Consider the following 57,671-nt stretch of genomic DNA (forward strand, 5'->3'; position numbering starts at 1 on the left):
TTACTACCTTCATACTGTGGCAGTAGGGGCAATTTACCTGGATAGTTATCTCGCACATAACTTCCTGTAAACACCCTTGCTGCCATACTTATTCCCGCATCATACATTGTAGACCACAACCGAAAAAAATAGCCGCCCTAATGAAAGCCAGGGCACAGTACCAGCCCTTGCCTTTCACCGAAATAACTATTCACTTCCTGAAAGATTATGAGAAATGGATGCGCAAGGGAGGCCGCTCCATCACCACGGTCGGCATGTACCTTCGGACGCTTCGGACGCTTTTCAATGACGCTATTGCTGCCGGTGACGTCAGTGCGGAGCTGTATCCGTTTGGAAAGCGAAAATATCAGATACCATCCGGCGTGAACGTGAAAAAAGCCCTCTCCATGGCAGATATAGCAAAGATATTCTCTTATACCCCTTCCAGTGAGAGCGAAGCCCGCTGCCAGGACCTTTGGATCTTTTCCTATCTCTGCAATGGGATCAACATCAAGGATGTTGCCAGGCTACAGTACCGGCAAATAGACAAGGACACCGTTACCTTCACCAGAGCCAAGACCGAACACGCGAACCGCCACCAGTCCAGAGCGATTGTAGCCATTCTATCTCCACAAGCCCAGGAGATTATCAAGAAGTGGGGCAATAGACCCAGGAAATCGGACAGCTATGTCTTCCCTATCCTCAGGCCAGGCCTAACAGCCGAACAGGAGCAGGCTAATATCAAGCAGGCCATCAAAAATATCAACACCTACATGGCCCGAATTGCGGAGGCTGTCGGCATCGAAAAGAAAGTAACAACCTACACGGCCAGGCATTCTTTCTCCACCGTTTTGAAACGAGCTGGGGTTTCCACCTCCTTTATTTCAGAATCTCTGGGGCATGCCAACGAGAAGACCACTCAGAACTATCTGGACAGCTTCGAGACGGATGCCAAACGTCAGGTAATCTCAAAATTGACAGCCTTTGAAGAGCTTACTTTGAAAACCTGAGCTATTGAACCCTCTATCATTCAAATAGCTCATTCCTTGTTTTTCTAAAAGATGTTCACTATTTTTAAATGTTCACACATAATGAACAATAAAAATAAGTGAACATGAACACAGACAAAATCATAGGCTTGGCACTGGAGAATTTAGGAAAGCTGGATCTCTTTAAAGTAGAATGGCAACATCATAGGGAACCTGGTGCCCTGGACGGAACAATCCATTTCCATTATAATGGACAAAAAATCGAGCTACCCGCGGATGTCAGAAAGGAATTGCGCGCCAGCCAGCTCCTGCAGCTAGAGAAAATAGCCAAAGAGCATAAAAACGGTTTTATGATGGTTGCCTACCGGATTGAGCCCAAGGTAAAGGAGGAATTGCGGAGACTGGATATTCCCTATCTGGAGAGCAACGGCAACCTCTTCTTGCACAAAGGAAAGCTCTTCCTGTGGCTGGATCATAGCAAGCCTTTAAAATTGGATAAAGAGAGCGGCAACAGAGCTTTCACCAAAACAGGTCTGCGGGCAGTTTTTCATTTCCTACGTTATGAGGACGATATCAACCTGCCTTACCGTACCGTTGGCGAGAAAACCGGCACCGCACTGGGCAATGTCCCCAATATCCTGAAGGGGCTGAAAGCAGAAGGCTTCTTACTCCAGCTTAGCCAAAAAGAGTACCGGCTGCAGCACAAAAAAGAATTATTAGATAAATGGGCAGCCGCTTACAAGCAGGACCTGAAACCCAGCCTGCATATAGGCACATTCCGGTTCCTTAAACCGGAGGACTTTCATGCCTGGAAACAACTGCCTTTGGAAAGCGGTCGGTCATGGTGGGGAGGTGAGCCTGCAGCTGACCTTTACACCAATTATCTCAAGCCAGAGAAACTAAGCATCTATACGCTGGAGAGCAGAAGTGAACTCATGAAGAACTATCGCCTCGTACCGGACCCGAAGGGCAACGTTCTGATATATGAGAAGTTTTGGAACGAGGATGAAGGAATCACTAAACTGGCGCCCCCTCTTCTGGTCTACGCCGATCTAATGAGCACAGGTGACAGAAGGTGCCTTGAAACAGCAGAGAAGATATACCATGAGCTCCTACAAGACAAGTTATAGCCAGCTTCGACAAAGCCCGGAGACCGCGCAGATGCTGGAAGCATTGGAGCGGGGGCTCCACCGCTTTAACGTGGACTTTTATTTGGTCGGTGCGGTCGCAAGGGATGTGTGGATGAGGGCTATCCACGATATTACCCCCAGACGAACCACTGGTGACATCGATTTCGCTGTACTGATCAACAGGGCAGGCGTGTATGAGGACCTAAAAGATTACCTAGTAGAAAAAGAGGGCTTTCGCCCCTATCATGCCAACTCTTTCGTACTCCTTTGGCATAATGGCCAAGAAGTTGACCTGCTGCCCTTCGGCAGTATAGAACAGGACGGCAAGGTACGAGTGGAGGGCACCGGGCTGACCACCCTGCATGTGACTGGTTTCAAGGAAGTCTATGAGGCAGGCCTACCTGAGCTTGAGCTGGAAGACAACCAAAGGTTCAAGTTCTGCACCATACCGGGTATTGTGCTGCTGAAGCTGATCGCTTGGGACGATCGCCCGGAAGTAAGGTCAAGTGACATCCAAGATCTAACAGATATCCTGCTCAACTACTTTGATATGTTCAGCGAGCATATCTTTGAGTCTCACAACGATTTGTTTGAAGAGCGGGAGGAGGAGAATTTCCTGCTAAAGGTAGCTTCACAGGCGCTGGGGCGTGAAGTTGGCAGGATAGCCGGCAGAAGTGAAACCCTCATGGAAAGAATAAAACGAATCATGCTGGATAATACAAAAAGTGCTGCCACAAGCCGTATTGCGGCCATCATGGCAAGAACGCTCGACTGTACCGTTGAGGAGAGCGTAGATTTGCTACGCCGGATACAACGGGGAATAGAAAATCCTATATCCTATTAACTCCCTCAGAGAGATGACGTCCATTTCTCTCCCAAGTTCAAGAAGTAAAAAGGCTCCTGTATAGCAGGAGCCTTTTTATTACAGAAGATTTTACTTATTGATTTGAACAAACTAAAAAGTTAAGAGCAATAACATCATTTTTTTCTTTCAGATCATTTGAAAAGAACAACTGCCATTTCTAGTTTTTCATAAACTTATAAGATACGTACGTGCCGTTTTCTAATTCAATTTGCATGATGTACAAACCTGGTAGTAATTTTCTGACGTCAATGATTTGTGTTAACACAGCGGGAAGTTTTTGCTGCGTCATGAAGTGGCCTTTGGTATTGTAGATAGTATATCCTAACATCTTGTGCTCTTTTGACTCCAGGTTAAAGGTAGTAGCGGCAGGATTTGGAAAAGCGGTTACTTTGCCTTCAGAAGCAGCTACAGTGATCTGAACTTCTTCTGACATGATTTCACATCCTGCTACACTGATGCTAACTCTATATTTTCCACTCTCTGTAACTACTAATGTGTTAGAAGATTCCAGCATCAACGAATCGTTTCTGAACCAGCGGTAGGATTCGCCTTCAGACGCGGTTAATTGCAAGCCATTTACGAAGATGGTGGCAAGTGGTGCTGCTTTTACCGTAATGGACTGTTGGATAGAGCTGGTATTCCCTTTGCTACCCTGTATAGTGAGTGTAATTAGATATTGCCCAGGTTTATTATAAGCATGGCTGATCTGTGCTGCCGTTGAAGTTGCCCCATCCCCAAAATTCCATTCCCTGCTTATAACTTCCTCTGTAGGTGTATGTTGGCTCACATCCTGAAAAGAAACCGGTTGTCCAGGGCAAGTTTGATCCACTTGCATGGCAGCAGCCAGTTTGTACCCTATTTTAGCTGTAAATATGGTGGAATACAGCGTCGTAGCGTTGCTCTGCGGAAGCACCAAATCATCCAGCGTCATTGTTTTGTGATAGCCGCTGTGGAGCACCAATTGGTTTTCACTGTCAAATGCCCCATTCAAGCGATACAACTGCTTTGTGGAGTAAGAGGTCACATTGTTAAGACCCTTGGCCCAGCTAAAATCTCCTTGGGCTGTGTATTTTACGACATAGGAATAGGGGCTACCGGATGTTGTATGGGGCTGCAGCACAAAGCCGTCAAAGGAAGTAGGACCTGTAGCGGTACCTATTACATAGGGATCACCAAGCTTATCAAGTAATAAGTCATAGGCATCCACAGCTGCTGATTGTTTTCCTTCAATTGCTTTGACCCAGATCAAGTTGCCATCCGTATCAAACTTGGCAAGAAATACTTGAGCATTATCGACAAAAGTAGTAAAAGTGCTTCCAATTCTGGTAGTTGCATTATTTTTTACAGTAGTTGTTCCAAGCACATATAGGGCGTTATTATGGTAAAGCACTTTCTTGGGCGTAGCCCCAAAGGAACTGGACGCAATCGTTTTATCCCAGATCTTTTTCCCATCAGCCCCATACTTAATCAAGACAGTGGTAAAAAAGGTATCTGCGTAAGACCCAAGCAAGGTTTCCGTCTCGACCCATGTTCGGGATTTGAAGGCCCCGGTTTGATAGAGTGCATTTGCTTCATCAGATGCTGTAAAGGAAGGACCTACAAAATAATCATTGTAGGAATAGGTAGTATTCTTGACAAAGTAGTCCATAGAACCGACTTTACGGATGGAGGCAAGTGTCCCGTCCGAACTATACTGCAACACATAACGAGTCCAGTATGTCTCCGAAGGGTAATAATGGTAGGTTGAACTGCCTAATCGTTGCCCTTCAAAAGTAGCAGCGCCTTTCAGCAGGAGATCACATGTAATGGTTCCATCCCTGGCTACCTGTATCCCTACCTGGTAAGAGGACCAACCATATGAATTGCCGTCTTCACTGGAAACCCTTCTATGCCATATTACCTCTCCGGCAGGGTTCAGTTTGATAACAAAATAGCCGGTAGCTGACCAGGTGCTTTTTTCGGCAATTTCAACTGTTCCGTCCAGTTTTCCTGTTAAATAAATGTTGTTGTCTGCATCCGAGTAGACACCTTCAAGAGAAAGCGAACCACTATCGTTTACCAGGCTTAAGATCCGGCTGCTGCCAATCACTTGGCCGGTTGCATCATGTTTAAATAAATAAAAATTTCTTCTTTGTCTGTTGACAGGGGCCACGTCAATTGTTGTTTGATCCATGGACACGGTGGCAGAACCCTCATAATCTCCTACAGTCCATAAGGTGCCGGTCGTGCTGCCGGCAATACCTACCGTGTTAGACCAGCCGGTCGATCCTCCTGCTTTCACCCATGCAAAATGAGGGATTACAGGTGCCTTTTCATGCACATAAGCCGTTACTCTTGTCATGGAGAGCGACTGACATCCTGAATTGCTCACAGCTTGCACATACAGCGGCTGTGTTTTACTGAAGTGACGTTCATATACCGGTCCCACATACACCGGTTTTGCACCAATATGCATGGTTGGATTCGCTTCATACCATGAGAAAGTTATATCCTTTCTCCCGTCAGGATCTCTGGCCTCCAAACGCAGGGTAGCTGGACCTTTGTAGCTGCTAACATCTTCTACTAGCGGAGGTCTCGGGGTAAGGTATTGACGGATATAAACTGGTACCCGTTTACTGGCACAGCCGGCTTGATTTATCTTCTCGACATACATCGTCATCTCATAGCGAGCTAGTGGGAAGGAGTTGCCAGTATAAATTAATGGCATTGCGCCTCCCATGTCCCCATACCATTTATAAGACATGCCCTGTTCTGCAGGAGGAATCGTCAGAGTAAAAGGCATGCTGCCTTCACAGTACCAGATCTCAAACTTATCTTCAATTGGAGGAGGAGACGTAATAGTTATGGTTTTGCTGAATGAACTGCTGGTGCCATCATTTTTACGAACCAGCAAGTTAACATCATAATGACCTGGTGTAGCATACGCATGAGTGGCATTTTTCGAAGTCGCCGTAGCCCCGTCACCAAACGACCAGCTCCATGCAACAATGTTTTGCCCTAAACTCATGTCTGTGAATTTAACTTCTGATAGGGTGCAGGGTGTAACCTCAGCTCGAAAGTCTGCTCGAATGCCTTCGAAAGCCGGCATATTATTTTTATAAAAACCCACAATACGCCAGGCATAATCCGTAGTTACCAAATCTATCTTCCCATCAAAGTCCATATCCGCTGCACGCATAGCACCTTGGTTGTCGATGCCTGGTGTGGAGGTTGTAATGGAAGAAACAGTGAATACACCCTTCCCATCATTTCGAAGAAAGCGCATACTGCAGCTGGTAGGGCATCCTACGACAATATCAGGCAATCCATCGTTGTTAAAATCCTGCACTAAAACGGATTTGAAGTATCCCGATATACCTGTGATTTCATGTTTTTGAAATTCCAGATTGCCTTTGTTTTCATACCAAGCAAGTGTGTTAGTAATATCATATGGGCCCGCAACAATATCTAGATCTCCGTCGCGATCCATGTCAACTGCCGTCATTGGCATATCATCTCGTTCGAAGCTCTTTTTTGTTGAAAAGTTCGGACCCGAATATATATCCCAACCATCGACAATTTCAGGAGAACCATCAGCATCTAGATCAGCCACCAATATGTGCTGTTTAGAATCGATTTGCTCCACTAGATTGACTGGCCAGGAGGTATAGCGTCCTCTGTTTTGCAGCCAAACTACTTTATTAGATTGATGTAAACCAGACAAGACAATATCTGTTTTACCATCTTTGTTCATGTCGTAAAAATGAAGGTTATAGGTGTAGCCGCTTTCAGCTAGGTTATCAATCAGGATTTGTGGTGATCCAGCCAGGCTGCCATTGTCATTGTACCATACTAACACCCTGTTGTTACCATAAGTGTAGCTGTTCTCTGTCAAGGCCACAATGTCTTTATAGCCATTACCATCCAAGTCAATAACCTCAATAACACTGATGCTGCCTTGTTTAGCGGAGCCGGCCAGTGGCGTTTCAGTAAATGTACCATTCGCGTTATAAATAAAATAAGAGGCGGATGCGCTATAGTGATCACTGGCAACAACTAAGTCTGGCCGATTATCATTATTCAGATCCCCAACCGCCATGGTGCTGGGAATACTTTTAAATGAGTAATCAATTAGTACTTTACGGGCATCAAATTGCCCCAACGCTACAGCATGAAAAAGAAACAAGAATACAATAATAGTAAAGGTTGTTTTCATATAAATTGTAAAGGGTGAATTTCATTAAAATCAGAACTATAATTAATTCTGTACAACACAAATCAGTTTAGTTTTTACCTAAGAATTTGCCTGGGTTAGCTGGTCAAAATTACACATAATTTAGGTTTTAGAAATCTATCCCGTTCTAAAATAGGTTGACGGTAAAATCACCCCTCTATGGAAAAAGCAGCAGAGAAAAAAAGCAAGCGCAGCCAGAGCGACTACGCTTATGCAAAGTATCGCCACCTCCATCATTCTGGATACCCGGCGTGCACTAAAAGATGGCACTACAACGTGTTGAAGGAAAGCTGGGATACCGGCAGAATAGAATTTGTAGAGCAGTTCAAGGTACTCCTTTTCAACCGCCCCAACCGGGTGCTGGGCATATACGAAGTCTCCACTGGGGGCGTGGCCGGAACGGTAGCCGATCCCAAGCTTATCTTTGCAGCTGCTCTCAAAGCCTGCGCCTCCGGCATCATCCTCACACACAACCACCCCTCAGGTAACCTTAAGCCTAGTTCAGCGGACCTGTAGCTGACAAAAAAAATGAAACGAGGCGGGGAACTTCTGGACATCGCCTTTTTAGATCATATCATCCTGACCAGTGAAAGTTACTACTTGTTGGGAGCCGAGGGGCTCCTGTAGCCCCTTTTATGGTCATCTTATCTAAGTCGACCCAACTATCAACAAAGTAAATTTTCGTGCAATTCGAATCCCCCAACGGCTACGAGAAAGCCTCTCAGTTATTTTTAAAAGGTTTTCCCATACACTTTGGACACTATTCGGACACCAAAGCTACCTCTCACCTACTGCTACTGAGGGGCAGGAACCCCCTGCTGGTAGTGACGCTTAGGAACAGGCCGCACAGGCAGGTTCACTACCCCAACTATTTTCACTGACTTGCCAATCATAAAATTTAGCGACACGCCTCGTAGTCTTAATCATCATATTTCCGAATTTGAAAGGCGTCTCGGCCTATTGCAATGCCATGGGCAGCCATAAAAGGTGACATCATCACCAGCAGTTTGCGCGCCCCCAGCCGCTTCTGAGAGCGACGGATTCGCAGTGCCTCCTGCACCAGCAAGTCCTCTTGCAGCGCTTGCTGCTGCCTTGTTTTGATATGTTGGTAATACGCCTGTACTGTAACCAAACAAGCGGCAAAGCACTCCAACTACTTGGAAGGGCGTTCTTTGCTCCACTCTCAGGATTGATTGGTACCAGACTTTTTTAAGATGGGAGTGCCGAGCTCCTCCACGGCTATCTTGATCACTTCCAAAAGCACCTCCTTTTCAAGCCTTACCTTACGCAGCTCGGCCTAGAGTTCCTTCACGTCAGTGGGAAGGGGGGGCATCTCTTTGCAAATCCGCAGAGAGCTTGACGCTCTTGAATTTTGGTGGACTCTTCATCTGGCCTTGGTGTTTGAGAACCCAACGGCGGATCTGGTAAAAGTTGATGCCGTGTTTCTCCCTAAGTCTACTGTAACTCAGCCCGCCCAGGAGGTACTCGGCTACAATACGTTCTCTTAATTTTCTTTCCTGCATTTTTGTCGACTTTGTGTCAACCTATTCAGGACAAGACAAATATCGGATTCCTTGATCTGGTAGACAATACCACTGAATTCCCATGGAATATCCTTTCCTGCCTTAGCATGTAGAGGCGCGTGAGGATTATTAAATTATTATTAAATAAAGAACATAGTGAAGTATAATAAGTAATTAATATATTTAATGGTTAGTCTTCCCCAGTTATAATCCTTTCACTAATATGAGAAAACAAGCAAAAAACTTTCTGCTGCTGCTCCTGATGCCGTTGCTCTGTTCCTGCCCGGGCAGCGTAGATCCTATGCCGGAATCAGCTTACGCTCCCATTCTGATGAGCCGGCAGCAGCTCGAGTCCTCCATTCTAAAGAAGGAGCCACGGACGATCTCGAACCCTGGTAAAATTTACCGCTACGGCAGCTATATACTTATAAACGAGCAGTACAAAGGCGTGCACATCATCAACAACCAAAATCCGAAGATGCCTGTGAATATGGCCTTTATTCAGGTGCCGGGCTGCGTGGATATGGCCGTGAAAGATGACGTGTTGTACGTGGATAATGCCGTAGACCTTGTTGCCATAAAATTAAGCGGGATGGAGGATATTCAGGTTGCCAAGCGTGTGCGCGATGCGCTGCCAAGCCTGTTGCCACCAGATAACCTGGAAGTATACTATAACAGGGCAGGCGCTCCGGAAGATGCCATTGTTGTAGGTTGGGAACTTAAAAAGCCGGAATAACATGAAAAGACTTCTACATATCGCTTCTTCCGTTCTGGTTTGCATGGCAGCCATTTCCTGCACCAGCGATAACGCTGCCTCGCCCTCGGCGGATGGCGCACAGGGCCAGGGTGGTTCTATGGCCAGGTTTGCCATCAGCGGAAATCATTTGTATACGGTAGATCACTCAAGCCTGAACATTTTCGATATTAGCACACCCGAAGACCCACAGCAGGGGCAGTCGCTCCCGATAGGGTTTGGCATCGAAACGATCTTTCCTTTTGAGGATATGCTTTTCATTGGCACCCAAACAGGCATGCACATTTTTAGCGTCAAAAACCCGGCGTTTCCCCAGCATATCTCGCAGTATCAGCACGTGGTGAGCTGCGACCCCGTGGTGACAGACGGGCGCTACGCCTACGTTACCCTTAGCACCGGCACTGCCTGCAGGTTGGCCATAAATGAGCTGCAGGTGATTGATCTGCAAAACATAAACGATCCGACACTCCTGAAGCAGTACAGCATGACGAACCCGAAAGGTTTAGGTTTAGCCAACACCAGGCTATTTGTATGCGACGAAGGGCTGAAAGTATACAATGCTACCGATGTAATGAACCTGGAGCTGGAGCAACACTTCCGGATAAACGCTTTTGATGTGATACCGGATAACGGCAGACTGCTGGTTATAGGCAGTGATGGCCTTTACCAGTACCAGTATGAGGATGAGAAAATGGTTTTGCTGAGCACTATTTCAATCAAGCCGGCTATCTAGCCCAAAACAATCTCTTGTGATGCTAAAAAGGATTGCTGTCGTCGTTATACTTCTTTTTTTCTCTTCTCTGCTACAGGGCAACGCACAGGCTTTAGAGGCTGCTTCTGATAAAACCATAAGTATAAAATTCAGTCCGCAGCATTTGCTCATAAACGGCTTGCACCTGTACCTGGAGCGCATTCCGGAGCAAGGGAGCAGGCATGGCTTTGTTTTCTCACCACGGGCTTATAAGGGTAACTCGAAAACCGTGGATCTTTTTGCGGGGCGTAATTGGGAAGACAGCGAGGATGACCGTGTGTTAGGTTATGGTGCAGAGGTGCAGCACAAAATCTACATAAACAACTACACCAGCCCAGATAAAAGCAGGGTGTACTTGGCCTATGGCGTTAATTACCACCATTTTAATTTAGAGTTCAAAAGAGAGGGCTGGGTTAAAGAAATGGACCCGGAGGGTTTGGAGGTATACAAATACCGCCTCCGGCCTTTTAACGAGAAGATCAACCGCATAGGAGGGGTGGCTTTGTTTGGCCTGCAGGTTCCTGCATTGGATGGCCACCTCCTGTTTGATTTTTACTCCGGCGCGGGCATCAAAAACAGCTCTATCCAAACTGATTATTCCCATGAGCGCTACAACAGAAATGCCATGGACTATGGCTATTCCGGCTTGCATTTGCTGCTCGGGATAATGATCGGGGCGGCTTTCTAAACTTTTTAGCGAAACATGATTTCCTAAGAAGCTGTTTTAAATTGGATGTAGGGGAATAAAAGTAGTGCCCACTTTGGTTAAGAAAGCATACAGAGAATCTGCTATATTGAGGCATGGCTGAGAAAAATGACATTGGCTTAATCCACAATCCTCACTTTCAATTAAAAGGCTAAAGATGGCTTCCGACCAAAATTTTGTGGACTTTGTTTTAGAGCAAATCAAAAATGCAGGGGAAATAACACCTAGAAAAATGTTTGGTGAATACGGTACTTATTCTGATGAAAAACTATTCGGACTAATATGCGACAATAAACTATTCCTAAAACCGACCAGCTATGAAACACCTCAAGAAGTTCCTGACTCGACTGCAGACCCTCGAGCTTTGTGTGATACAGAGGAATGTTTATGGGCAATCCCTCGGACCTGCAAAGGATGTACCTATCTACGACATCAGTCATGAAACAAAATATTACGATGCCTTCACTTTCGAAAGCGAGCTTCGACTGCTCTCTGAAATGGCCTGTCTGGACCTGATCCCCCTCCAAAGTGGCCGACTTCGCATCTTAGTAGATCAGATTCAGGGGGTCGAGCAGCGCTTTAAGCAGTTCTGGATCAACTACCATCGCCATTATGATGGCTATGGGGCATCTTATTCTAATCACTACATATTGCAGATCGGACTAGACAAGCTCTTCTTGGTCAGGCAACTGATGCCCGATAACTCGTCTATTTTAGTGGAGGAGAAGTTCGTAGAGGATCTGGGAGAGTCGGTGAAGCTGCGGGAATCTTTTCTACAAAAACTGACAAAGTGCATCCAAGACCTACTTCGTGATGAAGGTAAACTACCTTCGGTTGCTCCAGCATCTTCATATCCCCAGCCTGAGCCATCACCGGTGAAGAGCTATCCGCAGTTTGTGGAGGGAATGGCCGAGGATTTCGCTCAAATACTCAAAGGGTACTTCGACAAAAGCGACCGTGAGCAGCTTCTACCCCTTCTGAGTGAAAATCAGTCCCCTGCCGCTCTCCTCGTTTTCCACGGCAATGGCAACCAGCTGGCGGACGCCTTCAAACAGCTCTACGAGGCTAACCTGATCGTCGGCTGCCTCAAATCAGACCTAGAGGAGTGGATCTCCAGCCACTTCGCTTACGTGCTGCGCAAACAGCAAAGAATGCTGCCCCCAAACTACCTGGCCGCCATCATCTCCTCCAATGCCAAACCCTGCCAGTCCCCCATTCTTGACGTGCGGAAGCAACCAGACGGCACCTATTCCATTGTCCCGGTGCTCCGCACGCAAAAAAACTATAACTACCAGTAGGCAACAAGAAGGATACCGGACTACCTACTTGTAACCTGATAAACATAGCCATTACCATTGCAGTGTAAATCAAACTAAACGCTGTTATGGAAACTTTTACCTTCGACCAACTGCCTCAGGCCATGCGCCTGCTGCACGAGAAAATGGACCGTCTCGAACTGCTGCTGGCCCGGCAACATTCCCCACAAGATGCTGAGACGATCTTCAATGTCACGCAAGCCGCCGCCTTCCTTCACCTTTCTGTCTCCACCCTCTACGTGAAGGTCTGCCGCCGGGAAGTCCCTTATAACAAACAGGGCAAACGGCTTTATTTTTACAAAAGCGAACTGGATGAATGGGTACGCAAGGGGCGCAAAAAGACTGTCTCGGAAATACAGGAGGAAGCAGGACAATAGCTGTTACAGGCAAAAAGAAAGTCCTAATGATGTCTCTACCTTTAAGGGTAAACAGGCAAACCCTGGAACCTTCTTGAGAGATAAGCGAGATGACTTGAAGGTGGGTAGCAAGTTTGTGTTTTTGTCATACAAAAACTCTTCTTCTGCCCCTCTGCTCCCGGTGGTCGCAGCAGGCAATTTATCCCCCAACCTAAAACAAAACCGACATGGATACAGCGGTAGCGCAGGGGCGGCAAAACCCCGACAGAAAGAAGGGCGCCCGTCCCGCCAAGCGGGTGAGGCGGAGCCATACCCTCTCGGTGCGGGTGACCGACACGGAGCGGCTGCTCATCGAAGGCAAGGCGCGGGAGGCGGGTATGCCCCTTTGGACTTAGTTCCGGGCGGCGGCTAAGAAGGTGGTGGTCGTGGCACGGCTGCGCCCGGGGGATGCGGCCACGCTGCGCATGCTCGCGGGACTGGCCAACAACCTCAACCAGCTGGTGCGGCTGGCCCACCGCGAGGGGCTGCTCTCGGTGCAGGGTAAGTGTCGCCAGGCGCTCGACCAGATCAACCACACCCTTCAGCAACTAGGCAACGATGATCGGAAAGGTGACGGCAGGTAAGAGCTTTGCGGGCTGCGTGCGCTACGTTGTGCAGAAACTAGGGGCGGTGGTGCTGGATTCGGACGGCATCCGTACGGACGCTGTCGCCTCGATGGTGGCCGACTTCAACCTGCAGCGCAAGCTCAACCCTGAGTTGGAGAAGGCCGTGGGCCACATCTCCCTGAGCTGGAGCGTGCACGATAAGGCCAAGCTCAGTGATAAGGTGATGGTTGAGCGGGCAAGGGAGTACATGGAGAGGATGCAGATCACCAGCACGCAATACCTGATCGTCCAACATAAAGACAGAGAGCACCTGCACATCGTCTACAAATACAGGCGGGGATCGGAACAGCTGCAGTGCGTGAGCTTTCGCATGGGCGAGCTCAGTTTCAAGGGTTCGGGCATTGACAGGAGCCTGAGTTACGTGGCCATCAGCAAACAGGTGAATGCAGTAGCGGCAACAGCTGCTGCATTCACCTGGCCCCAAGCTGCAAAAGAGCGTGCCCGGTGCTAGCAAAACTTCACCTGACCTTTCGACAGGCGGGGACCCTGTGTACTACCCCGCTCTTAACCTGCTTGACAGCCTACTCACCCCGTGCGCGGCGCAGGCAGCGGACGCAAATGACTACCATTACAGGAAAAAGAAACGCAAAAAGAAAAAGAGGATTCGCCTATGAAAACAGAGGAACTGGAGGAGCACCTCCTGGACGTGGAGCGCGTGCTGGTCCTGCAAGGCAGGCGGTTGGAAAAGCTCGAAGAAGGGACTGAACCGACTCCGCCACAGGTGGTAAAAGCACCTGACTATGGTAGCCAGTTTGAGGAGCTAAAGGCGCTCCTCAAGCGGCAGGATCTAAGCGCGCAGGCCCTGCAAATTTACGCCCAGATCGCCTCCTTCCGCGAGTCGATCACCAGGCTGCCCAAGGTGCTGCCCGTTCGGCACTATCACCATTTCGAGTACAGGTCCAGGGGCTTTGTGATCGGGGGGGGCGTGTGTTTGCTGATGACTGCCATTTCAGCAGGACTGTGCTTTAGTCTTTACCGGGAGAACAGCAGATTGCAAGAAAGTAACATGAAGTAAAGGATGATCCGGCAGGCTTACCCGGAGGTAGTTCATCGGGCTGACTCAGCTTACATTCATGTACCTGAGGAGGTCAAACAGTTAGAGACAGAGGTCGTGCCAAAACGGTAAGTCCTGATAATGGCCCAAAAAGATGGCTTAATATAATAACCCTGGCAGCCGTTTTAGCGGGCTAGTTATAAGATTTGAATAAAGCACAAGAAGAGTTATTTACTTTGGCCAAAAGCTAAAGAAGCTTTTACTACAGGTCTATTCTTAACTTTAATCTATTCGGAATGCTTTCTCTTTTAGAGCAATTTAGCCTTCTATATAGTAAATGACTATTAGAGTTATCACATAACCATCACATAAGATTTTGCTAAAAAAAGTCCTCCAATCTACATCCAAAGGCATTTTTAAAAAATAAAATGTGGATAACTTGTGGACTAATCACATAACCGTCACATAAGATTATGACAAAGGCTCAAGCCCAGATAGGAATATACTTAGCATGCTTCTTTGATTTATTTTCAGGATCAAAGTCTTTAATAAGGCTAGCCTGTTTTGTGTCATCAATAATTCTTGAAACGATAGAGTAGTTATGAGCTTCAATGTTGAACCTCTCCCGTAGACTCTGGTTCGTCATTTTTTCATTTGACACATATTTCAAGCAGCAATGCTGATAACAGGCTCTTATCTTGTCTGCTTTATCCATTTGGTTAAGCTCCTGAAAAGCATACACCGTAACCTTTGTGTGCGTTTCCTGCTCCTGAAAGTTTGGAGCAGGTAACTGAGCCATTTCTACTTCTGAAATGACTTTATCAATACCGCTGCCTTTTTCCTCACAGATGCCTACTTTCCGCATAAAGGCAGCCAACGTTTCATTTCGTGATTGGTATTCGTCGATGAACCTCAGCGTTGTTATGATAGGCTTTCCCGGGTTTGTGATCTCTATTCTATCAGAGTAGATTTCAACCATGGGCCCTGTACCCGTTTCATGGAAGTCCTGATGAATCAAGGCATTTGCAACAAGCTCGCGTATAGCTAATTCAGGATACATCGACACCTTTTCTCTGAAGGCTCTTCCAATCGCTTCGTTAGATGGAAGTTTATCATTTATATAATCAATCAACCCAGCGAAGCCAGAGGCATACCCCTTTACTCCCGTAATATCTTTTACAGTCTTCAGCTTATTCTTTCCTTCATATATGATAACCCTCACAGCCTTTCTGGATAGTCTGTCGAACTCACTTAAGTTCTTTGCAAACAGAATGCCTCCAAGATTGGTGATATTAAAGTAGCTATGCGAGCGCACAATAAATTTTTCCCTAACAAAGCGATCCAGCACAGCTTCCCTAGTAGATGGGTAGGGCAGCTTCATTAGATCAAAGTAGCTTTGGGTATCAAGCAGGTTTACGACAGTTTCTCCTGTGATATGCTTCATAGCGATACCTTGCTCAAACTGACTTCTTGTCTCCTTTTGCCATATCTTCTTTTCCTTTTCCGGATACTCACCCAAGTTTTTTGTTAAGCTTCCTATCCTGATATAGGCAATGTTGGTGAATTTTACAGGCCTGTTTGCAGCTGCAGGTATCTCAAATATCACAACGTTTTTATCCTCAAAGGAGAACTCATGAATCCTGAAGTCAATCTTCGGATCCAGCATGCGCGAAAGCCAGGCTTCCAGCTCCTCATTCCCTTTCTTTGCACGCTTAGGGCTAAATGAAGTACCTACAATAGCATGTGAATCGTCTTCCACCCCAAAAACGAGGTATCCAAAAGGGTGATGGTGCAGACAGGCGCTGTTGGCAAGGGCAGATATTCTCTTTCCTACCTCTTCAGGGTTGGCGTTATTCACTTTAAACTCCAGCCATTCACTTTCTTTTGGCTGCTCTACCAGCTGAACAAGTAATCTGTAGAGGTCATCTGTATTCATCTCAAAAAAGTAAGGCTACTACTGGTAATTATAGATGGTATTTACCCGATAATTGAACGATTGGTAAAATTAAGAAAATATCAAAACCCAGACCATTACTATACTAAAAGCCCTACGGTACGCCCAGCCACTTCTATTGACGCAAAATTTCTACCATTATACATTCCGGAAATAGAGACAAAGGCTGCAGGCCCGGGTCAGCGGAAGCGATAAAATCGGACCTAATGTAAGCTTGATTTTTCTAAATGAATCTTTTGAAACCAGCCAACAAGTTGTTCATCCGTTAATTCTTCTCTGCCTGATTTGGGTTCAAAAGAAGACTGATCCCCATAAAGCTGAAGGGATTTCTTGTAAAAAGAATCGATGTCAACAATGTCCTGCAGTTCTTCATAATAAGACTCATTGAATGCGCTTTTAAATTCCTTTGATTTACTGTTTTTCGCACCTAAAGACTTGGAGATAGTAGTCTGACTATACGCATGCAAAATCTTAATAAAATTTTGGTTGTCACCATCAATAAGCCCTTTTACTTCGCCTTTTGTTTGAGTACTATCCAAACCGGCTCCTATATTCAGGATAAACCTTAAATCCGAATCTTCTAAATCTGTAAGAAGTTCCTCCAGATTTTTCCCTAACCTGCAACGCTTATACAATTCAGTGGAGAGTAATTGGTACTCCGTATCAGAAAATTGTGACTCTTTTTCTCTCGGATCCAATTTGTACCATAAAGCAATAGCAAAGTTTAAAGGCTCGGCACGGAGGATAAGTGAAGAGGCAGCCGCAAGCCTTTTGGGTGCACTTAGTCCAGTGACTGCTTTTTTCATAAAACCAACCATTTGATTAAACGGCCCTGTGAAGCTGAAGACGTCTTTTACATCGGGGAAGTATTCTCCTAATAAAGCGATGTTTTTGGCGAGGTTGTACCTGTAATTATTATCAAATGTATCCTCCAAAAACAGTAACCTGATAGCAACTTCGTCGGCTTCCAAGTCCTGCAGTAGCTGATATAATTCTTCTTCTTTTCCTATATAATCCTCCTTTGCTAATTTCTCCAGCAGTTCGTCGAAATAAACATCAGATATCTCACCTTCGATAACTGTATAAGTAAAGTATCTGTTGATGTACCGCCCTGAGCAAAGTCGCTTATTTTTATACCAGTCCTGCCACTTTCTCTCCGGATAAGAGATATTCCCGAATACACTTTTTAACTGTGGAAAAAGCTTTTGCAGCATAGGCAGAGTTTCTTCCACACTATAATTCATGGCTTTTAAGTGTGCAGTTATTTTACCTTTGGCGGCTTCTTTCTTACTTTGACTCTCACGGTAGTCTCCAAACCCAGATTCATAGCTCTGGGTAAGCAAACTGTGGTTACTCCTGATAAAGTCATACAAGCTAGGATGTATAACTTTAATCCCTTCCAGAATAAGAAGGTCAACCATGTTTACCTCTCCTTTCAGAAGCGGTACGGCAAAGTAAATCGAATTGGCGAACCTAGTGGCTACCCGTGGGTTTTGAATACTCGGGAGCAGCATTTTGTCCAAGAACTCAACAAACCGATGAACTTCATCCTCTTCTAACTTTACATCATAAGCTGACACAACATCATTCAAGACTTTTAGCGTGTAGCGCTTTATGGCGAATTGCTGAGCTTTAGGCAATTTCAAAGGTAGTTGCACTATCTTTTCCAAGTAGTCCCTTCCTCCCATAGCGTATTTGGGATCCAGCGAGGAGGCTACCAACTCATCGTCAAATGATAACAGGTAAATGGTGTTTTTAAAGTCTGCGGCAATTTTAATAAGCTTGAATATTGTCTGTACTTCGTCGATGCTCAAGCGGTCAATATCATCGATAACCACAAGCACCTTTTTGCCTGAATCTGCGAGCGCTTTACTGATGGTAGATTTATAGTCATCTACAGACTTTCCTGTTAGTTTTTTACCTACAGCTTCAAAAATATCTTTCCCATTAGGTAAGCCTACAAATGTTCCTACTACCCCTAAAGCACCAGCATAGTCTCTAAGCATTTCTCCTAGTTGCTCTTTTTTACTTTTCAGTTTTTTATCCAGGCTTGCCGCTAGAACCTGGAAGAAAGAAAGTAACAGTTGTGCTTCGCCAGAGAACAACCACGGGTTAAAATTAACCACGATGATATCATCCTTATCTGCTAATTCAATTTGTATGAAGTTGAGAACAGAAGACTTACCTTCTCCCCATTTACCATACATTCCAATTACAAAGGAGTCTTCTTTCTGGTAAGAGGAAATTAGGTTTGAGATTCTCTCGGCAAAGGAATAGCGTTGAAAAGCGTCCTCTGTCTTTTGACTAACTGATTTATCACTATGAATATGATTGTTGTTTCTCATATGTCTGAAGGTACTATAACCTTTGCCAAGATTATAGTAATAAGCTTAGCCTTATTGATGAAGTAAGAGAAAGATAATTAAGATTGGTACTTTACCCTAAGTTTTAATCCATAGAAACTGAATCAATGCAGAAGGTACAGTTCGGATTGTTCTTAAACATCAACAAGGGCTAATGTAAGAGACAACTCAGTACATCTCGTTGGAGATAAGCTTAATAATTAACTACTCATATATTTAATATTCCTAATATTAAAGCTTAATTTGTATATAATACTATACTGTAAAGCTATGGCAGACAAACCCCAGATCTTACTTCACCGCATCTCTAAAGTAGAAGAGGAAATATTTACGGCCTACAGAAAGTTTAAATCTCTGATCTACAATGAGAACTACTCATTACCTATTCGTCTGCAATTAGCTGGATACGAATCTGCAGATATCGATAATAAGCTGAACGCTCTTGCTAAGCAAATATTATTACGGGACGACAAATACTTTGAGCAGTTAATTGGGGAGATTAAGTTCATAGCATACCCTAAACAACTCCAGGGTGAGACACCGGCCAACTTCAAGGGCGTATTCTTTACAAACCAAAGGAGTAGTGGTAGCTATGAGTGCTCCCGCCTGACATGCTTCATCGACTGCCCTATCGAGATTCATCTACTCTCTGTTCTGTGGGTAATGCGCATAGGACACGTACTGGATGGTGAGCTGTCAGATGCATGTTATGCAAACAGACTGCATCGTAACATGGACAATGATATTTATAATAAGGGCATTAAGCTGTTCAAAAAATACCATGAGAGATACACCGATTGGAGGAACAACACGATCCAGAAAGCTAAGCGTATGCACACAGAGGGGATGGATACCGCGATTCTGAACCTCGATATAAAGGACTTTTATCATTCTGTTGACTTTGACCTAAATGAGGAGATTCAGGTAAAGAAGCGATCGGATAAATGGCTGAACCATCAATTGTCAAAAATACATGCTGCCTATCTGAAAGTCTTGATAGATGCTAATGTTTTGGGAAATGATAGAAAAATATTGCCGATAGGCTTAGTTTCCTCTAGTATTCTTGCAAATTACTACTTCAAAGATTTTGATACACAGGTAGAAGAACTTGTAAATCCACTATTCTATGGGCGTTACGTGGATGATATTATGCTTGTGTTTAAGTCTCCGGCTAATATCACAAAAGAGGCTGATCCTGTTGCATCATTCATTGACAGGTGTATTGCCAAGCCTTTAGAAAGAAGTGATGTATTGCAGCTAAGAAGAGAGGAAAAAACAGCTAATGAAGGGGAACAAAACACATCAATTGATTATGATTTCAAGATAGATTATAAGGGTAATACACTTATCTTCCAGCAATCGAAGGTAAAACTGTTTAATTTCCTGAAAGATGAACCTATAAGCCTTCTAGAGGAATTTGAGGAAAACATCAGGAAGAACAGCAGTGAGTTTAGATTGTTGCCAGAGGAAGACAGCTTGATAGATTCTTTTGATAAGGCATCATCACACATAAGTTACTCTGATTCCATAAATAAGGTGCGTTCGATCGAAGGCTTCAGGTATGATAAGCTTCAGGCATCCAGGCACCTCTCTTTGCTCATAAGTGCCTCTAAAAACACGCAAGCCCTTGAAGGCGGAAAGATTGAGCAGGTTTGTAAGAACCTTGAGGATTTCTTTAAAGGGTTGAATAGTATCGAACTTAACGGTATGTGGGAGAAGATCTTTGCTTTCTACATAATCAACAAGAGGTATGATAAGGTAATTGCTTTTACAAAATATTTGCTGGATGAAATTGTAAAGGTTAAGTATTCCACTTCAAGACTAAACTATGCTAATAATGATGACGATATAACAGAGTGGTTAAGGGTTGATTTGATCCAGCAACTGTTCAACAGCCTGTCAATGGCTGCCACGCTGAATCTTTCTGCTTTTGAAAGTAAAGTTATAGAGCATTTGCACAAGGATTTCAAGGAGCATACAGGCTTTGCTGCTGGCACTCTTAAAGATCATCTGGAGGCAATTAAACAGAACGCTGAGCAGCTAATCCATTCCAATTTGCTTAGGCATAATTATATATCATTTCCTCTACTTAACTATTGTGTTTTTAATAGGCCTAAAGTTGATAAGGTTGATCGGCTAAACTATATTGACAACAATAGTATTAAGGGTAAGACACTAAAGCTTGCTACAGAGGATAATTTGAAAATCAGGTATTCACCCCGATTTATTCATTTTCATGAAGTATGCTTGTTCTATGCACTCGCCAAACACTATGGCACAGCAGAGGATAAAAGCGGAGCAGCATTAAATGTAGAATACCTCCTGCTAAATCATACTACTCAGGATGAACTTGAAGGCTTTCCTGACTCCCCTGCTAATGCTCCAGAACTGCCAGCTGACCCGGACGTTATACAGAACGAATTCAACGAAGACCATTATAGCCTAATTATAGACAAGTTTTTAGCGGAATATCCTACCTACTTCTCAAATGACCCTAAGCACAGTAAGGATGATAACAAGCTGAATAATGCCGACTTTAAACTTATAAAACTTGGGAACAGACCAGGTAAGAAGAAAGTAAAGGTTGCAATGGCGAACATGAAAGTTGATGCCAAGAACTCAATACGCTCCTTCCTTGGCACCCCTAACTTAAGCTTCGACAGGTATTTAGATCTTTGTCACATGCTTAACGAAGCTGCTCGAACAAAGTGTGACATTGTGGTCTTTCCTGAGATATCGATTCCTTTCGCATGGCTTGGAAACATAACGGACTATGTAAGGCGGAACAATATCGCCCTTATCTGTGGTGTGGAGCATGTAGCAGATCTTGATGGGGTTGTGTACAACTATGTGGTAACAATACTTCCGTTTAAGCATAAAGTATACAGGAATGCATTCGTTGACTTACGCCTGAAGCGGGACTATTCTCATTCTGAAGAAAAGCTAATCAATGGGCACGTTGGATTTTCAGTTCCCCCGAGTATAGATAGAAATAAGCACAAACTTAGAGTTTATGACTGGAACGGGCTTATGTTTAGTGTCTTCAATTGTTTTGAGTTTGCAGATATCACGAAGAGAGCTACCCTCAAAGGAAACGTGGACTTTGTAATTGCGGTTGAACACAACAGGGACACGAACTACTTCTCCAACATTTTAGAGTCCTCCTCCAGGGATATTCACGCTTATGTTATCCAAGTAAACGACTCATCCTGGGGAGACAGCAGAATCTCACAGCCCTCTGCTACTGCCACAAAGGATCTTGTAAGAATTAAGGGAGGTGAGCACGTTCAAATCGTTACCGGAGAAATTGATATTGAAGGACTGCGTGAGTTTCAAATGAAGAACTTTTCGCTTCAGGAAGACTCTAAAACCTTTAAATCAACTCCTCCAGGGTTCAAAGTTCACGATAATAGAAAGCTTTGGTAAAAGGCTCTTTGCGAAGAAGTAAATGAATTAAAGGCACAGTCGATATGTTTAAACAGCTAGCCGTTGTAAATGGGGATAATGTAAACCGGTATGGCTACCGGTTTACTATTGGAGCATTAGAAGATAGTATGTTCCAAAAATCTTTAACAGGGGTTCCCTCTCTATTAGGTCATGATAGCCACAAACCAATTGGCTGGAATTTTCCTCTAGGATTATACTTTGAGCCCCATTCGACAAGACTGGTTGCATTATATTTGCTTACTGATACTGATGAAGATCAAGAATATATTAATAGAGTCTATCAAAATGAATTGATTAGAAGAAACCAGGAGCTTTGTAAACCATTTTTAGATGAGTTCTCGAAGCTGTTGTCCCCTTATACTAACGATACTGGTCATTACATTTATTGCGGTTGTGTTTCCTATCATGAAAAAGGAATACTTTACAGGCTTTATCCTGAACTACATACCCTCAAGGACAAAGACGGCCTAGTATACTTAGATCAGCTCCTTGAGAGCTTTGAATATTTAGGTCAGGGTATTTTCAAGTGTAAGAAGAGTGAGATTGCAATCTTTTGTCATTCTTTTTTCCGAAGAAACCTCTCTCGTCACAACAACTTCCATTACCATTTTTTGGACCAGTTTATCCGGCTCAATGATACCCCAGATATAACTTTAAGAGTAGCCCTGGATGATGACCTAATAGGTTATTCCAGTACCTTTAATGAGCAAATTGAACTTGAATATTGGTGGGGTCCCAAATACAATGACAATATTGACGAAATTCCTTTAGGTGTGACTCATTACGAATGCGATAAAGGTCAACGGACTTTTTCCGGTGTTTCCGGAACACAATTCTGGTGGAAGGGTGATGAGGAAAGTATGATTCTTGAGCTTGAAGAGCTTAAAGATAACCCTACCCTAGGAGTAAGCGCGGAGATGTATGGATGTAGATACATTCACTCGATATATCTAAAAGATACATTTTACTTTGATCATTTTGATGGAGCAGTTAGAATGTATGAGGAAGACCAAATGCTTCAACGTCTTGAACAGCCAATCAACAAGGCGGGTAAAAATACGGATTACACCAAGCTGTTCAGAATAGATGGTAAACTAAGTATATCAACCTGGAAATCTTTAACTACTCATTATTTCCAAGATAATCCATTGCTATATGAGTATTTTGGTCATAAGGAGGAATATCGAAAATTGAGAGAAAATTTTGATATTCCTCTTCAAACAAAGGGTGTAGTAGAATCTTTAGTCCCTTATAAACTTAAGCGAGAAGAAGGCATAAGGTTGTTTGTTTCATATCATAAACCCTCCCCTGTAACTTTAGATTTTGAAAGGACAATAATTAACCCTGATACTATCACCAGCAAAAACGGTAAGATAGATATTATTGAGTTTGATGCACTAGAAGTGAAAAAGGCGTTGAATAGATTAGGAGAAGATCTGACAATTCCAGATGGGTTGGCATTGATCAAATGCCATGACGCTTACATTAATTATCCCACAATTTTACACTCTCCAAATAACGTAGAAGAGAACTTGGGATTAACCCTTCAGGCATACTACTTACTATTAAAATCTATTTGTAAAAGGGCTGATAAGTATGTTTCTTTCACGCTTGCATGGCCATTCGAAGACAAGGAAGCAAAGCTATCAATATACGGTCATGTAGCAGAGATCGTGGAATGGTTAAAAGTAAATCAGCATATACCCTTAAAGCATAGCGATTTCCGAGTATGGCTTGAGAATCAGAACAAATGGCTCTCAGGTAGATACTCCTGTCAGTCAAACAAGCCGGATCTTTTCGAATTAGTAAATGGCGATGGGGTTATTTATGTTAAGAGAAGAAGCATCAATCCTGACTGGGTCCAAGACATTACAAATGATGAAAATGGATTAAAATACAAACTTGAAATACCGGAAGATAATAGAGACCTACTTGAGGCAATACAGAAAAATGATATTCACCTTGCCTTTTCTACTATAGTTTCGAAAGCGCGATGCGGTAAAACTAGTGGGGATTATTTTACCAGCACCACATCAAAATACCTTGATAATGATGTCTACGTAGTGCTTGAAGAATGTTCCTTAGCTGGAGCGTTTTGGACAGACAAACCTTAAATTGCTAAAATAGGGTGCTAGCCTTACAGCTTGAGGATATAAGCTTCTCCTACAACGCCGTCAAAACTTCACTTTATAACAAAACAAGATAATTACATTTTTGAAATCATTGGGGAAGTTATCTACCGCTAACGTGTCTCATAAGGAAATAGCCTTAACGAGCAAAACAAGGTAATCAAAGTGCAAGTATATGTATAAAATGATGTACTTTTATTTCAAAAAGTTTGTAAAAACAAATCTTACTGCTTTTTATTCAATCTAAACTTTTCTACTAAAGAAAGCCCCTTTTCATTCTCCCATGAGGTTGGCTCAATTAACCTTCTAATATCAATTCGTAAAGCTTTAGCTATATGGTATAAATCCTGAAGTTTTGGCTGATGCACATTCCTACACCACCTGGATACAGTATCTTTTGATACACCGATCAACTCAGCAAGATCCTTTTGATCCAAATCAAATTCATCTAAAACGATACTGATTCTATTAAATCTTATTTTTTTCATGCTTCTGTATACCTAGAAGCAAATATAATTATCTATAACAATTTGAAAATCAATACTATATAGACATTGAATGTATATAAATAGACACTTAATGTATATTAATATTGTTTGTTTGTCTATTATTTATTACATTTGAGTAAGTATTAAATATTTACGTTTAGTTAGCTATTACAAGACGACTATTGTATAAATAAAGATTGTAACTGCATTACATATCTAATAAGGTGTGCATTGCTTACGAAGCCTCGCCGCGAAATCTGGTAAATTTCAACTCCGCGAGTGTAAGTGAAGCGCCTAAACTCTATATTTGTGATATAGGGCTGGCGCTCGCTTATGTTTTTGTGGAGAACTATTCAATAGAATAGTGGGCTTTACCAGAGCCTCGCGACAAAGACAGGCGGGTGTCCAGCCTTTTATATTTCTGGTACTTTCCCTAATGGCTTCGGTTGATAAACTAATTATAGATTTCAACGATGGAAGCGAACCTATTCTTAATTTCCTGCCGCACTAATCAAACACTACTAATAGTGAAATGGTACTACTTTGGTTCATGCTTTCTATTTCAAGTGCTGTCATTACTTTTCAACCTAGACTGGATCCTCCTCATCTCACCCCCTGAGTGAGTTGCCTCTTCCCCTACCGCTCCATTTAACACAGACTGTAGCTACTAGTCAGGAGCGGTCGTCCCATTTTACACTATACCTTCAGCAGCTCTTTTCCGGAAGCAGCAAGGGAAACTTTTGTCCATTAACCAAGCTAAACCCATGGAAACAACAAAGGCAAAAACGATTACTTGCACCACCCCGCAATGTATCATTCAGCACTTCTGCCAGTCCTATACCTTCGAGGAGGTGCAGGAAGCACTGTGGCACAGCCAGCACCCCCATCTTTTGGCTACATTTAACGAACTCGACCCGCTGCATACAGACAAACTCACGGTCTTCTATGAAAACATTGAAATTCTTCTTTCGGCTGTATACCAGCTACCTGACCTGCCGCCCCCACGGCAGGAAGAGGAAGCTACCATGACCCTTTACTTTGCAAGAGACCAGCGCCATGTGTAAACACGCCACCTACAGCTGGGCGCTACTGATCTGCCCACCCGAGTGAGTGGAAGCTAACACCCCACCGCCGATAGGGCTGCATTGCAAAGTTTTTTGCAAGCGGCCATTCCTTTGTTTTATCTAAATTTTCACCTGTATGAAACCATCTAAATGGCTTCCCGGGCTCCTCATGCCCATTTTGTTCTTACTATTTATCCTGCTGTTGCAGTTATTACCAGGCTTCCTTATTCAGATGGCGCGCGCCCAGTCCGTCCCTGCTACGGGCCAAAGCCTGGCTGTCGGGCAGCCCGTGCCAGACGTGCACCTGGAAGAGCTCATAAACTACTCGGCACCAACAGCCAGGCTCTCAGACTTCAAAGGCAAATTGCTCATCCTGGACTTCTGGGCCACCTGGTGCGGAACCTGCAAGGCCGCCATGCCCAAGCTCGATGCCATCCAGCGTGAGTTCGAAGGCCAGGTGCAGGTGCTGCTGGTTAACTCAGGTTCCAACAAGGACACCGAAGAAAAGGTAAAGGCATACTTCGAGCGCTGGCGCCACCCTGACGGAAGATGCTACGCCCTGCCCTCCGTAGTGAACGACACTATACTGGGCAACCTCTTCCCGCACCGCCTCATCCCGCACGTGGCCTGGATTGGCCCCGACGGCACGCTGCTGGCTACTACCGGCACCGACCAGGTAACCCCGGAGAACGTGCGCCAGATGCTGGCTAGGGAGCGGCCGGCGCTGCCCCAGAAAAAAGATATCGACGTTTCGCGCCCCCTCTTCACGATGGAGGAGCTACCCGCCGGGAACATGCTTCGTTACAGCATTCTGCTGAAAGGGAAAGTAAGCGGCCTGCCCAGTGGCAACCGCATCCGCCAGCAGGGGGATACTGTGAACGGTGCCGCACTAACCAACACGCCCCTGCTCACGATGTACCGTATCGTGCAGCGGGCACTGTACCCGGAGCTTGGGGCGAAAGGCCTGCGCGTGGAAGTAAGTGACAGCGCGGCCCTTTATCCTGAGCTATCTCCCCTCTCCGATACAGACTGGAAGGCAAGACACTTTTACTCTTATGACCTGGTCGTGCCTTCGCACCAGGCTGACAGCCTGTTCCACTACATGCTGGGCGACCTGAACACCTTCTCCGGTTACTACGCTACGCTGGAGCAGCGGCGCATGGATTGCCTGGTGCTCGTGCGAAAAGGCAAAGCGCTGCCTGCCTCACAGGGCGGTGCTCCTACTAACCAGCTTTTCCGGGAGAAGCAGCCCTTCCTGCGCAATATGCCCCTCTCGGCGCTGGTCAGCCGCCTCAACAATCATAGCGGTATCACATTGCAAGTTGTAGACGGTACCGGTTACAACGGACTGGTGGACATCGAATTATCAGAGGGCGTTGGAGACTTGCCTGCCCTCAGGCGAGAGCTGCAGCGACAGGGACTGGACCTGCGGCAGGCACGACGCAGAGTGCCCGTGTTTGTGATCCGAGAGAAGCCTGGCGTACCACAGCAAGCTAAAAGATAAGCCTGGGAAACCAGGGGCGGCCGGGTTCGCTATAGCTGGGCGGAACGGCGGCGCCAGGGGTTAGTTTTGTTTAGTTTAAGGTTAGAGAATAGTTACCCTGTGCGCTACCTGGGAACCTACTGATCTGTGGTTCCTGCCGGTCGCCCCAATCTCCCTAAACAACCTGAATCAATCCATCACTTAAAAAATAAACTACATGAAAAGTACCTTACTCTTTCTTTCCCTGCTGCTCCTACCCCTCTGGGGGCTGGCCCAGCAGGCTGTGCGGGGCAGGATTCTCTCCGCTGCCGACCAGTCGCCCCTGCCTGGGGCCACCGTGCTGGTGAAAGGCACCGAACAGGGCACCACGGCCGATGCAGACGGCTACTTTACCCTGCAGGCGGTACCGGCCGGAGCTACACTGCAGGCGCACTTCCTGGGCTATACGCCTCGTGAAGAAGCACTGCCTGCTCCCCTGCCGCAATTGCTGGTTATTTCCCTTACCGAGCAGACGAGCCAGTTAGGAGAAGTAGTGGTATCCACCGGGTACCAGGACCTGCCGCAGGAACGCGCCACCGGCTCCTTTGCCCATGTTAGTAGCGAACAGCTCCAGCAGCAGGTAGGCACCGACGTTCTCAGCCGTCTGGAGGCAGTTGCCAGCGGTCTTACGGTGGACCGGGGCACGAGTTCCCAAGGCCAGTTCCTGGTGCGTGGCCTGAGTACTATCCAGGGGCCACGCGAGCCGCTCATCGTGGTGGACAATTTCCCCTACGAGGGAGACCTGCGCAATATCAACCCGAATGACGTGGAAAGCGTCACCATCCTCAAGGATGCGGCAGCGGCCTCCATCTGGGGTGCCCGCGCTGGCAACGGCGTTATTGTGATTACCACCCGAAAAGGTCGCTTCAATCAGCCTCTGCGCGCCGAGTTTAACACCAACGTCACGTTCACTGGAAAACCGAATCTATTCTCACTCCCGCAACTCTCTAGCTCCGACTATATCGACTTGGAGCGGTCTCTCTTTGAGAAGGGGCACTACAACAGCCAGATCAACTCCGCGAGCCGGCCGGCACTTACGCCCGCCGTGGAGATCCTGTTGGCCCAACGCAACGGCACCCTCACTGAAGAGGAGGCACAAACCCAGCTCAATGCCCTGCGTTCCCGTGACGTACGCAAGGATTACCTGCAACACATGTATCGCACCTCTGTGAATCAGCAATACAGCTTGGGCCTGCAGGGCGGCACAGACGCACATGCCTGGCGCCTGTCAGGCGGCTATGATCGCAACCTGAGCGTACTGGACGCAGGCTACAAGCGCCTGAACCTGGCCATGCAGCACACGCTACGCCCCCTCAAGAACCTGGAACTGACCAGTGGGCTGCGCTACACCCAGAGCCAGAGTACCAGCGGGCGCCCCGCCTACGGAGACATCACCTCCCAGTCAGGCAACCTCTACCCTTATGCCCGTTTTGCTGATGACAACGGCAATCCGCTGCCGCTGCCCCGGGACTACCGCCAATCATGGAAGGAGACGGCCGGTGATGGCAGGCTGTTGGACTGGAACTATTACCCACTCACAGAGCACCTGCACAACCGCAGCGTGGACTACCTGCATGACCTGGTCGGCCACGGTAGCCTGCGTTATACCTTACCTTTCGGTCTGGAAGCCAGCCTACGCTACCAGTACCAGCGCCAGCAGGCCCGGGGTGAGCGCCTGCAGGACCCGGAAAGCTATGGCGCCCGCAGCATCGTGAACCGCTATACCCAAATTAACCCCACCACCGGCGCTTTGACTTTCATTGTACCCCGGGGCGGCATCCTGGACCTGTCTGATGACCTGGTGGAAGCGCATAACGCACGTGGCCAGTTTAACTTCGATAAAACCATTGGGGAGCACACCATTGTGGCCCTGGCCGGCGGGGAGGTACGTGACACCCGCGCCACAGGCAATAGCAACCGTCGCTACGGCTACAACCCGGACCTGCTCACCTTTGGGCAGGTGGACTATGTGAACCTTTACCCCTCCATCGTCAACGGCTCGCTCTCAAATATCCCCGACAACAGCGGCCAGTACGCAAGACTTACGCGATTCGTGTCGATGTTCGGGAATGCAGCCTATACCTACAAACAACGCTATACACTTACAGGCAGCGCCCGCCAGGATGCCTCCAACCTGTTTGGCGTAAAAGCTAACGACCGCTGGAAACCGCTTTGGTCCGCTGGCATGGGTTGGGAGCTGTCACGGGAGCCATTCTTCCAGTTGGAACAGATGCCCTACCTCAAGCTGCGTGCTACCTATGGCTACAGCGGCAACGTGGACCAGCGCCTGGCCGCCGTTACAACCATTGCCTATCGCTTGGCCCTCTCGGCACAGACGCAGGCCCCCTGGGCCACTTTTGATAACTTTGCCAACCCCGAACTGCGATGGGAAACGGCTCGCATGCTTAACCTGGGCTTGGACTTCCGGCTCCTCCGTGACGCGCTTTCCGGCAGCGTGGAGTACTACCGCAAAAAAGGCACTGACCTGTTCGGACGGGAATCGATCGACTACACCAGCGGCATCGGCTGGGAAACCGTGAAGAACGTGGCCAGCATGGAAGGCAGCGGGGTGGATGTGCGCCTGCAGGGCGTGCACTTGCGCCGGGGCGGCTTCCACTGGGAAAGCGACCTGAATTTTAACTACTATGCAGACAAGGTTACCGCCTACCACCTTTCAGAGCTGCGGGGAAGCCGCTTCATTAGCGGCGGCACCACCATATCAGGCGTTGAAGGTCGGCCGGTCTATGCCATTTTCTCCTATCCCTGGGCTGGCCTGAGCCCGCAGACAGGCGACCCGCAGGGCTATCTGGAGGGGCAGGTGAGCACAGACTACACCGCCCTGCTCGGGCCGGACGTGCTTGTTTCAGATTTAGTTTATCACGGCTCTGCCCTACCGACTTATTTCGGTTCGCTGGGCAGCACACTGACTTACAAACGCTTTTCCCTCACGGCCCGCCTGAGTTATAAATTAGGTTATTTCTTCCGCCGGGAGTCAGTCAATTACGGCAACCTTTATAGCACTGGGTTGGCCCATGCCGACTATGCGGCCCGCTGGCAGCAACCGGGGGACGAAGCAAGCACCTACGTACCCTCCCAGATTTACCCAGCCATCGGCAACCGCGACACGTTTTATGCCGGTTCAGGGGTACTCGTGGAGAGCGGAGACCATGTGCGGCTACAGTACCTGACGGCCAGCTACGAACTTTCTGCCACCGAAGGAAGCAAACTACCCTTTAGGCGGCTTCAGGTCTATGCCAACGCCCAGAACCTGGGCCTGTTATGGACAGCGAATAAACTGGGCATTGACCCGGACTACAACCTGAGCCGTTATACCATTCCTCCTGCCCGCAGCTATGCCTTAGGCCTGAAGGCTTTCTTTTAACCAAACGCTAATTTAAAATGAGTCAAAACATGAAACGCCAACTCAAACATATGCTGTGCTTGCTACTGCTGTTTGCCGCCACGGGCTGTGAGAGCTTTTTGGACGAGAAGCCGGATAATGCCCTGGTCGTGCCCGCCACGCTACAGGACCTGGAGGCCCTGCTCGATGACCACAGCGTGATAGCCAACAATTACCCCAGTATGGCAGAAATAAGCGCCGATAATTATTACCTGACCGATGTCGATTGGGCCGGTCTGCCAGAGGAAGAGTACCGACGCGCCTACATCTGGGAGAAGGACCGTGTGTTCCTTCCGCGCCGCAACGACTGGTACTATGCGTATCGGTCTGTGTACTCGGCCAATACCGTACTGGAAACAGTTGAAAAGATTCATCGGACTCCGGCAGAGGCCGCACGATGGGACAATGTGAAAGGACAGGCGCTGTTTGTCAGGGGCTCGTCTTTCCTGCAGGCGGCCCTGCTCTGGGCACCGGTGTACCGGGAAGGCACTGCTGCAACAGATATGGGTATTCCGCTGCGCTTGGGTACTGACTTTAACGAACCCTCTGTGAGGGCAAGTGTCGAACAGTCTTTTCAGCGCATCATCCTAGACCTGAAAGCGGCAGTACCGCTGCTGCCGGTCACCCCGGTGCACGTGATTCGCCCTTCCCGTTCCGCGGCTTACGGCCTGCTGGCACGCACTTACCTGTACATGGGCAACTACCCCCTGGCCGAGGTTTACGCTGACTCTGCCCTGCAACTAAACGCCACATTGATGAACTACAGCAGCCTAAACGCAGCGGCGTCTTTTCCCATTGCACGCTTCAACCCAGAGGTTGTTCAGCACAGCCTGCTCATGTCTCTGAACCCGAGCCTGGCCGTCAGCCGCGCCCGTATCGTACCAGAGCTTTATGACAGCTATGCCGACGACGACCTGCGCAAAACAGTTTTCTTTCGCAACAACGGTGACGGCTCTTTTGCCTTCAAGGGAAGCTACAGCAACTCGGGTCTCTTCGGGGGTATCGCCACTGACGAGCTATACCTGACCCGGGCAGAGGCCAGGGCCCGGCAGGGAAAAGTCCCGGAGGCTCTTGACGATTTAAACGCGCTGCTGATCACCCGCTGGAAGGATGGCACCTTTGTACCCCTCACGGCCGGCGACCAAGCAGAGGCTTTGGAGATCGTTTTGCAGGAACGGCGCAAGGAGCTTGTCATGCGGGGCCTGCGGTGGATGGACCTTAAACGCTTCAACCGCGATGGGGCAGGTATTACAATCAACCGCACAATAAACGGCCAAGAGTATACCATGCCGCCCCACGACCCTCGCTATGCCCTGCCTATCCCCGAAGATGTGATAGAGCTTTCCGGAATGCAACAGAACCCGCGTTAGGCCAGTTTTTATACAGCGCGAATAGTAGCACAAAAAGGCTGCCGATAGAATCGGCAGCCTTTTACAGTCATGAAAAAGTAATGTTAGTTGCGTCGGGTATCGGCGTCATCGGCCGCGTCTTCCGGGGTTTTGCCCGACAGCCACGTTTCGATGGATGTATTGATCATCACCGAGCATGGGAGGGTGCCTTCCTCACAGCCCTCTACTTCTTCTGGGTTCTGAACCACTGCCCAATGCTCCGGCTTGTTAGCCTGGGACAGATCGTTTCCAGTGAAGCGGTACAGCGTTGCAACAGTCTCCTCAGCTGGAACTGGCTCCGCTGGGTTGGTAAAGGCTACAGCTGCCACAGCCACCACCATTACGGCTAAACTAAAGATGTATTTCTTCATAATGTAGAATGCTTTTGTAAATCAAAAAGCAAGCGAAAAACTTTGGTTTTACACATTTTGCTTGCCTACTCTATTTGCAGGTTTTCGGCTCCTCCTGCCCGGACATAAAAGTTCCTTGCCTCTCGCACCCGGCCTGTTTTTTTGCTCTCTTCCATTCACCTCCTTTCCGTTTGGTATAGTGCTAAGGTAGAGAGTCCTCCCATGAAACTTTCTGTTCCAGAACAGGGAAACAGGCTATTTTAAAACAACAAGAAGGATGTAAAATCGTAGCATGCAGGCTGCTGATCATTTTATAGGAAAGCCGGTAAATTGGCTTAGTTAAGCAGTTAAAGAGAGATAATGGCTTGGATCAGTATCCTAAGCCATGTATCTCATAACTACCCATTGACATCTTCCTACTCTTGATAAGTATAATTCCATACTTTTAGCCACTAATTTTTATTATCTGTCTTCTGAAGAATACAATGCTTCAGGTAATGAAACAGCTTTCTCAATTGCATTTCCATCTCCAAAAACCTATATTTACATATCTTTATACTACCTGAAAACATGCTTAATAAAAAGGTCCTCTCCGAACGCGACATCTGCACGAAGTTCATTACGCCCTCTCTTGCAGTGGCTGGCTGGGATATTCAAAAGCAGGTTCGTGAGGAGTGGCCTTTTACGGATGGCAGAATAATCGTAAGAGGCAGCAAGTATACGCGTGGACAGCGTAAGCGCGCTGACTACGTGCTCTTCTACAAGTCCACTATGATCGCGGTAATAGAAGCCAAGGACAACAACCACTCTGTTGGCCATGGCATGCAACAGGCAAAAGACTATGCCGAGATTCTGGACATTCCTTTTGTTTACAGCACCAATGGAGATAGTTTTATAGAGTTTGACAGAACACTCTCAGAAGGTATAGTAGAAAAAGAACTCAACCTAACCGAATTTCCCACACCCGAACAGCTTTGGCAGCGATACGCCCTGTCTAAAGGCCTCTCTCCTCAACAACAGGAGGTCATTAAGCAGGAGAACCATACGGATGAAACTGACCAGACTCCACGCTATTACCAGCAGGTTGCCATTAACCGCACTATAGAAGCAGCAGCCAGAGGAGAAAGGCGCATGTTGCTCGTTATGGCTACGGGTACAGGCAAAACCTATACGGCCTTTCAAATCATCTGGCGCCTCTGGAAAACCAAGACAGTGAAGCGGGTGCTATTCCTGGCTGACCGAAACATATTGGTAGACCAGACCAAAACAGGCGACTTCCGTCCTTTCGGTTCAGACATCATGACTAAGATCGAGAAGCGGCAGATTGATAAGTCTTATCAAATTTACTTCGCGCTATACCAGGGCTTAACAGGGACTGATGAAGACAAGAACATTTTCAGACAGTTCTCGCCCGATTTCTTTGATATGGTGGTGGTAGACGAGTGCCACCGTGGCAGCGCCAAAGAAGAATCTGCCTGGCGGGAAGTACTGACTTATTTCGATTCAGCCATTCACCTGGGTATGACGGCCACTCCAAAAGAAACCAAGGACACATCCAATATCCATTATTTCGGTGAGGCGATCTATACCTACTCTTTAAAACAAGGTATAGACGATGGCTTCCTGGCTCCTTACAAAGTGGTGCGTGTGAGCCTAAACGTAGACGAAGGATATAGACCTGAAAAAGGCAAGCGCGATAAGTATGGGCACGAAGTAGAAGATCGTGAGTATAACATTCGAGATTTTGACCGCAATCTGGTGATAGACCAGCGTACCCAAAAAATTGCGAAGAAAATAACGGAGTACTTGAGGCAGACCGACCGCATGGCCAAAACCATTGTGTTCTGTGTAGATACAGAACATGCCGAACGCATGAGACAGGCTCTGGTCAACGAAAACAGCGACATGCTGCATAAGCACCCGAAGTATGTAGTGCGCATTACAGGCGACGATGAAATAGGTAAAAAGGAGCTGTATAACTTCTCTTCAGTGATAGAGAAGGAGCCTGTTATTGCCACATCTTCAAAGCTCCTAACAACAGGCGTAGACACCAAAATGGTGAAGTTGATCGTGCTGGAGTCAGGTATACAGTCCATGACGGAGTTTAAGCAAATCATTGGCCGGGGCACTCGACTGCGTGAAGATGACGGCAAGGTATATTTTACGATTCTGGACTTCAGGCAAGTGACCAAGCTATTTGCTGATCCTAATTTTGATGGTGATCCAGTGATGATTTACGAAGCTGGTGAAGACGATTCGCCTGTACCTCCTACTGATAAAGGTGGCGAGGGAAAAGATGAGCCAGGTAGCAAACCTATACCTGGAGAAAAGGAAGATGACGATGAACAAGGTGGTACTGGATCTGACAAGCCCAAGAAGTATTACATCAACGATGTAACGGTAAAGGTGATCAACGAGCGGGTACAGTACTATGGTGCAGATGGCAAGCTGATCACAGAATCGTTGAAAGACTATTCCCGCAGCAAAATTCTAAGTGAGTATACCTCACTCGATGATTTCTTGATGAAGTGGAAAGCTAGCGACCGCAAAGAAGCCATTGTAAATGAATTGGCTGAAAAAGGTGTGCTATTCGAAGAACTGCAGCAGGAGATTGGAAAAGAAATGGATGCTTTTGACCTTGTGGCGCACATTGCATTCGACCGTCCTCCCCTCACCCGCAAAGAAAGAGCGGAACAGGTGAATAAACGAAACTACTTTGAGAAGTATGGCGCTGGTGCCCGTGAGGTGCTGCAAACCTTGCTGGATAAGTATGCTGATGAAGGTATAAGCTCTCTTGAAAACAACTCTGTGCTGACAGTGAAGCCGCTGAATCAATTTGGTACTCCAATCGAGATTGTGAAACGATTTGGGAAAAAGGCAGATTTTGAGAAAGCTATAAACGAACTTGAGCAGGAGCTTTATAAAACAGCATAGAAATGGAAGAAATAATTGAGCAAGAGCTGCAACAGGCTTATCTCAAATTAGTTCGTGACACAAACTTTGACAGATTAGAATTAGCGCTGAACGAGCCTAATATATTTTCTATCCTCTCCATTGAGCATATGGAAATAAGACATTCAAACTTTCTGGGCTGGTTATTGAACCCAAGAGAAAGCCATGGTTTAAACGATCTGTTTCTAAAGCGCTTTTTGAGAGAGATTTTTTCTGATGAAAAGGTCAACGGTATAAGTGCACTCCATGCAGAGTCACTTAATTTTCAGAAAGTAGAAATACTTAGAGAATGGAAGAGCATTGACCTGCTTTTGAAGTTTCCTGAAATTGTCATCTGTATTGAGAACAAGGTTCATTCAAAGGATCACTCAAACCAACTTGCCAGGTATAAAGAGATCGTTAGAGAAGAGTTTCCAGAACCAGAGTTTAAGAATGTATTCATATACTTAACTCCCTATGGTGATGCCAGCTCTCAGGAGCAGGAATCATATGCATTTTTTTCCTATCAAATCATCATTGACATTCTTGACAGAATTTTGGAAGTCTACAAAGAACTTATTCCTGCTCAATCCATCATTTACATAAGAGATTATATAAAATCGCTCAAACGAAACTTAATGGCTACCGATACTACTAATGACTTGGCTAAAGAGATATACAGAAATCACCAGAAGTTGCTTGATTTTATATTTGAGAATAAGCCGGATTACATGGATGATTTTTCTAAAATGATTGAGCAGTTTCTTTTGGAAAATGGCTATCTAATAGGGTCTAAAGGAAAAGGTATAGTAAGGTTTATCAGTAAAGAGCTAAAAGCGATTGTCCCAGCATATTCAGAATCAAACGGCTGGACCGAGAAAGAGGCATTCATGTTTGAGCTGGATTTCCGAAACAAGAAGAAACTCATGTTCAAAGCCACAGGAGCCCCTGCCCCATCAAACCCGATTTACAAAAACAGACTGGCTGAGATACTGAAAGGTCTAGAAGGAGCGAGAAAAACAACAGAAATCTGGCAGGTTTTCATATCCGAGGAAACTTCTCTGGAATTGAAAAAGCTCGCCTTAGAAGATCCTGAAAAACTTAAAACAAGGCTTGAGGGGTTTTGGAAAAAAATATTACCTCTTATTCAAAGAGTAGAGAGTACTATGCTTTCGCATAAAGAAGAGCTATTAGCTCTAAAAAAAGAAGTACAGGTTAAAAGACGCTTAGATTTATTTTAAATGAGTAACCTTTCAGGTATAATTAAATCCATCCGCGACATCATGCGCCAGGATGCAGGAGTAGACGGAGATGCACAGCGTATCTCCCAGATGGTTTGGATGCTTTTTTTGAAAGTTTTCAGCAACAAGGAGGAAGAGTGGGAACTGACCATTGACAACTATAAATCGCCAATACCTGCCAAGCTGCAATGGAGTAACTGGGCTGCCGACGAGGAAGGTATGACTGGCGACGAGCTGCTCGACTTCGTGAACAACGAACTGTTCGAGACGCTGAAAAATCTGGATGTAGCACCGAAGACCGACCCGCAGGGCTGGATCGTGAAGCAGGTGTTTGAGGATACCTATAACTACATGAAGAGCGGCACGCTGATCAGGCAGGTGATTAACAAAATCAACCAGATTGACTTTAACTCTTCCTCGGACCGCCATCTGTTCAACGACATTTACGAGAACATGCTCAAGGAACTGCAAAGCGCTGGCTCCTCGGGCGAGTACTATACCCCGCGTGCCGTTACGCAGTTTATGGTAGACATGACGGCTCCGCAGATGGGTGAAAGTGTGCTTGACCCAGCCTGCGGAACGGGTGGTTTCCTGACCTGTGCCATTGAACATGTCCGCACCCAGCTGAGCAACCCCAGTGACATACAGACGCTGCAGGAGAGCTTTCAGGGGGTAGAGAAAAAGCCGCTGCCGCACATGCTGGCTACTACTAACCTGATGCTGCACGGCATGGATGTGCCGGTGATTCGCCACGATAACCTGTTGGTGCGTTCTTACGACAGCTGGGGGCCGAAAGACCAGGTAGATATTATCCTGAGCAACCCACCTTTCGGGGGGACCGAAGAAGAAGGCACCGACGCCAATTTCCCACCTAAGTTCAAGACCAAGGAAACAGCCGACCTGTTTATGGCCCTTATCATGCGCCTGCTCAAAGACAACGGACGCGCCGCCGTGGTACTACCCGACGGTACGCTGTTTGGCGAGGGCGTGAAAACGCGCATTAAGGAAGAGTTGCTGAGCAAGTGCAACCTGCATACCATCGTGCGCCTGCCCAATGGTGTGTTTAACCCTTACACCAGCATTAAAACCAACCTGTTGTTCTTCACCAAAGGCCAGCCTACCAAAGAGATGTGGTACTTTGAGCACCCTTACCCTACCGGGCAGAAAAGCTACAACAAGGGCAAACCGATCAACATAAAGGAGTTTGATCTGGAAAAAACTTGGTGGAACAACCGCGAGGAGAACGAGTATGCTTGGCGCGTGCCAGTGGAGGAGATCGTAGCCCGCAACTATAACCTCGACATCAAGAACCCGCATGCCCCGGAAACGGCTCTCGGTGATCCAAACGAGCTACTGGCCCAACTGCAGCAAACAGCACAGCGCGTGAAGGCGCTGCAGCAGGACATTGTAAACGCATTAGAAGAATCCCTATTAAGCTAAGCCGCGCATGTTACTACTGGAGCAATTCGAAAACCTGACGCTGCACCCCAAAAACGCAGCCAGGCTAAAAGGACTCGTCCTGCAGCTGGCCGTGCAGGGAAAACTGACAGAGAACTGGCGCAGGCAAAATCCTGACGTAGAGCCTACCACTGAACTGATGAAGCGCATTGAAGCAGAGAAGTTGGTGCAATCAAAAGGTAAGAAATTAAAGGATAAAAATTTAAAGCCAATTTCAGCTGATGAGCCATCGCATGACCTGCCTAAAAGCTGGTTATGGTGCAGGCTAGGTGAAATAATACATATTTCCTCTGGTAACGGATTAACAGCTAGGGATATGGCAGCTGAAGGCACTATACCTGTTTATGGAGGGAATGGCATAAATGGCTATCACAACACTTACAATGTAGAGGAGCAAACTATAGTAATTGGTAGAGTAGGTTTCTATTGTGGAAGCATACACTTAACTCAAACAAAGGCTTGGGTAACAGATAATGCTTTTATTACAACTTTCTCAAAGCAGAATATTCACCGAGACTTTCTAGTTTGGCTTCTCAAGGCAACTAATTTAAAAGAAGATGAAAATGCTACTGCACAACCAGTAATATCTGGCAAGAAAGTTTATCCTATTCTGATTGCGCTCCCTCCCCTTGCCGAGCAGGAAGCCATTGTGGCGCGGGTGGAAGTGCTAATGCAGAAAATAGAGGAGCTGGAGATGTAAGCTTCCCCGTATTTTAGGCCATTGTAAAGTTGGTTTTTCAAGTTACAATTTCCTCCAATAATTCCACCGGTGTTCTGAAATTCAGTGCCTGATGCGGCCGGTGGTGGTTATAGTCCTGCATCCACTCCTCGCTCTTCTGCCGCACCTCGGCAAGGGTCTTGAACACGTAGGCGTTTAGCAATTCTCTTCTGATACTGCCGTTGCAGCGCTCGATATAGGCGTTTTGCGTCGGCTTGCCTGGCTGAATAAAGACCAGCCTCACCTTGTTCTCTCTGCACCAGTCCTCGAGTTTGTGGGAGATGAACTCCGGCCCGTTGTCGACGCGAATCATCTCGGGTAGCCCCCTGAACTCTTTCAGGTACTCGAGCACTCTTATCAGCCGCAGGGCAGGTATGGACAGGTCCGCCTCCATGGTGAGAATCTCGCGGTTGTAGTCATCGACAATGTTGAGCAGCCTGAACTTGCGGCCATCCCAGAGGCTGTCACTCATAAAATCCACCGACCAAACCTGGTTGATCCTCTCGGGCTGAAACAGGGCCTGCTTGACGCGCGCCGGCAATCTTTTCCGGTGCCTTCTCCTGATATTGAGCTTCAGCTGGCTGTAGACCCGGTATACCCGTTTGTGGTTCCATCCGTGGCCCATCCTCCTGATGCGGTGGAAGCATTGCCAGAACCCGATCGAGGGATGCTTCTCCACCAGCAGTTGCAGCTGCTCCTCCACGAGGCTGTCGTCTTTCTCCACCGGCCTGTACTCGTAGCTGCTTCTGGCCACACCTGCGGCCTTGCAGGCCTGACGAACGCTTACCCCGTGCTCCTCCACCATGAACCCTGCCAGCGCCTTTTTCTCGTCAGGCCCTAAAGCTTTTTTTCAACCGCGTCCTTGAGGGCGTGGTGCACCAGCGAGAGCTCGGCGAACATCTTCTTGAGGCGGGCGTTCTCCTCCTCAAGCTCCTTCATCCGCTTGAGTTCCTTTACCTCCAGGCCTCCGTAGCGCTGGCGCCACTTGTAGAAGGCTGCGGTGCTGACACCCAGCTCCCGGCAGAGTTCCTGGGCGTTGCGGCCCTGCTCATGCTCCTTGAGGGCCTTGATGATCTGCGTCTCTGTGAATCTTGTCTTTTTCATTCCATCTAAAGTTAAACATTTTGTCAACTTCTAAATGGCCAACTTTCAGGGAAGTCTACAGAGAAACAAACTTCGGAACGCATACAACTGAAACAGCAATTAGGAACCGCTGCCTTACAACAATTAACAACCGCCACAGACGAAGAACTAGAGCAAAATTGGCTTTTCCTGAAGCAGCACTTCCACACCATGTTTGATGAAGCCGCGAACGTAAAAAAACTCCGCGAAACCATCCTCCAGCTGGCCGTACAAGGGAAACTTACCGCCACCTGGCGCACCCAAAACCCCACCACCGAACCAGCCTCCGAACTCCTGAAACGCGTTCAGGCTGAAAAGGCGCAACTGGTAAAGGACAAAAAAATTAAAAAGGAAAAACTGCTGGATCCGATTTTAGAGGTCGATGTGCCTTATACTTTGCCTGAAGGTTGGGTGTGGAGCAGGTTTGGTGATTTATTGTTAGATATTGAAGCTGGTAAAAGCCCAAGCTGCAATCCACAAGAGGCAAATCTTGATGAATGGGGTGTGATCAAAATTAGTGCAGTATCATGGGGAGAGTTCTTAGACAGAGAAAATAAGAAGTTACCACCATCTGTGCTTCCATTCAAAGACAAAGAGATTATGCCTGGAGATTTTATTATGTCCCGTGCTAATACTGCTGACTTGATTGCAAGAAGTGTAATAGTTGGAGATTCGGTTCGTTCGAAGCTGCTATTAAATGATAAGACGTAAAGGGTTCGCTTCCAATCTAATACAGTCAAAGCTTACTGTAACCTGTTTAACAATTGTTCAGTTGCAAGGGCCTATTATAAAGAAGTAGCTTCAGGAACTAGCGACTCAATGAAAAATATAGGGAGAGAGCAGATTAAAGATTTGCTTATACCTCTACCTCCCGAAGTTGAACAGCAAGCTATATTCAGCAAAGTGGATCAACTGATGCAGCTTTGTGGTAAACTGGAGCAGCATATTCAGCAGTCAAAGGAAGAGGCAGAGGCGCTAATGAAAGCGGTTATGCAGGAAGCTTTGCAGGTGCAAGAGGAGGTTATCTTTTAACTAAACCTAGAAAATCTAAATGCGAATAACAAAAAGAGTAAAATCAGAATTATTAGGTTTCCTTTTGAAGGCTCCTAATGCTTTTGGTGAGTTTGATGAAAATGAAGGAATTATACCTTTTCTCAATGAAATTTGGGATTTGAGGGCGATGCCTTCTACTGATGAAAGGTTCCAAGATGCATATAGAGATATTTATCATCATACGATTAATAATGATGATTGGAGTTTAGAATATCTTTTTATTGATCGGCTAAATTTATTGGAGGATGATGAAAGCTTCAAGAAGTTTATAGAGACAATTGTAAATCCTAGGTACAAAAAAAGTGAAGATGAAATTTTCACTTTTGTAGCAAGCATAAATAAGTATTTGGGAAAAGGCAAACTACAATTAGCTATAACAGCTTACAACGAAGACAACCTACCAATTTACTCCCTACAAACAAAGGAAGATGTTGATGACTTACCTGCTCATATAAAATTAAATGACTATCCATTTTATGTAGTCAAAACACCTAAGAGTAGGTCAAAGTACAAAAGCTCCCATTCTAATCCCCCTACTACTCCTGCTTTTGTACTTGTCTTTAATGATGGATGGAATGATTTTAGTGTATGGTCAGAATTTTCATTATTTTACTATAATGATGGTGATACATGTGAGTACATCGGGGATACTAAAATAATCTTTAAAGAAGAGTTGAATACCCCCGAGTTTATTCCTGATGAGTTTAATAGACTAACACGAGACTTTTGCTCACTTGGTCAAGAAGTTAGCTATTATCACAACCTTCAAAATTCTGTAGAGAGAGACTTTGAGAGTGTTCTTTACGCATTAAGAGATGCAGCTTTCTTCCCTCAAATTCAAGAAGCGTTCGAAGAACAAGGAAATTTTGTAAACTCACTTGTTAGAGATGATAAGGCTGAGAGGTTATTAAGAGAAGCAAAACATATTATAACTAATGGAGATAATTCATCCGAGTTATACAATTTTACTTATACTTTTAAACCAGCATTTTCAGATACACCTGTTGATGTCAATTTTGGATTCAATGCAGACTCTTCGACACCTAGCAGAATTTATGGCCTGATTGGTAAAAATGGTACTGGGAAAACTCAATTAGTTACTTCTTTGCCAAACAAGATAGCAAAAAGAGAGGATGGTTTCTTTTCCCCAAAAGCACCTCTTTTTAGTAAAGTAATAGCCATATCTTATAGCATCTTCGATAGATTTGAAATACCTCAAACAACAGCATCTTTCAACTATATTTATTGTGGTTTACGCAACGAGAAAGGAGAATTTGTTTCTGAGGAGATTCTGGTAGAGCGCTTTCATAAAACTTGGAAGAGAATTGAAGAATTAAAGCGCATCAATAAATGGAGAAAAATTCTCCTAAATTTTATTGATGAAGAGTTGGTGAATCAATTTATAGTGGAGCGAGATGAAATTGAATTTCGAACAAACAAATATGAAGTTAAGATAAGTGGTTTTAACATTATCAAAAACATACTAAGTTCAGGTCAGAGCATTTTACTATATATTATATCTGAAATTGTCGCGCACATTCGATATGACTCTCTATTAATCTATGATGAACCAGAAACTCATTTACATCCAAATGCAATTACACAGCTAATGAACACTATTTATGAGCTTGTAAATGAATTTGAGTCTTATTGTATCATAGCCACACATTCACCGCTTGTAATTAGAGAATTATTCTCTAGAAATGTGTATGTCATTGAAAGGCACGGCGACATTCCATCTATACGGCTTATAGGAATTGAATCATTTGGTGAGAACTTAACGACCCTTACTGATGAGGTCTTTGGAAATAAAGATGTTGACAAACAATATAAGATGATAATTCAGAATCTTGTTAATGACGGTGCATCTTATGATAGTATTGTCTCAACTCTGTCATCTAATGATACTCCTTTAAGTCTTAATGCACGATTGTATATCAAAAGCCAAATAAAAGTAAGAAATGAGAACGCTTAATTTCTACGATGAAGACGCTTTTGATTTTTATGAAGATGTCATCAAGAGCAAAAGGAATTCAAAAGATGATCCACATTATAAGCAGCGAGTATCCTCCCACAATGAGACAATAAAGCTACTATATTCTAATTATGACAGAAATTTTGGCCGCAATTCACTGCAGTTACTATCCAAGCATGGTTTCGCTGGGAGTGATAAAGAGGATCTTCATAGACTTTATTCCTACAAAGCAAAAAAATTTCAGAGTCTCAAAATAAAATTAACAACTACAGAATCAAACAAGAAGTTAAGCACCTGTCAAAATTGTACAATAGGTGAGGTAAACTCATTTGATCATTTCGTGCCTCAGGAAGAATTTGCGGAGTTTGTAGTAAACCCTAAAAATCTTTTCCCAAGCTGTACTAAATGTAATGGGTATAAGAGCACCGCTTGGCGTAATGGAAATAAGAAGCTTTTCCTAAATTTATATCTTGATTCTTTACCAGAAGAACAATATCTATTTGTAAATATTATAAATGGTAATGGATCAATAGAAACGGAATTTTATTTAGCTAACACTAATGGTATTGACCAGGAGTTGTACGAATTAATTCATAATCACTATATTAAACTACACCTGTGCCCTAGATTTAGTGAAAATGCTGATACAGTAATAACTGAATTAGAAAATAGTATTAAAAATATAGCTAAAAAACTTCCTAAGAATGAAGTAATAGAAACCATTGTTGAAACAGCTTCAGATAATAAAGTAGCTTTTGGTCATAACTATTGGAAGTCTGTTTTAGAAATCGCCTTAGTCAGAGATGCTACTTTCATGAATACGTTCGAGTGGAGCAATTAAATTTTGTTTAAAAACGGGAGCCGCAGCAAGATCAAAACAGATATTGTCATCAATAAGGATAGAGATGATTGTGTGGTACTGGACACCAAATGGAAAAACCTAAATGGCTATAATCCTTTCCCCGATGACCTGCGACAGATGTATGTGTATCACCAGTATTACAATGCCAAGAAAGTCGCTTGGTGTATCCCAATACAAACTATAACTTAAAAAGCGGCAAATACCTCGACCAAGATAACGGAAAAGAAACAGACAAGGAATGTAGCGTACTCTCACTTCCTGTTCTGCATAGAATTGATTTATGGCAGAAGTCTATTTATAAAGAAGTAAAAGATTGGTTGATACTCCCGTTTTTAATTAAAGGCTCCGATCCTTAAACATCCAGAAACTAACATGCCGTTAATACTACTAATTGTAGCCGCCGTTGGCTACTTCCTATTCAAGTGGAATAGTAATCAAAAAGCAAAGACTCACCTAACGCAACTACTGTCTATTAATCTGCTAGATATAGAAGCAGCAGTTGCGGTGTTTGAGGAAAATATCAATCATAGGCTTGGCTATTTTACCAACTCCAAACTGGAAGCATGGTTAGCTATTTATCAAGAGCTATACAACTCTCTAAATGGTAAATCAATTGAGAAAGCCAAGCTAGAGCATAAAAGCACAGTAGGGGTGAAAAAGTTTCTTGACTATTACAAAAATGCACAAATTAACAGGAGCAAGCATAATGCTGCCTTTGTTAAACAAGAACTTAACACCTACAAAGACTTCTTTGACACAGCCGCTGGCAAGCCGCTTGACCTGCAGCAAAGAACCGCCATCGTGGAGGACGAGGATGCCAACTTGGTGATTGCCGGGGCAGGCTCGGGTAAAACCATGACCATTGTGGGCAAGGTGAAGTACCTGGTGGAGCGCTACAAAACAGATCCGGAGAACATCCTGCTTATCTCTTTTACAAGAAAGTCGGCCGTCACGCTGGCCTCCCGCTTAAAAGCGGAAGGGGTGATTGCGAAAACCTTCCATAGCTTGGGTATCGACGTGATCAAGCAGGTTGAGGAAAAGCGCCCGTCCATCTTCGAAGAGCAGCAGTTTAAACCCTTTATCAAGAAGACATTCATTGAACTAATTGAACAGGAAGAGTACTTAGCTTCAGTTACAGACTACTTTACCAACTTTCTGAAGCCTGTTAAAAACCAGTTTGATTTCAAGAATCAGGGCGAGTACATCCAGTACATCAAGGACCAGAATTTCAGGACCTACAAAGCACACACAACCTCCAATAACGGCAGGACTACCCACCGAATGGAGATAGTCAAAAGCATTGAAGAGTGCCGGATCGCCAACTTCCTGCTCTTCAACGGGATCAACTATGAGTATGAGTACCCCTACGAGTTTGAAACGGCCACATCAGACAAACGACAATACAAGCCTGATTTCACCATTCTTCAGGATGGCAAGCGGGTTTACTTAGAGCACCAAGCAATTTCCAGGGATAACAGCGTGCCCCCCTTCTTTGCGAAAAGAGATGAAACGCAGGAGCAGGCGAACCAGAAGTACTGGAGCAAAATCAACTGGCAACGGGATGTCCATAAGCAGAACAGAACCCGAATGATAGAGACCTACAGCTACGAAATGTTTGATGGCACCTGGGTTGACAGTCTCACAGAGAAGCTGCAGGATGCCGGAATAAAGCTGTCTCCAAAGTCGCTTCAAGAGATCTGGGCAATCATCAACTATACTGCTGGCGAGGAGGTGGATGGCTTCATAACGCTGTTCCAGACATTCATCACCCTCATGAAGTCGAACAACTACACCATAAGTGATTTAGTCGAACGCAACGGATCAGTGAAGGATGAAATGTTGGCTGAAAGGAACAGGCGCTTTATTCAGATTATAAAGCCCATCTTAGAAAGGTATGAAGCATACCTGGCTGAAAGGCAAGTGATAGATTTCAGCGACATGATCAATAGAGCCACGGACTATATTGCTGCCGGCGCTTACCAAAAGAAGTTTGACTATATCATCATCGATGAGTTTCAGGACATCTCCATTGGCCGCTATAAACTGATAAAGGAGTTAAGGGACACTAACCCTGGATGCAGGCTGTTCTGTGTGGGCGACGACTGGCAATCCATTTACCGTTTCACGGGCAGTGATATTACCCTGTTCAAGGACTTTGAGCGATACTTCGGGTATTGCATCAAATCAAAGATAGAGACCACCTACCGCTTCTGCAATCCGCTTATTAACCTGTCAAGCGAATTCATACTCAAAAACGACAGCCAAACCGCCAAATCTCTCAGACCTGCGTTTCCAGATAAGATGACCAACTACAACCTTGTCTACGCGCCTTCTGGCGACCAAGGGGATGCGATAGCGTTAAAGAATATCTTCGATGAGCTGCAGTCTAAACATGTTGATTTAGACAAAAAGTCCATCTTCATACTTGGCCGGTACAGCTTTGATCTAAGGAGATTGGAGGAAAAGAACAGTGCCTTTAACATTAAGCGAAACATATCAGTCACGGAGGTTGAAGCAGGTCACGAATTTAGGCGTGAGGCGGACATCGTAGATTACAGTCCCATTGGCAGGCCGAAGGTTAAGGCTGAGTTCCTGACGGTGCACAAATCAAAGGGACTTGAAGCGGATATTGTGATTATTATTAATTGCAATTCAGGCAGACATGGTTTCCCTTCTGAGATGTCGGACGATCAGGTGCTTAACCTATTGCTGAGTGATGCTGACCAATACGAGAACGGCGAAGAGAGACGCCTGTTTTACGTGGCCATGACCAGAGCCAGGGAGCGGGTTTATTTTGTGGCAGACGAGACATACAAGTCTAAGTTTATCACCGAACTGGAAGCAGGTAAAAAGGATAAGAAGGTAAAAAAGTGTCCGGACTGCAAAACCGCTGACTTAGTTGTGAAGAAGAAAGGTGTCGCAAAAAACGGGAATCTCTACACGTTCTGGGGCTGCACAAACTTTCTCTACGGCTGTGACTATTCAAAAACGGAGTGGGACAATAAGACAGAAAGGGACAGGACTATAAGTAAGGCTTGAAATTACAAGAGCCTTTGTACTTAATAAAATTTTATAAAAAGCACCAAGATTTGAAAGAAGCCTTCTGCTGAAATCAAAAGGTTTAAGGCGTTGAGCTAAATTTGTGATAACAGCTATTTAGGTCGAAGTTGTGAACACCATCATACAGCTAGATCATGCCTTCAGAAAATGTATACAAATTGTATGCAAATGAAAAAAGCACTTACAAGTTTTACCTCGTAAGTGCTTGATTTTCAGTGGGCCCACCTGGAATCGAACCAGGCACCTACTGATTATGAGTCACAACCCCCATTTATCACTTGTTATCATATATTCTCAAATTATCTCAAAATCAACTATTTAGACACTGCTAAATATCTTTAATTATCTTATATTTGCCTTTGTTAACATGAAATATGTGCAAATCATGTGCAAATCACATTTAAGATGATTCTGTATGAAAGGCGTCACCACCTCCATTTTTTTTGATAACCGCCGATCTTTAAAAGATGGGACTTATCCCGTTAAACTTCGGATAACTTATAAAGGCAAAAGGAAATACTATCCTACACCTTATAGCTTTACTCAAGAAGTCTTTGACAAAGCTCTCTCTTCAAAGCCAGGAAAGGAACTAAAAGACTGTAAACTGGCGCTGCAGGCGATAGAGTATAAGGCAAATCAGATCATCGACAAACTCTCCAGCTTTTCTTTTAGTGAATTTGAAAAGCGCCTGCTCAATAACTCTGTGAGTAATGAAGTATTTTCTGCCTATGACCTCACCATAGCTAGACTTAACGAGGAGGGCAGGGCTGGCACAGCAGACAGCTATCAAAGCGCACGCAATTCACTCTGGTGCTTTAGCCACAGAAAAGCTTTTACAGAGAGAAAAGGGGTTTCTACAAAGGAGGTTGAAGCCAGAAAGGAAGCCATGAAGCGCTATACCCCTCTCCCATTTACCGACATCACTCCGCAATTCCTGCGTGATTATGATCAATGGATGAAAGAGGGTGGCCGTTCTTCAACGACCATCGGCATGTACCTAAGAACCCTAAAAGCCCTTTTCAATGATGCCATTGCTTCAGGGGATGTCAACCCCGATCTATATCCTTTCGGAAGAAGAAAATATCTAATCCCCTCTGGAGAGAACATAAAGAGAGCCCTCACAAAGGCTGATATAACAAAAATCATCAAATACGAGCCTTCCTCAGACAGTGAGGCTCGCGCTAGAGATTTATGGGTATTCTCTTACCTATGCAACGGAATAAATGTAAAAGATATAGCCCGTTTAAAGTATAAGCAAATCGGGGAAAGCTCCATCAGCTTTGTCCGCTCCAAGACGGAACGCACCACTCGCCAAAAACTCAAAACAGTCGTTGCCGCTTTGAAACCACGGGTACAGCAAATCATTGAAAAATGGGGAAATGAGCCAGTATCTCCTGAAACCTATGTATTCCCGATACTTTGTAGTGACCTCACACCTAAAGAGGAATTGGCCAAGGTTAGGCAAGCCACCAAAACCATCAATTCATATTTACATCGGATTGCCGAGGCTGTAGGGATTGAGAAGCATCTGACGACTTATACCGCACGGCATTCATTCTCAACTATACTAAAGAACTCCGACACACCTATAGCTTTTATTTCTGAATCCCTAGGTCATAGCAGCGAGAAGACAACCCAGCATTACTTAGATTCTTTTGATGACAGTACTAGGCATGAAATCATTGATAAGTTAACAGACTTTCTAGATGAGTAAACTACTCTAAAATAAATTTTTTATATTTTCTGGCAGCCCAACCTATCACGTTTATTAATTGATAATCAATTATTTAAAATTCATAATCTTGGCTTAGCAATTCCGCTTACATCCTTTCCAAAAAAATACAAGAACGTTTGGGTATAGTGCCCTGTTTAGTAGTAAGAGCATTGATACATGCTACTATGTATAGGTACAATAATCCAATGCGATCGGATTCTACCGCCCCTCAATAAGTATCATTCAATAAGCAGAGTGCATTTTTTATTCTTTAATTCTAGCAGAATGCAGAATTATCACGAAGTGCTTGAAAGGCTCCAAACAATAGAGCAGGCACTATTATGTCAAAAAATTTATTTAAAACCAGTACTGAACCTAAAAGAGGCCAGCAGATACATGGGAGTGAGCGATAGCTTCCTTTACAAGTTAACTAGCGCGAAGGCAATTGCTCACTCTCGCCCAAATGGTAAGTTATTATTTTTTAAAAGAGAGGTTTTGGATGCTTGGATGCAAAGCAATCCGCAAAGAACTAAAAATGAGATAACACAAGAGGCTATGAGAAGCATAGTAGGGAAAGGAGACCAGAAGAATGGATAAGAACGCCATGCTCCTGCCTCAATTACATCAACAGGTAGAGAATCTTCCCATGTTTCCAGAAGAGATTTATAACTTTATCACTCCATTCCTTAAAAAAGTAATAGAACGAATTCCTCCTGGCCATCAACGGGATGCTTGCTTCCTGAGCACGCTCGCTTTATTAAGCGGTTGTATGCCAGGAGTGCGTGGGGTGTATGACCAAAGGATTTGCCATGCTAACTTCTTTTCGATGATTCTTGCCCCATTTGGTAGCGGGAAAGGCCCTTTGGATGAAATTAGGTTATTAGGAAATACTTATGATGATCACTTGGCAAAGACTAGCACAGACCCTAAAACCCCATCTCGACTCTTTGCATCTGCTGATGCGAGCACTGCAGGGATAAGGGAACACTTAACTATCTCAGATGGCAGAGGTATAATTTTTGAGACTGAGGCAAAAGCCTTAGCAAACAGTTTTAAGCAAGATTGGGGAAACTTTAGTGATAACCTATGCAAGGCTTTTCATCATGAGACAATCAGCTCTACACGCAAGGATGAATACTACAACATTCCAAGCCCCAAGATGTCTGTCGTGCTCTCTGGTACACCTGGAGCATTTCGGTTGCTCTTCCCTTCCCCTGAGGATGGATTATTTAGCAGGTTTGCCTTTTACAATTTTGTCGCAACACCAAATTGGCGGGATGTTACACCTATCGATGGGATACCTAATCTTACGGATTATTATACTAATCTAGGAAAGTTCATTGCAGAGCTTGCTGTGGCCACAGAGGTAAATCCTTCACATTTTACCTTGACCAAGGAGCAGTGGGTCATTTTTAATGATATATTCTCTGCATGGCATGATCAAACAGCATTGCTTTTTGGAAATGATAGTCTTGGTATCCCCAGACGAGTAGGCCTCATAGCATTCCGTATAGCAATGACACTTTCTACAATTCGGAGATTTGACGAGGGAGACCCTAAAACACTAAGACAGGAATTCACCTGCCATGACGATGACTTTTATATAGCTATGGATATGGCTAAGGTGTTGCATGAGCATGCTTATTACCTCTATAATCAATTTCCGGACACCAAGGCCACTGAGAGGAATCACCCAGTCTATAAGCTTCTGGCAAAATTACCAGATAAATTCACGAGAGGACAGGCTTTATCCATAGTGGAGGATATGGGTTTCCATGGAAGCAGTACTGCTAACTACCTGAAACGCCTTGAAAATGAGGGATTGACTGAATGGCTGAAGCAAGGTCATTACAGAAAGACTGTGTCGGACGACTTCAAAACGGAACCGGGAGCTAAAAGGAAAGTAGTAACAAGGAATTAAAGTTTATACTACTTGCAAATGTTATAAAACGTGTAAAAGTACAGAATGTCACTCCAGCACATGGGATGTTTTGTACTTTTTACACGTTTTACATGTTTTGCAACAGCAATTTTTCAAGCTGTAAGTTTTAGTGTTTTCCTCTCAGACTAACTATACATCAGTTGATATTTCAATTTTGAGAAACTACCTATCTGAGGAAAAGCCGCAGCCATACTGTTATCACTTTGTTTATTTATCAGTCTAATCATATACCCATACAGTCCGTGGTAATCTAGCTAGGCGAGAAGGGACAGAGAATCCCACAGTAGCTTTCTATTTAATTTGATCAGTGATTTATAAAGTTGTTTCCGGCTTTATAAGATTGGATCATAGATTAAAACCAGAAATTTATCTTTCTCTACTTTCGCTGTTATTTTCGTCTTCATGTCTTTTGTCACCCATACGTTCTCATTTTCACGATAATTTTCTTCATTTAAAGTGCTTATCATCATTGAAAGCATTTCTTTAGGCATCAGTCTCGTAATACGAACGCAGACATCATCTATGACAACAAAATCTAACAGTATAAAGGGGTCATCTTTGTGCCTATATTTAATAAAAATACCATTATTACCATATGGTTGATCACCCCTCGTTTCCCAAGTATTCTGATAGTAGGCTTTCATGTTAGTCTTTATTTCTGATTGGGTATGTCCTAGCATATTTTGAGCCGAGGTACTTACAATTGCAATGAAGAATATGCATAGTGTCAAGATACTAGCTTTCATTTATTATATCTTTTAAAGTTAAACCTAATTAAGATGGCAGTTCTAAATCATTGCTACATCAAGCCTTTCCACTGAAATGATAGAAATAGAATAATCCTGTTCATAGTTTTGATGAGCTAAAATTTATTAGAGTGAAAGTATATCAATTATTCAATATACACAATATATGGTGTATAATTTTATGGTGTAATCTTAAAACTATATAAATCTCAACTTTCGCTCATGGAGAGTGAAGAAGAGATATTAAAGGCCATCGGGAACAGGTTGAAAGCAATCAGAATCAATAAAGGCTATAAAAGCTACGAATCCTTTGCGTTGGATCACGACCTAGGGCGTATGCAGTATTGGAGGCTGGAGAAAGGAGAAGCTAACCTGACTATGAGATCTTTGCTGAAAGTACTAGCCATTCATAAAATGACATTACAGGAGTTCTTTTCCGAGGGCTTCTGATTTTAACCGTGCTGTTGAGAGTTTACTCTCATTCAATAAGCTCCCATCATAAGCTAGGCCAGGATTATTCTCCCCAATATTTTGGACTATCATTCCGCCGCGCTTTAGCGAAGTAATTTTTCATCTCGCAAAGGCAAGTAAGAAGACTGAAAGACTGTTTGACTCTTATCAAACTGTAACATACTTCATCGAAGTAAGGCAAGAAGCAACCTTTACGGATTACTTCCCACCATACCTCTGGGACCAATACCCTAACCTAGATACCAGCTTGTATCTCTTCCATTTAAAGCACCCTGTATCTGAGCGGCAAAGTCCAGCGCATTAACCGAACGGTCTAAAAACTGGTCTATGTAAGTCGATTTATTTGCACTTGTCAGTAGATTGTAAAACTTCCAAAGGGAAATGTCACCATTCTCCTGCTTGCGAAATGCAGTGTCTCTATAGTAATCCTTGCAAACAGTTGTAAGTTGGGAATCCCCATAGAGCATTGGTGGAATTAATTTCTTCTCTTTAGATGGCAGGTGATGATACATCCTGCAGCGACCCAGCAATTGTGCGAACTGCCGCTCCGTGATGGAGTGTTCAGTCAGGGCTCTCATCTGTTCCAAGTGGAACTGCAAGTTATATGAACCTATCAGCTGTTGAATACTATGATGAAGCTGGTCCAAACTGCTTACCCTCAGGTCGGCCAAATACCCATCCGTCCTTATGCATAGGTTAGTGCATACTTGGTTCTGAAAACCAATGAACACTTTGAAGTACTCACCAGCCCCTTTCCTACCGTAGAGGTTATCCAGATTGTATGCCTTTACACCTCCTACTGTGAGGTTGAGTCTGTTTCCGTCTATCATGCTAACTACTGATGGAATCTCTAAGGCAAACATCATTCGCTCATAATAAAGTGTCTTCTCCCATTCCTCCAGTTGATTAGAGGGCTTATCCTTGGCCTCTGGCACCCTGCCCTTAATAGGATGGCTGCATCGAATCTGTGGGGGCTGAATTTGTTCTCCACTATAGAGCATGGAAACTATATCCTGTGTTATCTGGATAAAGTCTGACTGGCTGATTAATGGCTCGTTATCCTTTACATAGACTGGTATGATATGGTCCTGACTAAGCTCTGCTAATTGAATGGCTAAGGTATTGGCTTCTATGAAAGCAGAAGAGGCAGACTGTACGTCAACCCCCATGCTACTGTTTGTAGTATGTTCTGATTGAGAATTAACCTTCATGAGTACATTTTTCATAACTATCATTTCTTAATGTTGCTTGGATATGGTTGACTTGATTACCATTAAATGGAAGAACATGTGGTGCGTGAGCCCTTTTGCCTGACAAAGCTTCATCAACTTTTCCAGTGAGTCAGTGGGTTGAATAATGTATCCTGTCTCTTCCTGGAATTTCTTCTTTTCTCTTTCCCAAGTTTGGTCTACAAATTCCTGCAGTTGTGATAGGGCGTTATTGCTTTGTGGGCTTCCATTTAAAGAATCATTGTGCAGAATAATAAGTGGTTTCTTCATGCTTAATATCAGTTGAAGTTGTGAAAAGATTATCAGTGCAGCTTAGGGGAAGTGCAGCTAGACTTCCCCCTACCCCATTGACTGCAGCTTATTGTATGGGTCGTGCTACGTTCTTTCAGTGGTTTGATTTTGAGGAGTAACCATCTCACAGAACAATGCCTAAGAAATTCAGCATAACTCCCAATTCAGCTACTTTACCCCCGTAGCGACGAACTGCACAGGAGGTTTATAACTGAAATGACTATGAGGGTACAGCTTACCCTTGATGAAATAGAGAATTACTACCGAATCCCAACTCAGCACCTTGTCTACCTGTTTTCTATCCCCGATACCGATATCTCTAATGGGCTTGATACAGATTACATCGAAAGGACAATGTGCCCTTTGGAGTTTGTATTTGGATAAGAATAGGCAACTGTTAGAAAACCTGCTGGGTTCTGGGCTAAGAAGTAGTTTTGATAGCATAAGCGTATTGACTGAAAGTTAGGAAAAGAAAAAGGGTAGCCTTTAGACTACCCTAAGTGCGCTAAGCCGCAGGTTTCATCTGGAACACCTCCTGTTCCATGGTTCTGTCTACTGGGTCGTAGTAGTAGGTGTGAGCCAGCGAAATTATCTCGTCTGTACCGGGAATGTGATAGTCATAAGGGTCACACTCTATCTTTTCAATGTTTCCCGGGAGGGTCTTGCCAATAAGGCCCTGACACATCAGGTCATTGAATGTGCAGGGGATAGTGCACACCTTGGCTGTAGCATAGAACCGGCCAGATTCTTTGGATTGAATCAGTTCAATGTCACCCTGCAGTAAAAGCACATTGAAATCCTTGCCATCTTCAGATTTGCGCTTTTTAAAATCGGTAATTGTCACCATTGTCTTTTATTTTTTTAAGTGAAATAAAACAACGGGGGGTACCTCCGCCCCGCAGGTACGGGTGGGGGGCTTTCTACAGGGAACCCTGCGTTTATTCTTATCCGGAAAATATATCAGCCTTGTTATTTAAGGCTATCTTAGTATAATGTCCACTATTAGATCTGTAAGGCTTTTACTCTATTTATCGGGGAATTCCTGCAGTGTGGTTAATAGCTTTCCTTGCAGAAATGGCATGAGCGATGCTCCGCACCAGTTGCTTAAAAACTGGATGTAAAGCGAAAAAAGATATGAATTTCAGATTTGAAGTCAGATAAAAAGCATTCTGATCAATATAGTTATCACTCTAGGTTAACAGTTACTATCCATTGTCAGGTGCTTGGCTATAAAATCGTACGTTACCTCTACAAAGGAAATATCTGCGGGTCTAAGTATATCCCAGTTATAGACATACCATCTAATCAACTCTCTCTCCTGTAGAGGCAAAGCATAAAGGGCCTTAGCTGTGTGCAGACACCTTATCCCGGTAATGATTACACATCGCACCCTGTCCGTGTTATAGTGGTTCATAAGATGGGTACGGTACCTTAAAGCCTGTTCCACCAATCTGTTGTCCCCATCCTTATGCTTCAGTTCTACAACCACGTGATTTCCTTCCTTATCTGTTGCCTTAAAGTCCAGTCTGTCTTTTGTTCCGTCGGGTTTGAATTGCCGGTCAGACATATGGTCAGTACCATCTACAGGCAGGCACATTTCAAGCCCTAATAATTTATACCAATGGTTGATAGCAAAGGCATCCTCCATTTCTTTTTCCATGTTGAAAATATCCCCCAGTCGCTCTACAGGAAAACTGTGGATTCTTACATTTTTATTCCAGTTAGTGTCTGTCATTGCCTTTCTGCAAAGGAATAGCCCTTCCCTCTCCAGACACTCACGTACTTGCAACACATTAGAGTGGCCTCTCTGCTTATAGCCATAAAGCTGAAACAGGGACTTCACTTTTATACTACAATAGCCATTTCTGCTGACAATAAGCTTCATCTGCTCAATTGTCTGAAGCTCTTTATCTGTATTTCTCTTTACCTTTCTTGTTCTTTTTGGGCTCTTCCCTGCTTTTACTATATCAGCACTATGGCCAATTGAGCGTGTAAACAATGATTTTAACTTTTCGAAAAGTGGAGACATAAAAGACAGCTCTAGGTTAGAAGAACATTTTTCACAAATACCTGCAGAATAAATAAATTTATATATAATATTCCTATATATTGACATTTATATGCCTATGTGCATCACATCATCCCACATCGAGACAGTTTAAAGCTCAGGAAAATCAGGTCAAATCAGAGATACACTTATGACAGATATTACTCTTAACAACCTTCTTCCAGTAAGAGTATCAGGCTCTGGCATTGATGATACTACATTTGTAGGTATCGATTTTGGAACATCCACCACTGTAATTTCAATTGCCACCCATAGTAATGCTACGTCTGAATTTATCGTCCGATCATTACCAATTGTGCAGGAACTTGAAGACGGCAGGACCCATACTTCAGAGAAAATACCGACCGTAATAGCTTACCTGAAAACTCTTGGACGCAACAAGATTATCGTTGGACAGGGTGCGGCGGAATTGAAGCACAACCATAGCTTCAAACTTGGCAGAAATATCTGGTATTCATTTAAGACTGCCTTAGGTACGGATGCGGGGGCGCTTTATTATAATTGCGAAATTGAAAATGAAACCCTTAAGTTAAGAAACCCTAAGGATGCCTTAAAGCTGTTTGTCAGGTTTTTGAAATCTAGAGTAGAGGATTACATTAAGAACAACAATCTTGCACCACATACACAGTATGCATTCAGTATTCCTGCATCCTTCGAAGCAAATCAGAGGAAGGAACTACTTGATGCCTTAGCACAAAATGGAATTCCAGTAGCCCGACAAGCTCTTATTGACGAGCCCAATGCTGCTTTCATAAGTTATTTACAGGAATCATTTTCTGATAAATCACCCTTGAAAGTACCTGACCACAGAAATGTAAACGTGATGGTATTTGACTTTGGCGCTGGCACCTGTGATGTTTCTATTCTGGAGATTGGCAATGGACTCAAAGGTACTTATTCGAAGAACCTGTCCATTTCGAAATACTATGAGATAGGTGGTGATGATATAGACAAGTACCTGGCTCTGGAATTTCTGCTGCCCCAATTGGCTAAACAGAACAATCTCAGCCTTACAGATTTCAGGAAAGGCGAAATCAAGAAAGACATCTTACCCTTGCTTTTAAAAACTGCTGAACAGCTGAAGATAACCATCTGTGAGAAAGCGAACTTAAAGCATCAGAACCATACCCTCCCCTCACATGCATTAGCACTGAATGATGAATCAGTCGGCTATGACATCAATATTGGAATTCCGAGGTTAGGCACCCTGACATTGAGTAAACCCAGTTTGTCATACAGCCAGTTTGCAGAAGCCATGAAGTACTTCTGTTCAGATGCATCTGAGAGTCAGCCACAAAAGTATGAATACATAAAATCCTTTAAGAGCATTTTTACTCCTATCAGATCAGCAATCAAAAAAGCTTCATTAGAACACGAAGACATTGATTATGTTCTGTTCATTGGGGGAAGCTCCAAGAATCCTTATGTACGCGCAACTATAAAAGAACACTTCCCAGAATCTGAAATTTTAGTGCCTGGTGATCTGCAAACACATGTCTCCAAGGGAGCTGCAATTCATTCCTTGGTATTTAATGGCTATCGCAAAAATTTGATACAGCCAATAACCAGTGAACCTATACTGATTCTCACAAGAGAAGGAACAGTGACCCTCATGCCTGCCGGTACAGAGGTACCAAGTGAAATAACAAAAATTGAAGACCTTGAGGTTGCAGAAGATAATCAGGAGATTATTGAGCTACCGATTTTTATAGGTAATACCCGTAAAATGCTCTTCAATTTCAAGCTCTATATGCCTGAAAACAAAACATTGAGGAAAGGAACACCGGTCAAGGTTATGGCAGAGATCAGCTCCGACAAGGTGTTGGGCCTGCGAGCTTTTATTGAAGGTATTGAGATGATCGCTGAGCCCCTGGCTCCATTTTCAAACGCAGAGAAAACTACTGAAGAAAGAGAAGTGCTCATAGCGGAAAAACAATTCAACCTGCAGGCAGAACGGAACGGCGGCAGACCGACAAAAGATGGATTTGAGGCTCTGTATAGGGCTTATAAAAATGCCGGCTTGGATTTACAGGCAGCTCAAACTCTAGAAGAAATGAACGACCTGTTTCCTGAGACATCCAATCTGAATCAAATAGGTGTTCTCTTTTCATCTGCAGGTGATAGGGTAAAGGCATTGGAATACTACAAGAAAGCACACGAAGCCAACCCTTCCAATGTAACTGTAGCATTTAACTTGGCATTACAGTACAAGCTTTCTGATGCAAGTAAATTTCAGGATATGCTGGAAAAAGTGCTTCAGTTAGACCCTAATGATCCGGAAGCACTTCTTGAAAAAGGAAGGCTTCAGAATAAGAGGTCTGCTGACAGCGGAAGAGATTTAATCGAGACAGCTTTTAACATTTATAAAAAGAAATTCGACAATAATTCACTAAGCGAATGGGAATATAGCTGGTTTGCTTCTACAGCCTCTGAACTGGGCAAAA

The 57,671-nt window shown here is 44.7% G+C and carries 46 protein-coding genes and 2 pseudogenes (1 of these 48 running past the window's edge); 35 read left to right on the top strand and 13 right to left on the bottom strand.

Features of this window, described 5'->3' with window-relative positions; all coding sequences use genetic code 11:
- Positions 1-140 precede the first annotated feature (140 nt).
- The 3 genes from H9Q13_RS16505 (at position 141) to H9Q13_RS16515 (ending at position 2,942) form a co-directional block, all read left to right on the top strand.
- Entirely contained in the window at positions 141-989 is an 849-nt protein-coding gene (locus tag H9Q13_RS16505; protein ID WP_191184919.1) for a tyrosine-type recombinase/integrase, read from the top strand.
- A 104-nt stretch (positions 990-1,093) separates the two neighbouring features.
- Positions 1,094-2,098, top strand: coding sequence for a type IV toxin-antitoxin system AbiEi family antitoxin (locus H9Q13_RS16510; RefSeq protein ID WP_191184920.1), 1,005 nt, complete (start codon positions 1,094-1,096; stop codon positions 2,096-2,098).
- On the top strand, positions 2,073-2,942 hold the full coding sequence (locus tag H9Q13_RS16515) for a hypothetical protein (RefSeq protein WP_191184921.1): 870 nt from the start codon (positions 2,073-2,075) through the stop codon (positions 2,940-2,942). The genes H9Q13_RS16510 and H9Q13_RS16515 overlap by 26 nt, the downstream gene beginning before the upstream one ends.
- A 178-nt stretch (positions 2,943-3,120) precedes the next feature.
- Here the strand turns inward: H9Q13_RS16515 and H9Q13_RS16520 are convergent, their stop codons facing one another.
- Positions 3,121-7,158, bottom strand: coding sequence for an FG-GAP-like repeat-containing protein (locus H9Q13_RS16520; RefSeq protein ID WP_191184922.1), 4,038 nt, complete (start codon positions 7,156-7,158; stop codon positions 3,121-3,123).
- 177 nt (positions 7,159-7,335) lie between these two features.
- On the opposite strand from H9Q13_RS16520, the pseudogene H9Q13_RS16525 reads away from it, so the two are divergent.
- Positions 7,336-7,803, top strand: a pseudogene (locus H9Q13_RS16525) (JAB domain-containing protein).
- Between the two features lie 292 nt (positions 7,804-8,095).
- On the opposite strand, the gene H9Q13_RS16530 reads toward H9Q13_RS16525, so the two are convergent.
- Both H9Q13_RS16530 and H9Q13_RS18265 read right to left on the bottom strand, forming a co-directional pair.
- Positions 8,096-8,308 carry a hypothetical protein gene (locus tag H9Q13_RS16530; protein ID WP_191184923.1) on the bottom strand — a complete coding sequence of 71 codons (213 nt, stop codon included), beginning with the start codon at positions 8,306-8,308 and terminating at the stop codon, positions 8,096-8,098.
- Positions 8,309-8,489: 181 nt separating this feature from the next.
- A complete protein-coding gene (locus H9Q13_RS18265; RefSeq protein WP_191184924.1) occupies positions 8,490-8,699 on the bottom strand; it encodes a transposase in 210 nt (69 codons plus the stop codon).
- Between the two features lie 223 nt (positions 8,700-8,922).
- Between H9Q13_RS18265 and H9Q13_RS16540 the strand changes: the two genes are divergently transcribed.
- The 10 genes and pseudogenes from H9Q13_RS16540 (at position 8,923) to H9Q13_RS16580 (ending at position 14,262) form a co-directional block, all read left to right on the top strand.
- Entirely contained in the window at positions 8,923-9,435 is a 513-nt protein-coding gene (locus H9Q13_RS16540) for a hypothetical protein (RefSeq protein WP_191184925.1), read from the top strand.
- Between the two features lies 1 nt (position 9,436).
- The gene (locus tag H9Q13_RS16545; protein WP_191184926.1) at positions 9,437-10,186 is read left to right on the top strand and encodes an LVIVD repeat-containing protein; all 750 of its coding nucleotides are present in this window, start codon (positions 9,437-9,439) and stop codon (positions 10,184-10,186) included.
- 19 nt (positions 10,187-10,205) lie between these two features.
- Positions 10,206-10,892, top strand: a complete 687-nt coding sequence (locus H9Q13_RS16550) for a hypothetical protein (RefSeq protein WP_191184927.1) — start codon at positions 10,206-10,208, stop codon at positions 10,890-10,892.
- A gap of 175 nt (positions 10,893-11,067) precedes the next feature.
- Positions 11,068-11,214 (top strand): annotated as a pseudogene (locus H9Q13_RS18270) (TfoX/Sxy family protein); the annotation flags it as partial.
- 13 nt (positions 11,215-11,227) lie between these two features.
- Entirely contained in the window at positions 11,228-12,208 is a 981-nt protein-coding gene (locus tag H9Q13_RS18085) for a hypothetical protein (protein WP_224744356.1), read from the top strand.
- Positions 12,209-12,294: 86 nt separating this feature from the next.
- A complete protein-coding gene (locus H9Q13_RS16560) occupies positions 12,295-12,603 on the top strand; it encodes a helix-turn-helix domain-containing protein (protein ID WP_191184929.1) in 309 nt (102 codons plus the stop codon).
- A gap of 206 nt (positions 12,604-12,809) precedes the next feature.
- On the top strand, positions 12,810-12,977 hold the full coding sequence (locus H9Q13_RS16565) for a hypothetical protein (RefSeq protein WP_191184930.1): 168 nt from the start codon (positions 12,810-12,812) through the stop codon (positions 12,975-12,977).
- A 30-nt stretch (positions 12,978-13,007) separates the two neighbouring features.
- On the top strand, positions 13,008-13,205 hold the full coding sequence (gene mobC, locus H9Q13_RS16570; RefSeq protein WP_191184931.1) for a plasmid mobilization relaxosome protein MobC: 198 nt from the start codon (positions 13,008-13,010) through the stop codon (positions 13,203-13,205).
- Entirely contained in the window at positions 13,180-13,698 is a 519-nt protein-coding gene (locus H9Q13_RS16575; protein ID WP_191184932.1) for a relaxase/mobilization nuclease domain-containing protein, read from the top strand. Before mobC ends, H9Q13_RS16575 begins: the two co-directional genes overlap by 26 nt.
- 159 nt (positions 13,699-13,857) lie before the next feature.
- Positions 13,858-14,262 carry a hypothetical protein gene (locus H9Q13_RS16580; RefSeq protein ID WP_191184933.1) on the top strand — a complete coding sequence of 135 codons (405 nt, stop codon included), beginning with the start codon at positions 13,858-13,860 and terminating at the stop codon, positions 14,260-14,262.
- Positions 14,263-14,725: 463 nt separating this feature from the next.
- Here H9Q13_RS16580 and H9Q13_RS16585 read toward each other — a convergent pair whose 3' ends face one another.
- A complete protein-coding gene (locus tag H9Q13_RS16585) occupies positions 14,726-16,177 on the bottom strand; it encodes an ATP-binding protein (RefSeq protein WP_191184934.1) in 1,452 nt (483 codons plus the stop codon).
- Between the two features lie 221 nt (positions 16,178-16,398).
- The gene (locus tag H9Q13_RS16590; protein WP_191184935.1) at positions 16,399-18,540 is read right to left on the bottom strand and encodes a KAP family P-loop NTPase fold protein; all 2,142 of its coding nucleotides are present in this window, start codon (positions 18,538-18,540) and stop codon (positions 16,399-16,401) included.
- Between the two features lie 288 nt (positions 18,541-18,828).
- On the opposite strand from H9Q13_RS16590, the gene H9Q13_RS16595 reads away from it, so the two are divergent.
- The gene (locus H9Q13_RS16595) at positions 18,829-21,984 is read left to right on the top strand and encodes a reverse transcriptase domain-containing protein (RefSeq protein ID WP_191184936.1); all 3,156 of its coding nucleotides are present in this window, start codon (positions 18,829-18,831) and stop codon (positions 21,982-21,984) included.
- 44 nt (positions 21,985-22,028) lie between these two features.
- A complete protein-coding gene (locus H9Q13_RS16600; protein ID WP_191184937.1) occupies positions 22,029-24,119 on the top strand; it encodes a hypothetical protein in 2,091 nt (696 codons plus the stop codon).
- Between the two features lie 239 nt (positions 24,120-24,358).
- Here the strand turns inward: H9Q13_RS16600 and H9Q13_RS16605 are convergent, their stop codons facing one another.
- Positions 24,359-24,622: a helix-turn-helix transcriptional regulator gene (locus tag H9Q13_RS16605; protein WP_191184938.1), complete on the bottom strand. Its 264-nt coding sequence runs from the start codon at positions 24,620-24,622 to the stop codon at positions 24,359-24,361.
- 764 nt (positions 24,623-25,386) lie between these two features.
- Between H9Q13_RS16605 and H9Q13_RS16610 the strand changes: the two genes are divergently transcribed.
- From H9Q13_RS16610 to H9Q13_RS16625, 4 genes are all read left to right on the top strand, one after another.
- Positions 25,387-25,686 carry a hypothetical protein gene (locus tag H9Q13_RS16610; protein WP_191184939.1) on the top strand — a complete coding sequence of 100 codons (300 nt, stop codon included), beginning with the start codon at positions 25,387-25,389 and terminating at the stop codon, positions 25,684-25,686.
- Between the two features lie 136 nt (positions 25,687-25,822).
- Positions 25,823-27,190 (top strand): redoxin domain-containing protein, encoded by a 1,368-nt coding sequence (locus H9Q13_RS16615; RefSeq protein WP_224744357.1) that lies wholly within the window; start codon positions 25,823-25,825, stop codon positions 27,188-27,190.
- Between the two features lie 196 nt (positions 27,191-27,386).
- On the top strand, positions 27,387-30,590 hold the full coding sequence (locus H9Q13_RS16620; RefSeq protein ID WP_191184940.1) for a SusC/RagA family TonB-linked outer membrane protein: 3,204 nt from the start codon (positions 27,387-27,389) through the stop codon (positions 30,588-30,590).
- Positions 30,591-30,619: 29 nt separating this feature from the next.
- Positions 30,620-31,978 carry a RagB/SusD family nutrient uptake outer membrane protein gene (locus tag H9Q13_RS16625; RefSeq protein WP_191184941.1) on the top strand — a complete coding sequence of 453 codons (1,359 nt, stop codon included), beginning with the start codon at positions 30,620-30,622 and terminating at the stop codon, positions 31,976-31,978.
- Between the two features lie 83 nt (positions 31,979-32,061).
- On the opposite strand, the gene H9Q13_RS16630 is transcribed toward H9Q13_RS16625, so the two are convergent.
- The gene (locus H9Q13_RS16630; protein ID WP_191184942.1) at positions 32,062-32,367 is read right to left on the bottom strand and encodes a hypothetical protein; all 306 of its coding nucleotides are present in this window, start codon (positions 32,365-32,367) and stop codon (positions 32,062-32,064) included.
- Positions 32,368-32,916: 549 nt separating this feature from the next.
- Between H9Q13_RS16630 and hsdR the strand changes: the two genes are divergently transcribed.
- The 4 genes from hsdR to H9Q13_RS16650 are packed head-to-tail and all read left to right on the top strand — an operon-like array spanning position 32,917 to position 38,676.
- Positions 32,917-35,280 carry an EcoAI/FtnUII family type I restriction enzme subunit R gene (hsdR, locus tag H9Q13_RS16635; protein ID WP_191184943.1) on the top strand — a complete coding sequence of 788 codons (2,364 nt, stop codon included), beginning with the start codon at positions 32,917-32,919 and terminating at the stop codon, positions 35,278-35,280.
- 2 nt (positions 35,281-35,282) lie between these two features.
- A complete protein-coding gene (locus tag H9Q13_RS16640; protein ID WP_191184944.1) occupies positions 35,283-36,518 on the top strand; it encodes a PDDEXK-like family protein in 1,236 nt (411 codons plus the stop codon).
- Positions 36,519-37,958 (top strand): type I restriction-modification system subunit M, encoded by a 1,440-nt coding sequence (locus H9Q13_RS16645; protein WP_191184945.1) that lies wholly within the window; start codon positions 36,519-36,521, stop codon positions 37,956-37,958.
- 7 nt (positions 37,959-37,965) lie between these two features.
- Entirely contained in the window at positions 37,966-38,676 is a 711-nt protein-coding gene (locus tag H9Q13_RS16650; protein ID WP_191184946.1) for a restriction endonuclease subunit S, read from the top strand.
- Positions 38,677-38,713: 37 nt separating this feature from the next.
- Here the strand turns inward: H9Q13_RS16650 and H9Q13_RS16655 are convergent.
- A protein-coding gene (locus H9Q13_RS16655; RefSeq protein WP_224744358.1) for an IS3 family transposase occupies positions 38,714-39,798 on the bottom strand; the annotation gives its coding sequence in 2 pieces (ribosomal slippage) (positions 38,714-39,537 and positions 39,537-39,798; 1,086 coding nt in all).
- 189 nt (positions 39,799-39,987) lie between these two features.
- Here H9Q13_RS16655 and H9Q13_RS16660 point away from each other — a divergent pair.
- The 9 genes from H9Q13_RS16660 to H9Q13_RS16700 all read left to right on the top strand — a co-directional run bounded on the left by H9Q13_RS16660 (position 39,988) and on the right by H9Q13_RS16700 (position 50,401).
- Complete coding sequence (locus tag H9Q13_RS16660) at positions 39,988-40,527, top strand: restriction endonuclease subunit S domain-containing protein (RefSeq protein WP_191184947.1); 540 nt, start codon at positions 39,988-39,990, stop codon at positions 40,525-40,527.
- Positions 40,528-40,635: 108 nt separating this feature from the next.
- A complete protein-coding gene (locus H9Q13_RS16665; RefSeq protein WP_191184948.1) occupies positions 40,636-40,848 on the top strand; it encodes a restriction endonuclease subunit S in 213 nt (70 codons plus the stop codon).
- 19 nt (positions 40,849-40,867) lie between these two features.
- A complete protein-coding gene (locus tag H9Q13_RS16670; protein WP_191184949.1) occupies positions 40,868-42,844 on the top strand; it encodes an AbiJ-related protein in 1,977 nt (658 codons plus the stop codon).
- Complete coding sequence (locus H9Q13_RS16675) at positions 42,831-43,685, top strand: hypothetical protein (protein ID WP_191184950.1); 855 nt, start codon at positions 42,831-42,833, stop codon at positions 43,683-43,685. Before H9Q13_RS16670 ends, H9Q13_RS16675 begins: the two co-directional genes overlap by 14 nt.
- 3 nt (positions 43,686-43,688) lie before the next feature.
- Positions 43,689-43,895 (top strand): 5-methylcytosine restriction system specificity protein McrC, encoded by a 207-nt coding sequence (locus H9Q13_RS18275; RefSeq protein WP_191184951.1) that lies wholly within the window; start codon positions 43,689-43,691, stop codon positions 43,893-43,895.
- Between the two features lie 462 nt (positions 43,896-44,357).
- Complete coding sequence (locus tag H9Q13_RS16685; protein ID WP_191184952.1) at positions 44,358-46,745, top strand: UvrD-helicase domain-containing protein; 2,388 nt, start codon at positions 44,358-44,360, stop codon at positions 46,743-46,745.
- 436 nt (positions 46,746-47,181) lie between these two features.
- Positions 47,182-48,480: a site-specific integrase gene (locus H9Q13_RS16690; RefSeq protein ID WP_191184953.1), complete on the top strand. Its 1,299-nt coding sequence runs from the start codon at positions 47,182-47,184 to the stop codon at positions 48,478-48,480.
- A 285-nt stretch (positions 48,481-48,765) separates the two neighbouring features.
- Positions 48,766-49,077, top strand: a complete 312-nt coding sequence (locus tag H9Q13_RS16695; protein ID WP_191184954.1) for a helix-turn-helix domain-containing protein — start codon at positions 48,766-48,768, stop codon at positions 49,075-49,077.
- Positions 49,070-50,401 (top strand): DUF3987 domain-containing protein, encoded by a 1,332-nt coding sequence (locus tag H9Q13_RS16700; protein WP_191184955.1) that lies wholly within the window; start codon positions 49,070-49,072, stop codon positions 50,399-50,401. The genes H9Q13_RS16695 and H9Q13_RS16700 overlap by 8 nt, the downstream gene beginning before the upstream one ends.
- Positions 50,402-50,754: 353 nt before the next feature.
- On the opposite strand, the gene H9Q13_RS16705 is transcribed toward H9Q13_RS16700, so the two are convergent.
- Positions 50,755-51,066, bottom strand: a complete 312-nt coding sequence (locus tag H9Q13_RS16705; protein ID WP_191184956.1) for a hypothetical protein — start codon at positions 51,064-51,066, stop codon at positions 50,755-50,757.
- A gap of 324 nt (positions 51,067-51,390) precedes the next feature.
- Here H9Q13_RS16705 and H9Q13_RS16710 point away from each other — a divergent pair, with 324 nt between their 5' ends.
- Complete coding sequence (locus tag H9Q13_RS16710) at positions 51,391-51,618, top strand: XRE family transcriptional regulator (RefSeq protein ID WP_191184957.1); 228 nt, start codon at positions 51,391-51,393, stop codon at positions 51,616-51,618.
- 251 nt (positions 51,619-51,869) lie between these two features.
- On the opposite strand, the gene H9Q13_RS16715 is transcribed toward H9Q13_RS16710, so the two are convergent.
- The 4 genes from H9Q13_RS16715 to H9Q13_RS16730 form a co-directional block, all read right to left on the bottom strand.
- Entirely contained in the window at positions 51,870-52,865 is a 996-nt protein-coding gene (locus H9Q13_RS16715) for a DUF3871 family protein (protein ID WP_191184958.1), read from the bottom strand.
- A gap of 12 nt (positions 52,866-52,877) precedes the next feature.
- Entirely contained in the window at positions 52,878-53,138 is a 261-nt protein-coding gene (locus H9Q13_RS16720) for a hypothetical protein (RefSeq protein ID WP_191184959.1), read from the bottom strand.
- A gap of 526 nt (positions 53,139-53,664) precedes the next feature.
- Positions 53,665-54,006: a hypothetical protein gene (locus H9Q13_RS16725; RefSeq protein ID WP_191184960.1), complete on the bottom strand. Its 342-nt coding sequence runs from the start codon at positions 54,004-54,006 to the stop codon at positions 53,665-53,667.
- A gap of 348 nt (positions 54,007-54,354) precedes the next feature.
- Positions 54,355-55,188 (bottom strand): endonuclease NucS domain-containing protein, encoded by an 834-nt coding sequence (locus H9Q13_RS16730; RefSeq protein ID WP_191184961.1) that lies wholly within the window; start codon positions 55,186-55,188, stop codon positions 54,355-54,357.
- A gap of 169 nt (positions 55,189-55,357) precedes the next feature.
- On the opposite strand from H9Q13_RS16730, the gene H9Q13_RS16735 reads away from it, so the two are divergent.
- Positions 55,358-57,671, top strand: the 5' portion of a protein-coding gene (locus H9Q13_RS16735) for an Hsp70 family protein (RefSeq protein ID WP_191184962.1). Its footprint extends 116 nt past the window's final position; 2,314 of the gene's 2,430 nt are visible here — the first part of the coding sequence; it begins with the start codon at positions 55,358-55,360; the stop codon falls past the right edge of the window.

Source organism: Pontibacter aquaedesilientis (assembly GCF_014773225.1).
Taxonomy (GTDB): Bacteria; Bacteroidota; Bacteroidia; order Cytophagales; family Hymenobacteraceae; genus Pontibacter; species Pontibacter aquaedesilientis.

What these genes read in the sequence shown, in the direction of transcription:
- H9Q13_RS16505 (WP_191184919.1), top strand. Translation starts at nt 141, where the DNA reads ATGAAAGCCAGGGCACAGTACCAGCCCTTGCCTTTCACCGAAATAACT.
- H9Q13_RS16510 (WP_191184920.1), top strand. Translation starts at nt 1,094, where the DNA reads ATGAACACAGACAAAATCATAGGCTTGGCACTGGAGAATTTAGGAAAG.
- H9Q13_RS16515 (WP_191184921.1), top strand. Translation starts at nt 2,073, where the DNA reads ATGAGCTCCTACAAGACAAGTTATAGCCAGCTTCGACAAAGCCCGGAG.
- H9Q13_RS16520 (WP_191184922.1), bottom strand. Translation starts at nt 7,158, where the DNA reads ATGAAAACAACCTTTACTATTATTGTATTCTTGTTTCTTTTTCATGCT.
- H9Q13_RS18265 (WP_191184924.1), bottom strand. Translation starts at nt 8,699, where the DNA reads ATGCAGGAAAGAAAATTAAGAGAACGTATTGTAGCCGAGTACCTCCTG.
- H9Q13_RS16540 (WP_191184925.1), top strand. Translation starts at nt 8,923, where the DNA reads ATGAGAAAACAAGCAAAAAACTTTCTGCTGCTGCTCCTGATGCCGTTG.
- H9Q13_RS16545 (WP_191184926.1), top strand. Translation starts at nt 9,437, where the DNA reads ATGAAAAGACTTCTACATATCGCTTCTTCCGTTCTGGTTTGCATGGCA.
- H9Q13_RS16550 (WP_191184927.1), top strand. Translation starts at nt 10,206, where the DNA reads ATGCTAAAAAGGATTGCTGTCGTCGTTATACTTCTTTTTTTCTCTTCT.
- H9Q13_RS18085 (WP_224744356.1), top strand. Translation starts at nt 11,228, where the DNA reads ATGAAACACCTCAAGAAGTTCCTGACTCGACTGCAGACCCTCGAGCTT.
- H9Q13_RS16560 (WP_191184929.1), top strand. Translation starts at nt 12,295, where the DNA reads ATGGAAACTTTTACCTTCGACCAACTGCCTCAGGCCATGCGCCTGCTG.
- H9Q13_RS16565 (WP_191184930.1), top strand. Translation starts at nt 12,810, where the DNA reads ATGGATACAGCGGTAGCGCAGGGGCGGCAAAACCCCGACAGAAAGAAG.
- H9Q13_RS16575 (WP_191184932.1), top strand. Translation starts at nt 13,180, where the DNA reads ATGATCGGAAAGGTGACGGCAGGTAAGAGCTTTGCGGGCTGCGTGCGC.
- H9Q13_RS16580 (WP_191184933.1), top strand. Translation starts at nt 13,858, where the DNA reads ATGAAAACAGAGGAACTGGAGGAGCACCTCCTGGACGTGGAGCGCGTG.
- H9Q13_RS16585 (WP_191184934.1), bottom strand. Translation starts at nt 16,177, where the DNA reads ATGAATACAGATGACCTCTACAGATTACTTGTTCAGCTGGTAGAGCAG.
- H9Q13_RS16590 (WP_191184935.1), bottom strand. Translation starts at nt 18,540, where the DNA reads ATGAGAAACAACAATCATATTCATAGTGATAAATCAGTTAGTCAAAAG.
- H9Q13_RS16595 (WP_191184936.1), top strand. Translation starts at nt 18,829, where the DNA reads ATGGCAGACAAACCCCAGATCTTACTTCACCGCATCTCTAAAGTAGAA.
- H9Q13_RS16600 (WP_191184937.1), top strand. Translation starts at nt 22,029, where the DNA reads ATGTTTAAACAGCTAGCCGTTGTAAATGGGGATAATGTAAACCGGTAT.
- H9Q13_RS16605 (WP_191184938.1), bottom strand. Translation starts at nt 24,622, where the DNA reads ATGAAAAAAATAAGATTTAATAGAATCAGTATCGTTTTAGATGAATTT.
- H9Q13_RS16610 (WP_191184939.1), top strand. Translation starts at nt 25,387, where the DNA reads ATGGAAACAACAAAGGCAAAAACGATTACTTGCACCACCCCGCAATGT.
- H9Q13_RS16615 (WP_224744357.1), top strand. Translation starts at nt 25,823, where the DNA reads ATGAAACCATCTAAATGGCTTCCCGGGCTCCTCATGCCCATTTTGTTC.
- H9Q13_RS16620 (WP_191184940.1), top strand. Translation starts at nt 27,387, where the DNA reads ATGAAAAGTACCTTACTCTTTCTTTCCCTGCTGCTCCTACCCCTCTGG.
- H9Q13_RS16625 (WP_191184941.1), top strand. Translation starts at nt 30,620, where the DNA reads ATGAAACGCCAACTCAAACATATGCTGTGCTTGCTACTGCTGTTTGCC.
- H9Q13_RS16630 (WP_191184942.1), bottom strand. Translation starts at nt 32,367, where the DNA reads ATGAAGAAATACATCTTTAGTTTAGCCGTAATGGTGGTGGCTGTGGCA.
- hsdR (WP_191184943.1), top strand. Translation starts at nt 32,917, where the DNA reads ATGCTTAATAAAAAGGTCCTCTCCGAACGCGACATCTGCACGAAGTTC.
- H9Q13_RS16640 (WP_191184944.1), top strand. Translation starts at nt 35,283, where the DNA reads ATGGAAGAAATAATTGAGCAAGAGCTGCAACAGGCTTATCTCAAATTA.
- H9Q13_RS16645 (WP_191184945.1), top strand. Translation starts at nt 36,519, where the DNA reads ATGAGTAACCTTTCAGGTATAATTAAATCCATCCGCGACATCATGCGC.
- H9Q13_RS16650 (WP_191184946.1), top strand. Translation starts at nt 37,966, where the DNA reads ATGTTACTACTGGAGCAATTCGAAAACCTGACGCTGCACCCCAAAAAC.
- H9Q13_RS16660 (WP_191184947.1), top strand. Translation starts at nt 39,988, where the DNA reads ATGTTTGATGAAGCCGCGAACGTAAAAAAACTCCGCGAAACCATCCTC.
- H9Q13_RS16665 (WP_191184948.1), top strand. Translation starts at nt 40,636, where the DNA reads ATGAAAAATATAGGGAGAGAGCAGATTAAAGATTTGCTTATACCTCTA.
- H9Q13_RS16670 (WP_191184949.1), top strand. Translation starts at nt 40,868, where the DNA reads ATGCGAATAACAAAAAGAGTAAAATCAGAATTATTAGGTTTCCTTTTG.
- H9Q13_RS16675 (WP_191184950.1), top strand. Translation starts at nt 42,831, where the DNA reads ATGAGAACGCTTAATTTCTACGATGAAGACGCTTTTGATTTTTATGAA.
- H9Q13_RS16690 (WP_191184953.1), top strand. Translation starts at nt 47,182, where the DNA reads ATGAAAGGCGTCACCACCTCCATTTTTTTTGATAACCGCCGATCTTTA.
- H9Q13_RS16695 (WP_191184954.1), top strand. Translation starts at nt 48,766, where the DNA reads ATGCAGAATTATCACGAAGTGCTTGAAAGGCTCCAAACAATAGAGCAG.
- H9Q13_RS16700 (WP_191184955.1), top strand. Translation starts at nt 49,070, where the DNA reads ATGGATAAGAACGCCATGCTCCTGCCTCAATTACATCAACAGGTAGAG.
- H9Q13_RS16705 (WP_191184956.1), bottom strand. Translation starts at nt 51,066, where the DNA reads ATGAAAGCCTACTATCAGAATACTTGGGAAACGAGGGGTGATCAACCA.
- H9Q13_RS16710 (WP_191184957.1), top strand. Translation starts at nt 51,391, where the DNA reads ATGGAGAGTGAAGAAGAGATATTAAAGGCCATCGGGAACAGGTTGAAA.
- H9Q13_RS16715 (WP_191184958.1), bottom strand. Translation starts at nt 52,865, where the DNA reads ATGAAAAATGTACTCATGAAGGTTAATTCTCAATCAGAACATACTACA.
- H9Q13_RS16720 (WP_191184959.1), bottom strand. Translation starts at nt 53,138, where the DNA reads ATGAAGAAACCACTTATTATTCTGCACAATGATTCTTTAAATGGAAGC.
- H9Q13_RS16725 (WP_191184960.1), bottom strand. Translation starts at nt 54,006, where the DNA reads ATGGTGACAATTACCGATTTTAAAAAGCGCAAATCTGAAGATGGCAAG.
- H9Q13_RS16730 (WP_191184961.1), bottom strand. Translation starts at nt 55,188, where the DNA reads ATGTCTCCACTTTTCGAAAAGTTAAAATCATTGTTTACACGCTCAATT.